The following is a 57,671-nucleotide window of genomic DNA, read 5'->3' as shown; positions in this document are numbered from 1 at the left end:
AATTTGCCAAGAGGAAACTGGAGATTGCTTACTGAACAAGAAATTATCAATTTGAAGAACGTTTAATATTTCTTTGAAATTATAAAATTAGTATGATGCCAGAAAAATTACAATCTATAGCTTTTAAATGGTTTGAAACTTTCAACAATAAAGAATTAGAAAAACTATTGTCTTTGTATGATGACGATGCTGTGCATTTTAGTCCAAAACTAAAAATATTCAAACCCGAAAGCAACGGTTTTGTCACCGGCAAAGAAGCCTTGCGAGAATGGTGGAAAGATACTTTTGAACGTTTGCCGAGTTTGAATTACAATGTAAAATCGCTTACCGCAAATGGTGACCGCGTTTTTATGGAATACATACGAACGGTAGCTGGTGAAGAAGATTTACTGGTAGCAGAAGTATTAGATATCAGAGAAGGTAAAATAATTGCTTCCAGAGTGTATCACGGATAAGCCTTTTTTGAAGGACAATAAAAAACCCTACAACACATTATTTGTATTGTAGGGTTTTTGCTTTAGAACAAAATTATTTTATCCTTTTATCTTTTTAAATACTTCTTCTTTTTTGTCCAAACCACGTTTTCTCAACAGCGGTTCAATACTTGGCTCCGCACCGCGGAAACGTTTGTACAAAACCATCGGATCTTCTGTCCCTCCTTTTTCCAAAACATTCTCACGGAATAATTTGGCTTTTTCAGGATTGAACAAAGTAGTTGTTTTGAACGCTTCAAAAGCATCCGTATCTAAAACTCCTGACCATATATAACTGTAATATCCAGAAGAATATCCTCCAGAGAATATATGACTGAAATACGTACTTCGGTATCTTGGAATAATAGATGCAATCAAACCAATTTTTGTCATTGCTGCTTTTTCGAAAGCGTTTGCATCAACGGTAATGTTTTTGGTTTGAGAATGGTATTCTAAATCCAATAAAGAAGCTGCTAGATATTCTGTTGTAGTAAAACCTTGGTCAAAAGTCCCTGCTTTTTTTAATTTATTCACCAATGTTTCTGGAATCACTTCCCCAGTTTTATAATGCTTTGCATACATTTTTAAGACCTCTGGTTCAGCTGCCCAATTCTCCATAATTTGAGAAGGAAGTTCTACAAAATCTCTTGGAACACTTGTTCCTGCTAAACTTTTATAGGTCACATTAGACAGCATTCCGTGTAAAGAATGTCCAAACTCGTGAAAGAAAGTCGTAACCTCATCAAATGTCAAAAGTGCTGGGGCATTCGCTGATGGTTTAGTAAAATTACAAACAATAGAAACTACTGGAGCCACGCGTTTTCCGTCAACCGTTTTTTGAGTTCTGTACGAGGTCATCCATGCACCGCCTCGTTTGGATTCACGCGGATGAAAGTCCATGTATAAAACACCCAAATGGGTTCCGTCTTTCTCAGTCACTTCCCAAACTGTAACATCTTCATGGTATTTTGGAACATCCGTCAATACTTTAAACTGAAGCCCGTATAGCTTTTCGGTTACTTGAAAAACGCCTTTTCTAACATTTTCTAAACTGAAATACGGCTTTAATTCTTCTTCGTCTAAATCAAAACGTTCTTTTCTGATTTTCTCCGTGTAATACCTCCAGTCATACGGCTGTACGGCACCTTTAATTCCTTCTTTAGCCATCATTTTCTGAATATCGGCAGCTTCCGTTTTAGCAATTTTCAAAGCTGGTTTCCACAAATCATTCAATAGCTTATTCACATTTTCGGGAGTTTTAGCCATTGATTCTTCCAAGACATAATTAGAATGTGATTTATACCCTAATAATCGTGCTTTTTGCCCACGAAGATTTGCTAATGCTATTGCATTCTTTTTATTGTCAAATTCATTATCTTGATTACCTCTAGTCTGGTAGGCATTCCAAATTTGCTTGCGCAATTCTCGATTAGAACTGTATTGCAGAAATGGCATCACACTGGAATTAGAAAGGGTAAAAACCCATTTTCCTTCTTTGCCTTTTGCTTTGGCATCAACAGCTGCAGCATCAATTAATCCTTGTGGCAATCCGGACAAATCTTTTTTGGCATCAACAACCAACTCGTATGAATTAGTCTCCGCCAAAATATTCTGTCCATACTTTAAACTGGTCAGCGAAAGATCTCCGTTTATTTTACGCAATATTTCCTTGTCAGCATTTGATAAATTGGCTCCACTACGAACGAAATCTTTGTACGCATTATCCAAAATTTTAGCCTGTTCTAAATTCAGTCCCAAAGTTTCTTTTTTGTCCCAAAGCGTTTTTACTTTTGCGAATAATTTCTCGTTCAGGTAAATATTATCTCTGTGCGCGGAAAGATTTGGTGCCATTTCTTTGGCAATATTCTGAATCTCTTTATTGGTATTCGCCGAATTCAGATTAGAAAAAACCGTATTCACATTCGATAATAATTCCCCTGCATTTTCCATGGCAAGAATAGTATTCTCAAAAGTAGCGGGTTGCGTATTATTTGCAACAGCATCAACCTCCGCTTGATGGGTACTAATTCCCTCTAAAATCGCGGGCTTAAAATGTTCGTTTTTAATTTTATCGAAAGGCGGCACATTAAACGGCGTGTCGTAAGCCTGAAAAAATGGATTCATACTAGTGTTCTCTTGTTTTTCTTGTGCTTCAATTGTTAGCATATTTCCGATAACTAACAAAATAAAAAAGGATTTTTTTCTCATTTAGGTGTGATTAATTAAAAAAGTAAATTTAGCAGAAATCTACTAAAAACAAACTGTACGATGGCGCGTTAACTAAATTTTATGACAAATAAAGATGTTTTTACAAACGAAAAACTATTCTTACATTTGAATTTGAAAAAAAAACAATAAATTAGCTCAATCTATTACCAAATATAATTATGAAAAAAATAACCACTCTTTTACTTTCCGTAACCACTTCATTATTGCTACTTAATTGTAAATCGGAAGAAAAAAAACAAGACTTTAGCAGTCTGACAGAAAATTATTTTGACGACAAAAATGCTATGAATCCTCTGGATGCGACCCAAAGTGGTCAAAACCAATACAACGACCAACTGCAGTTTGAAATGACGGACAGTTTTAGAAAATCACAAGAAGCTTTCTTTGACAAATACCAAACTGCCTTAAAAGGATTTGCTATTGAAGACTTATCCGAAGAGGAAAAAAACAGTTACGAAATCATCAAATGGGAAGTTGAAATCGGGAAAGATTTATTAAAACAACCGACAAATTTGCTGCCGGTACATCAATTTTGGGGAACACATCTAACCATGGGACAATTTGCGGGAGGAACCGGTGCACAACCATTTAAGACAGAACAAGATTACACCAATTTCCTAAAAAGAATGGACAAATATGCTGTCTGGATCGATTCAGCAATGGTGTATATGAAAAAAGGAATGGCAAAAGGGGTTGTTTTACCAAAATCATTAACGGTAAAACTGATTCCACAATTTGCAGAAATGGCTACACCTAAAATCGAAGACAATTTGTTTTATTCTTCTATAATACTCCTGCCTACTACTTTTCCTGACAGAATCAAAAACGAGTTAACCGCAAAATATACCGCAACCATCAACAACAAATTGATTCCGCAATACAAGAAAATGGCCGATTTCCTGAATAAAGAATATCTTCCTGCTTCCAGAGCTACCAGCGGAATAGGAAGTTTGCCTTTTGGAAAAGAGTTATATGCCACGTATGTAAAACAATGGACCACTACTGATATGACTCCCGAACAAATTCACGAACTGGGATTAAAAGAAGTCGCACGATTGAACGCCGAAATGGAAAAGGTAAAAACGCAAGTAGGTTTCAAAGGCACTTTATTAGAATTCTTTGAAGTGGTTAGAAACAAAAAAGAATTAAAACCATTTACAAAACCAGAAGAGGTTATAGCCAATTTTCAAAGCATTTATACCCGAATCAAACCGAATGTAGATAAATTATTCGCACTCCAACCCAAGACGAAGTTTGAAATCAGAAGAACAGAAGCCTTTAGAGAAAAAACGGCTAGCGCCGAGTACAATCAAGGAACTGCTGATGGTTCGCGCCCAGGCATTTTCTATGTTCCGATACCTGATGTAGCGAATTATAATATGTACGGCGATGAAGATTTGTTTTTGCATGAAGCCGTTCCTGGACACCATTTCCAAATATCCTTGCAGCAGGAAAACGAAAATCTTCCTGACTTCAGAAAATTCAATTGGTTTGGCGCTTATGGTGAGGGTTGGGCTTTGTACACGGAAAGCTTAGGAAAAGAACTGGGATTGTATCAAGATCCATATCAATACTTTGGAATGCTGGGCAATGAAATGCACCGCGCAGTGCGACTAGTAGTTGACACTGGACTGCACTCCAAAGGCTGGACTAGAGCGCAAGCCATCCAATATTCATTAGCAAATGAGGCCGAAAGTGAAGCTAGTATTATTCCAGAAATAGAGCGGTATATGGCCATCCCTGGACAGGCTTTATCCTATAAAATTGGTCAGTTGAAGATTCTAGAATTACGTAAAAAAGCCGAAACAAAAATGGGTGCTAAATTCGATATTAAAAAATTCCATGAAAAAGTATTGGAATCCGGTGTAATGCCTTTAGCGATATTAGAAAATAAAATTAATGCTTGGATACCTAAATCTAACTAAAATGAAAAAAATAACCGTTAACGTCTTATTCCTGTTCTGCATTGTTTTAAATAGCTATTCTCAAGGATATCTTGATAAAATTGACCCATACTCAACTGGTGTATTATATCGAAGCACTGATTTAAACAATCCTGTTTTAGCAAAAACAGAAGGCACGCAGTACCTCAATAAAGACTTTCAATTAGCGGAAGTTTCTGATGTTCCAAAAAAATTAATGGTGCGATACAATGCCGTCACAGACACTCTAGAGATTCAAAGTGAGGGTGACCAATTCTTTTCGCTCACAAAAAAAGCTCCATATAATACCATCACTATGGTTTCTAACCAAAATAAATTAAAACTTTTAAATTACACAAATAAAGAAGGCGACGTTTATGGGTACCTATCTGAATTACATGGTACAAGCTATCTCGCCTTGTACCGAAGAGATAAAATTATACTCCAAAAAGCAACAGAGGCCAGAACAAGCTATCAGCAAGCTAAACCCGCAAAATTTGTTAAAACAAATGCAGAGTATTATCTAAGTTTAGAAAATAAAACAGCAAGACCAATGCCAAAGAACAAGAAAGAGCTTCAAGACTTGTTCCCAATGAAAAAAGAGAAAATTGCAGTTTACTTAAAAAAGAATACCTTTTCTTTGAAAGAGGAAAAGAGTATTATTGAAATTGCAAAATTTCTTTCTGCTTTATAGAAACTTCACTAAAAAACATAGAAATCCGGAGATATACCTGATGACTCGGATATGTGAGCGCAACGATAGTGGACTTGCTAACTTTCCTCTCTAACCCCGGGGTAAAGCCTCGAGGAATTCAACTGATTGAAGAATTTGATTATGGGCACGAGCGGGCAATGTCATTAAGTTAAGGGGTTATTGTTTTTAATGGCAAAAGCAATCAAGTTTTCTATCGCTTCGCCATTTCTGAAAGGCGTCAGTAAATCTGTTTCGGAGTTAGAGAACAGACAGTTTTTTAGTTGCCCATTGGCCGTAAGGCGAATTCTGTTGCAACTGTAACAAAAAGGATTGGCTATCGAACTGATAATTCCAAAACTTCCCAAATAGTTTCGTGTTTTTAATTCTCTGGCAGTGAAGTTTTTATCGTCTTCTAATTTCTCTACATCGGATTGCCGGAAATGATGTAACACCTGATCCAGAATCTCCTTTTGAGCAACCATTTTGCTCTTGTTCCACTCATTTCCTCCAAAAGGCATGAATTCTATAAACCGAATCGAAATCGGTCAATCTTATTTTGTCAACACCATTATTGACGAATATTTGGGCGATTGCTTGAATTTCGTCAGTCGTCATCAGGCTCGCTTTTGGAGGTACTACAATTCCATCGACCGGCATGCAATAGGTGCAACGCAAATTGTATTTCTCAATTAGAGAAATACGTAAATAGTGGTGTTTACATCCAAAATCATTCGATAAAACAGCCTTATTTGATATCATGATTATTGCCTTTCAAAATATGAAAAACATGCAGCACATGAGGAAATATCGCATCCATAGATTCCTTTGCGCCATTGGTTGAACCTGGCAAAGCCAATACCAACGAATTCCCTAAAGTTCCCGCGACTGTTCTGGAAAGCATGGAATACGGCATGCGTTGTTGCCCATAACTGCGTATGGCTTCCTCGATTCCCGGAATTCGGGTTTCTAATAAAGGTTCCAGTGCTTGCGGGGTAACATCTCTTGGCGAAAGCCCGGTTCCTCCTGTAAAAATGATTAATTGATTTTCTTTGGCAAAAGCTTTAGTCCGCTCCTGAATCACATCAATTTCATCCGGTATGATTTCGTAATGCGTCGTTTCTACACCGCTAATTTCCAATTTTTCAACGATTATTTTTCCGGAACGATCTTGTTTATCTCCCGCAAAAATAGAATCGGAACAAACGAAAACCGCCGCTTTAATTGCGGATGGAAATCTATTTTTAAAAGACGATTTTCCGCCCTCCTTACTAATTAATTTAATGGTTGAAATCTCGATATTTTTATCAATTGGTTTCAGCATGTCATACATCGTAAGCGCCACAATCGAAGCACCGTGCATCGCCTCTACCTCAACTCCGGTTTTGTAAACCGTTTTCACGTTGAAAATAATATCAATGCGTAATTCGTTAATTTCATATTCCACCGATGTAAATTCAATTGGAATAGGATGGCAATCCGGAATGGATAAATGCGTGTTTTTCACGGCAAATAAACCAGCCGTTTTAGCCATTTCCAGTACGTTTCCTTTGGGAACCAGATTATTTATAACGGCGTCAATTGTGGCTTGAAGACTCACAATTACTGTGGCCTTTGCGGTTGCTGTACGAAGCGTACTTATTTTATGTGTGATATCAACCATTTTTTTTTAAATGTTTAAAGTTTCAGGTTAAATCTGATAACGACTAATTATAGAAACTACGAACTACTTTTTAATTATTTTTGTACTTTAAAATGTTTAAGACAATCATTAAAGACAATCGCTATCGACAACGGACTTTATGACTTTCAACTTTAAGACCTTCAACTCGGTTACTTTATGATATTTATACTACAACCTATTTTTATTCCCCGTAAAAGTACTGTTTTCAACTATTTCTTTATCAGAAACAGGTACATCTTCAACATTCTTCTTTTGAAAATAAGCCGTTAGTTTTGAAGCATTACGTACCACTTCTCCAATGACAATAATTGCAGGTGACGAAAGTTGGTGTTCTTGAACCAATTTCACAATAGAATTGATGGTTCCCACCACTTTTTTCTCCGTGTCTTTTGTTCCGTTCTGAATGATGGCAACCGGTAAATCATCGGTTCTGTTGTTTTGATAAATCGAAATAATTTCGTCTAATTTATTCATTCCCATCAAAATAACCACCGTTGCCGCAGATTGCGATGCCAAAGCCACATCTTTAGATAATTTATGATTCGAAGTAGTTCCGGTGATTACCCAGAAACTTTCAGCAATTTTTCGCTGTGTCAAACTGATTCCGTTAGACGCCGGGACACCTAAAGCCGATGAAATTCCGGGAACAATTGCGGTTTCCAAATCAAATTTTTCAGCATATTCAATCTCTTCGCTTCCTCTTCCAAAAACAAATGGATCGCCGCCTTTCAACCGGACGACATGACCAAAACGTTTTGCCATCGATACAATCAATTCATTAATTTGATCTTGACTGTAGGCGTGACAACCTAAACGTTTCCCCACAAAAATAATTTCTGCCTGCGTCGCATATTGCAACAATTCTTCATTTACAAGGGCATCATACAAAACAACAGCGGCACTTTCTAATACTTTGATCGCTTTCAAAGTAATCAGCTCTATATCTCCAGGACCAGCCCCTACGATTGTCAATTTTGGTGTATTGGAATTTTTCATTTTAACTGGGATAAATTGGTATTCAATTCGTTCAACTCGGCAACAGAATTTATATTTTTAAACACCTGTCGTTTTTCATTCGGAATTGGAATCAATTGGTATTGTACAGATGCAATGGAGCGTGTCATTTTCAAATCATTTTCATCAATTGCCTTTTTTAAAACTGGCACTATTCGTTTCGGATAGATTCCTATCAAAGGATGCATCCGATTTGCCTCTTCAAAAGCAGTTTTTTATTTATGATAAATAAATTAGATTTATACAAAAAGACAAAAATTATATTAAAATCCTAGTCGTTTTATCGTTTTAGTTAAAAAATAAAAATAATTCAAGATACAGTCAATATGTGATTATTAAGCAAAAAACCTATTGTATCGTCGTTTATTAAGATAATTAACTGAATATAAAACAGAATAATATAAAAATATATGTTATTTTTTACATAATTCGTTTTTTGGATAATTGCAAATTTACTATAGTTATGCAAAATTTATATACACACGAACCTTTTCTTCTTTAAAAAAAATAGTTACACAGAGCTTAAGCTCTGTAAGCAATACAAAAAAAAGAAAGATACTAATAAATTTTATTTGAGAAATATTTATAAAACAACCACTGCATTTCCCTTATTACTCTTTTTTAATACAACAAAAGCATTCCTAATTTAAGAAATCGTATTGATTTTAAAACAAGGCAAGAATCGTGTTGTTCCCGCTGAACCAATAGCGGTTAAATTCCTTAAAAAAAATATAATTACAAATAAAAATAATTTAAAACATTGATTTTTAGAATTTTAATTGAATACGCTTCGTCAAAAACCAATCCATTTTTGTTCTTGTCAGGCATGTATCAACCACAAACATACTTATCTATTCCGGTGCATTCAGGCTTTAATTTAAATAAAAACTATAGTATTTAACTTATATATATACCATATATTTTTATACTAAATATAAAATTGGACTTTAGCATTGTTGCAAGAATATTTTTTAACGCCTTAAATTCTAATTTATTATGAAAAAAACGTATTTGATAGTTTTCGTATTGCTCTTCTCTTTAAAAGGTTTTTCACAAGGTTCTCCAGATTATGGGGCTGGGATGAAATTCGATTTAAATGACGAAGGAACAAAATATCTAAGGGTGATTTCCTGGGCTCAAATTTGGTCCCAATACAATTCGGATCGCCCTTTAGATGCCAATGGAAACCAACAAGGCGATCTCGATTTTAGCGTTAGGAGATCCAGAGTATTATTGTTAGCACAAATTAATAAAGACTTTCTGATAGTCACTCATGTTGGATTGAATAGTTTAAATGCTAATTCAATGACGCCAACCGGACTTGGTGATGGCCCACAATTTTTTCTTCATGATGCATGGGCACAGTACAGTGTGGGCGCAAATAATGCCGTGGGAGCAGGGCTGCATTATTGGAACGGAATCTCCAGAATGAACAACCAAGGAACTTTGAACTTAATGACCTTAGACAATACGCGTCAAGGCTGGGCTACGCTGGGTTTATCGGATCAATTTGCCAGACATATTGGGGTTTATGCAAAAGGAACCGTTGGAAAGTTACAGTATCGCGTTTCTGTGAATGAAGCCTCAAATAATAATTTAGAACAATTAGTTGTGCCTACTAATGATGGAGCCGCCACCTATACCGGCAGAAGGTTATTGGGTTCAAAAGCTGCCGGAAAAACCTTTGCCGGTTATTTTGAATACAGCCTTTTTGATACCGAAAGTAATGTTTTGCCCTATAAAGTAGGATCCTATTTAGGAACACAAAAAGTATTTAATATTGGAGCCGGTTTTTTTTCCCATCCTAATGGTGCAGTCGTAGCGGATGCTTCGGGAAATATAAGTGGTGAAAATGTAAACATTTTTGCTCTGGATGCTTTTTACGATGTCCCAGTTGGCACTAAAGGAGGTGCCATAACCGCTTATGGTATGTTTCAAAAAACAGATTATGGCGAAAATTTTAGATTAGGAACTACATACGAAACCGGCTCTCTAGTTCACGGTCATGTAGGGTATGTTATTCCGGGAGAATCTAAAACCCGTATCCAGCCGTATGTATCTTATGACAATCGTCAAATTGATGTTTTAGATGATTCTGCAAATCAATTTGGAATTGGCGCCAATGCTTATTTCAGCGGCCATAATTCAAAATTAACGTTAGAATTTCAATCTCTGAAATATGCTACGTTCAACACCATCAATACCATTACATTGCAAGCCATGATCTATTTATAAATTAATCTATTAAAAAAAACAGTATGACAACACCAGAAAACGCAAGCGCCTATTGTAAGGAAAATATACGATACCTCTTTATTTTACTAGCGATCTAGCTTATCGCTTCTTTTGGAGCAGGAATACTATTTGCAGAACAATTAAACACCATAAAACTGGGCGGATTTCCACTGGGATTTTGGTTTGCACAGCAAGGATCCGGCTTTTATAGCCACTGCTGAAGCAAAAGGATTCGGCTTTTATAGCCACTGCTGAAGCAAAAGGATTAAAGGGAAGTGAACTAAAAAATGACAATGACATTATGGTATTGGCAAATCCGGAAATTGCCAATTTACCGGATTGGGTTATTGCTTTGGTAGCTGCGGGCGCTTTGGCATTTCTCCAGAAGGTTTTGGTACAATCGCTATGCTAGCCAATTTCATTGTTGCTTTTATTATCAATAGTTTTACACCGGAACCACCGCAGGAAGTTCAGGAAATTGTAGAAAACATCCGAATTCCTTCTGGTGTTGGTGAAGACTCCTCCTTTAGAACCAATTTCAATACCAATAAAAAGCGCTATTCTTCAGATTGAATAGCGCTTTTTATTTACTACCGAAGATATTTTTGTCTAAAAAAAGTCACTACAAAGAGGCAAACCCTATTTAATTTTCAACACCTATTTAATTTCTATTTTCTAAAAACCATTTTATATAAAACTGCATTTATCTACTTATAATTAAAGCATTCCCCAATAAAAACAGATAGTGTGCAAAATAAATCCATTTTTTTTACACAATTCATTTTTAAATTGTTGCTAAATTACTATATTTATGCAAAATTTATATATATGGAGATTTTAAGCTGTCCTAAATGCCAAAACAATCAGATTATAAAAAGCGGCATAATTAACAGTAAACAAAGGTATTTATGCAAAAAATGCAAGTATTTTTTCACGGTTAACAAAATAGGAAAAAAGATTGATGATTACTATGTTACCAAGGCTTTACAGCTGTATCTGGAAGGACTCAGTTTTCGAGAAATAGAGCGTATTCTTGGCGTTTCACATGTTACGATCAGCAATTGGGTAAAGTCCTTTAACATCAAAAAACCTTCGCACGCAAACTACCACCCTACTTATAAGATTTTTAGTCACTTAGAACTGGTAGAATACCTCAAAAACAAACAATTGTTATCCGGGGCAGGCATGATCATTACAGAACTAGGAGACAAATTTATGCTCATAAAATGGGAACGATTCAAGGACTAACTATATATCTTTACATAAAAATATATCAAAATTTTTTTCTAGAATTAAATAACTCAATTTGGCACTTTATTAACCAACCATTTAATAACCAAAATTTTATTTATGAAAAAAATATTTTTTATAGCGGTACTATTATTATTGTCGCTAAAAAGTTTTTCACAAGGCTCTACTGACTATGGCGCTGGATTGAAATTTAACCTGAACGAAGACGGTTCCAAATTCATGCGTGTAATTGCATGGAACCAGATCTGGATGCGTTCCTCTCAGATGAATCCAGGAACAATGATTGGTGGCGAAGCAACTTCAACTGCAACCGACATTGGTAATCGACGTTTGCGTTTTCTAGCTTATGCACAAGTATCCAAAAGATACATGATCTTAACCCATTTTGGAATCAACAACCAAACTTTTATTAACGGTGGTGCAGCAGGATCCTCAGGTACTGGTGGCTACGGTGCCGGAAAAAAACCAGGTTTATTCTTTCATGACGCATGGAATGAATATGCAGTTGTATTGCCAGAAAAAGATAAGAAATTTAGTTTCACCCTCGGTGCTGGATTGCACTACTACATGGGATTGTCTAGACTTACGATGGCTTCAACGCTAAACTTCTTAACCATAGACGCCCCTGTTTTTAACTGGCCTTTAATAGAGAACTCCGATCAGTTTGCCAGACAAGTAGGTTTATTCGCTAAAGGAAAATACGGTAAGTTAGAATACAGAATGAGTTATAATAAACCATATGCTACGAATTTAACACCTACAAATACCTCGAATGCATCGAATGCCGTAGCTGTAGATAACAGTGGAAATACAAAATGGTCTAAAGCGGGTTATTTTGAGTATCAATTTTTAGATCAAGAAGCTAATGTATTGCCTTTTAAAGTAGGTAGCTATTTAGGAACTAAAAAAGTATTCAACATTGGCGCTGGTTTTTACACTGCGCCTGATGCCACAAAAACTTCTGTAAACAGCACTATCAACAAACATGACATCAAACTTTTCTCTGCCGATGTTTTTCTTGATATGCCTATTGGAAAAAAAGAAAACAAAATGGCAGTTACAGCTTACAGTGTACTATATGATTATGATTTTGGTCCTAATTATTTGCGTAATGTTGGGATTATGAATATTGGCTCAGTAGATCCAAATTTCACAGGGAGTAGAGCTATAGCGGGAGCTGGAAATGCACAGCCAACGATGGGATCTGGAAATATTTGGTACACACAAGCTGGTGTTTTATTGCCATGTAAAGAAGCGAAACCTAAAATTCGTATCCAGCCTTTTAGTGCTGTTACCTATAAAAACTTTGATGCTTTGGAACAATCAAGCACACAGTTTGATGTAGGATCTAACTTTTTCCTAGATGGACACCATGCCAAAATAACGGCACAATATTCAACTAGACCCGTATACACCTCTCTTACAAACCGCTCAGGATCATTAGGAGACTTCATAGTACAACTTCAAATTTATCTATAATCAATTTTAAAAATAACAATACATGAAAGAAAAATCAACAAAAGGAATTTGGAAAGTTATTTCCGCATCCTCAATGGGTACCATGATCGAATGGTATGACTTTTACATCTTTGGAAGTTTAGCAGTTGTAATTTCAACTAAATTTTTCCCTTCGGATAATCCAACAGCTGCTTTCTTATCTACTTTGGCAACATTTGCAGCAGGGTTTGTAGTTAGACCATTTGGAGCCCTTTTCTTTGGAAGATTAGGCGATTTAATTGGCCGAAAATACACCTTCATGGTCACCTTACTTTTGATGGGTGGAGCCACGTTCCTGATTGGTTGTATTCCGAGTTATGAAACCATTGGTTTTATGGCTCCTTTATTAGTGTTAATTCTACGTTTGCTTCAAGGTCTTGCTTTGGGTGGTGAATATGGCGGAGCCGCAACATACGTAGCAGAGCATGCCCCTGTAGGACAAAGAGGCTACTGGACTTCGTGGATTCAAACTACTGCAACGGTGGGTTTATTCATCTCTTTGATGGTGATTTTAGCCACTAGAAATATCCTTACGCCAGAGCAATTTGACGAATGGGGATGGAGAGTTCCGTTCTGGGTATCTATCATCATGGTTGGCGTTTCCTATTTAATTAGAAAAAATATGGATGAATCTCCTGTTTTTGCTAAAGCAAAAGCGGAAGGAAAAACCAGTACCAATCCATTGAAAGAGAGTTTTGGAAATCGTTACAATTTGAAATTTGTCTTATTAGCTTTATTTGGAGCTACTATGGGTCAAGGGGTCGTTTGGTACACCGGTCAATTCTATGCCATGAATTTCATGAAAACAGTAATGGCTATTGATTCGTCACAAGTTGACACTTTACTGGGAATTGCATTAATGCTTGGTACTCCGTTTTTCATCCTTTTTGGTTGGTTAAGTGATAAAGTAGGCCGAAAATACATCATGATGGGCGGGATGTTGCTAGCCATCATATTATACCGACCTATTTATAAAAGTATGTACGAAACTACCTCGATAGCCAATAAAACGGAAATGGTAGAAAAAACAACGCTAATCGCGGAGCTGAAAGAGAACAAGAAGCAAACCATGGACTCTATTTACACCACCAATAAAGAGTATGCGGATGGAACTACTTTTCAAGAAATAAAAACCGTACATTTAGAAAACGGAACGGCAGTAATTGTAGATGGCAAAGCAAAAGTAGACACCAAAACAACTATTAAGATCTCCACTGCTGACGAATGGTCGTTAATATTTCTAGTCTTCGTTCAGGTCATATTTGTTACAATGGTATATGGTCCAATTGCGGCTTTCCTTGTAGAGATGTTCCCTGTAAAAATTAGATATACGTCTATGTCGTTACCATACCACGTAGGAAATGGAATTTTTGGAGGACTGCTTCCTGCCATTTCAACCTATTTTGTTATAAATGCAAAAGAGGGCGGGAATCCGGAATTTTACCTCGAAGGACTTTGGTATCCAATTGTTATTGCTGCTATCAGCTTTGTAATTGGAATGGTTTACATTAAAAATAAAGACAAAAACGCTCACATTTAAAAAACACAGCTATGAATCAAATAAAAAGAATTTTAGGATTAGTTTGGATTGCATTAGCAGCTGCTGCAGCCTATTTTTGCATCTTCACTTTCGGATTGCCCAAATTTATGTCCGGTAAACAAGAGGATTTAGTATTCGGGATTATCATCCTATTCATACTCACCCCACTAATTGTTTTAGGATTGGGAGCCTTTGGGTACTTCTCCTTAATGGGAGATTACGATGAAAAAAACGATTAATTAAATGCATTCCTTAAAAACAATCTCTGCATTTTTTTGCAGAGATTGTTTATTTTTTTACAATGAAAAAAAGACATGAACAAAAGCTGGTTATACTCTCAGTGTTAATCTTATTAGCATTGAATATTCCGCTTTTGCTATTATTTGACAGTTCTAAACCTATTTTTGGTTTACCCCTAATTTACCTCTACATTTTTTCGGCATGGCTATTTTCAATCGCTATAACCTACTTAATCATAAAAAGATATTATGAATAGCGTAGGGGTTTTACTGATTTTAGCGCTTTATGTCTCCATTTTATTTTACATAGCGCATTGGTCTGAAAAAAGAAGACATTCTAAATGGACTAACAATCCGTATATCTATTCTTTTTCATTGGCAGTATATTGTACTGCTTGGACCTATTATGGCAGTATAGGAGTCGCAGCAGAAACAGGACTAGCCTATTTACCTATTTATTTAGGCCCTATTATTATTATACCAACGTGGATGATCATCCTAAAGAGAATTATCCGAATTTCGAGAGTAAATAAAATCTCCAGTATAGCAGATTTTATTTCTTTACGATACGGAAACAGTAGATTTCTTGGAGCATTAGTCACCATGGTTTGTGTTATTGGGATACTTCCTTATATTTCACTACAACTAAAATCAATTTCAGATACCTTTCATATTGTCAGCAAAACACAATCAAGCGACAACATCTTTACGGATACAACTACATATGTGTGTCTTGCTTTGGCATTATTTGCCTCTTATTATGGAACACGCTACGTGGATGCTTCCGAAAAAAGACGTGGTATTGTAACTGCCGTAGCCATGGAATCAATCCTAAAATTAGTTTTCTTTTTAATGATTGGCATTTACGTAACCTTCTTTGTTTTTGATGGGTTTGATGATATTTATCAAAAAGCGAGTGTCCTTGAAAATTTTGACAAAAAAAATACCATTGGAGGGATTACAAACGGAATCAACTGGTTTTTCCTTTGTGTGTTGTCTATGTTTGCAATTTTTCTATTGCCAAGACAGTTTCATACTGCCATCGTAGAAAACAATAAAGAAAGCCACATTCGAACAGCCATTTGGCTTTTTCCACTCTATCTGTTGCTTTTTAATCTTTTTGTTTTCCCAATTGCTTGGGGAGGAAACATCTTATTTGAGGGGCAAGGACTCAATTCCGATACCTATTCATTGTTAATCCCACAATATTTCAACAACAACACCGTAATGGTTTTAGTCTTTCTGGGCGGATTTTCGGCAGCGATCTCAATGATAATCGTTTCCTCAATTGCGCTCGCCACTATGCTTAGTAACAACCTATTAATCCCTTATGGCTTTATAGGTTCACTCGAGAATGATTCCCAGAAAAAAAACAACAAACGCATCTTGATCAGTCGGAAAATAGGCATTTTTTCTCTCATTATCCTGGCGTATGCTATCTATCGAATTTTTATTCTGGACTACTCTTTGGTTTCCATAGGACTTGTCGCCTTTGTAGTAATCGCGCAATTGGCTCCTTCTTTTTTTGGTGCCATATTCTGGAAAAGAGGATCAAAAAATGGTGCTATAACAGGGATTTTATTTGGATTTATAACCTGTTTTTATACCCTTCTAGTTCCTTACGCCATTGGGATAACCGAATCAACAAGCTTATTCATTCAAGAAGGCCCTTGGGGAATTGAACTTCTAAAACCATTTCAGCTTTTCGGACTGGATTATTTAGAACCTATACCACATGCCGTTTTTTGGAGTTTATTAATCAATTTGATGAGTTATCTGGCCATTTCCGTTAGTTTTAAAGGGAATTACAGGGAACGCAATTATGCCGAAATGTTTGTAGACATCGACAAATACATTACCAATCATGAAAATGCTTTTATTTGGAAAGGAACGGCCTATATCTCCGACATTCAAAAAGTATTGCAGCGATTTCTAGGGGAAGAAAGAACAAAACGTGCACTGACCATTTTCAATTTGAAATACAACATAGACAAAGACATCACCACCGCCGATGCCCGATTTATAAAATTTGCTGAGAATTTATTGACAGGACACATTGGTACGGCTTCCGCCAAAATATTAATATCAAGCGTGGTCAAAGAAGACAAAATCAGTCTGCCAGAAGTGTTGCGAATTTTAGAAGAATCCAAAGAAAACATCATCATCAACAAAAAGCTGACAGACACCTCAAATGAATTAAAAAAAATATCCGAACAACTCAAAAATGCCAATTTGGAATTAATAAACAAAGACATTCAAAAAGATGAATTTCTTGACACTGTTACCCACGAATTGAGAACGCCAATAACCGCAATTCGTGCGGCAAGCGAAATCCTTCATGATGATGACGACATTCCGGAGGAGTTGAGAAAACAGTTTTTGCAAAATATCATTTCTGAGTCCGATCGTTTGAATCGTTTAATTGATAAAATTCTGGATTTAGAAAAATTTGAAACCGGAAAACAAAAAATTTACCTCTCTAAAAACAACATTTCAAAAACAATCAAAAAAACATTGAATTCCCTCCAGCAACTCCTAAAAAACAAAAACATAAATGTTGAATTTCAGGAGGAATCAAGAGAGATCAAAGCCTTTTATGACGAGGAACGAATCATTCAGGTGATTCACAATTTAGTATCCAATGCGATAAAATTCTGCGCTGAGACAAACGGGAAAATAGTGATTTCCATTCATGAAAACAAAGACAATATTGAAGTCAAAATACACAACAACGGCAAGGCAATTAAGAAAGAAGATTTTCAAGCTATTTTTGATAAATTTTATCAATCTCGAAACCAAAACGTAAAAAAACCAATAGGAAGCGGCTTGGGTTTAGCCATATGCAAACAAATAATAGAACATCACAAAGGTAAAATTTGGGCCGAAGACGATACCGCTGAAGGCGCCACATTCGTATTTACATTACCCAATTATAATACAACAGAAAATAATTAAAAATGAAAAAAATTTTAATTGTAGATGACGAACCAAATATTGTAATGTCATTAGAGTACACTTTCAAAAAGAACAATTTTGAAGTTTTCATTGCGCGCGACGGTCAGGAAGCATTGGATATTTTAAAAAATAAACTTCCGGATGTCATTATTCTTGATGTCATGATGCCTATGGTGGACGGGTATGCCACATTAGAGCAAATAAAAAAAGACGAACGGTTGCGGCATTGCAAAGTCATTTTCCTTTCGGCAAAAAACAAGGAAAAGGACATTGAAAAAGGCCTTTCATTAGGCGCTAATTTATATGTAGTCAAGCCTTTTTCAATCAAAAAGTTAGTCGACCAAGTTCATGAATTAATTCAATAAGAAACAAATTCAACACAATGACATACAAGGAAATTTATGAGGAAAGCATTGAGCAGCCAGAAAAATTCTGGGCTGAACAAGCTGATGCAATTGAGTGGTACAACAAACCGGAGACAATTTTGTCAAAAGACGAAAATGGCTATCCGCTTTGGTACAAAGATGGCGAATTGAACATTTGTTACCTGGCGTTAGACAAACACATTCAGGATGGCTGTGGGGACCAGGTCGCTTTTATTTATGACTCTCCGGTAACACAAACCGTAAAAAAATACACTTTTTCGGAAGTAAAAACCGAAGTTGCAAAACTCGCAGGAGGCATGCAATCACTGGGATTAAAAAAAGGCGACACCGCAATAATTTACATGCCCATGATTCCACAAACAGCTTTTGCCATGTTGGCTTGCGCAAGAATTGGCGTAATCCATTCCGTTGTTTTTGGAGGTTTTGCACCACATGAATTGGCCATCAGAATCGATGATTGCAAACCCCGGGCCATTATTACCGCTTCTTCGGGAATTGAAGTGGATCGTTTGATTGCGTACAAACCTTTGGTCGATCAAGCTATTGAACTCGCTTCACACCGACCAAAAAAAGTAATCGTTTTCAACAGAAAATTAGGCGCCCGAATTCCGTTTAAGAAATATGATGTAGATTATGATGCCTTGGTTTATGGCTCAGAAGAAACTCCTTGTGTTCCTGTAAATTCAAATCATCCGCTTTATATTTTGTATACTTCGGGAACGACGGGAAAGCCAAAAGGAATTGTAAGAGATACTGGTGGATATGCTGTGGCATTGAAATTTTCTATGAAATACATCTATAATGTCAAAGAAGGCGAGACTTTTTGGGCCGCATCAGATATGGGTTGGGCAGTAGGTCATAGCTACATCCTTTACGCTCCGTTATTAAATCGAAATACTACCATAATTTTTGAAGGCAAACCGATTAAAACTCCCGATGCGAGTACGTTTTGGAGAATAATTTCAGAGCATAAAGTGGGCACTATGTTTACGGCTCCTACCGCCATCAGAGCTATCAAAAAAGAAGATCCTGATGGAACATTCATCAAACAATATGATTTAAGTTGTCTCAAAAATCAATTTTTGGCGGGCGAACGTTGTGATAATGCCACTTTAGAATGGTATCAACAACACATTCCTATTCCTGTAATTGACCATTGGTGGCAAACAGAATCAGGCTGGCCAATGATTGCCAATTCTCTCGGCATTGAAAAAATGCCGGTGAAATTCGGTTCTGCCACAAAAGCAGTTTGCGGATATGATATTCGGATTTTCAATGAAAACGGTGACGAATTAAGCGCCAATGAAGAAGGCTTGGTTGTCATAAAATTACCTTTGCCTCCGGGAAATATGTTGGGTATCTGGGAAAACGAAGCCCGTTTTAAAGCCAGTTATTTCAGCAAATTTGATGGCTATTATCTATCTGGTGATGGTGGTTATAAAGATGAGGACGGTTATATTTTCATCACCGGAAGAACGGATGATGTTATCAATGTAGCAGGACACCGCTTATCTACAGCTGAAATGGAAGAAGTTGTTGCTTCCCACCGATTCGTTGCAGAGTGTGCGGTCATTGGAATTCAAGATGATTTGAAAGGACAAATTCCGTTGGCATTGGTCGTAACGAAATTAGATATTGCAATAGAGCATTATCAATTGGAGCAAGAAATTATTAAATTGATTCGCCAGCAAATTGGAGCGGTCACTTCTTTACGAAATGTAGTTATTGTAACGCGCTTACCAAAAACGCGCTCGGGAAAAACCCTTCGAAAACTACTGCGCAGCATTGCAGATGGTGCCGAATTCCAAATTCCGTCGACCATTGACGACGAATCGATTGTGGAAGAAATTATCACCGCATTAAAAAAGTATAAAATAGGAATTAACAACATATAAAATATATCAATAATCATGAGTTACTATAAAATTAATAATCTAGAAGAGTACTTTAAACATTACAAAAAATCAATTCGTGAACCGGGAAAATTCTGGGACAAAGTGGCCTCAGAGAATTTTACTTGGTACCAGCAATGGGATAAAGTAGTTGATTTCAATATGGCTGACGCCGAAATAAAATGGTTTACCAATGCCAAAGTAAACATTGTAAAAAACTGTATCGACAGGCATCTTGCTAAAAAAGGAGATAAAACAGCTATCATTTTTGAACCGAATGACCCAAATGAAGAGGCATTGCATATTTCATATAATGAGTTATACGAGCGTGTTTGCAAAATGGCGAATGTCTTAAAGGAGCAAGGCATACAAAAAGGAGATCGGGTTTGTATTTATTTACCAATGATTCCTGAATTAGCGATTACCACTCTGGCCTGCGCCAGAATTGGAGCAATCCATTCGGTTGTTTTTGCAGGATTTTCCGCCTCGGCAGTTGCCGCAAGAATCAATGACAGCGAATGTAAAATGGTCATCACTTCAGATGGTGGGTATCGCGGGAATAAAACCATCGATTTAAAAAGTATCGTTGACGAAGCCTTATTGAATTGCCCTTGTGTAGAGAACGTTTTAGTAGCTAAAAGAATCAACTCCACTATCCACATGAAAGAAGGTCGTGACCAATGGCTGCAACCACTTTTAGACCAAGCTTCGAATAACAATGTGGCTGAAATCATGGATGCCGAAGATCCTTTGTTCATCCTTTATACTTCCGGTTCAACAGGTAAACCAAAAGGAATGGTTCACACTACAGCCGGTTATATGGTGTATTCCGCATATACGTTCAAGAACGTTTTTAATTATGAAGACAATGATATTTTCTGGTGTACCGCTGATATTGGTTGGATTACCGGACATTCCTATATTCTTTACGGCCCGTTATTGAACGGAGCTACGACCGTAATTTTCGAAGGCGTTCCGTCTTATCCTGATTTCAGTCGCTTTTGGCAAACCATCGAAAAACACAAAGTTACCCAGTTTTACACGGCGCCAACAGCGATTAGAGCTTTAGCAAAAGAAAGCATCGAATACGTGCAACGCTACCAGTTGACCTCTTTGAAAGTAATTGGATCTGTAGGAGAACCCATCAATGAGGAAGCATGGCACTGGTACAACAACCACGTAGGCGATAAAAAATGTCCTGTGGTAGATACGTGGTGGCAAACGGAAACCGGAGGAATTATGATCTCACCAATTGCCTTTGTAACCCCGACAAAACCTACTTATGCTTCATTACCTTTACCGGGAATCCAACCCGTTTTGATGGATGAAAAACGAAATGAAATAGAAGGGAATCAGGTTACCGGAAGTTTGTGTATTAAATTTCCTTGGCCAGGAATTGCAAGAACAATTTGGGGCGATCATCAACGGTATAAAGAAACCTATTTTTCTACCTTTCCAGGTAAATATTTCACTGGCGACGGCGCTTTGCGTGACGAGGTTGGGTATTACAGAATCACTGGACGTGTAGATGATGTAGTAATTGTTTCCGGACACAATCTGGGGACTGCCCCTATTGAAGATGCCATCAATGAACATCCTGCTGTTGCGGAATCAGCCATTGTAGGTTTCCCGCATGATATCAAAGGAAATGCGTTGTATGGTTTTGTAATTCTAAAAGAAACCGGAGAATATCGCGACAGAGAAAACCTGAGTAAAGAGATCAACCAACACATATCCGATCACATAGGACCCATTGCCAAATTAGACAAAATCCAGTTTGTTTCCGGTTTGCCAAAAACCCGTTCCGGAAAAATCATGCGCAGAATTTTGCGTAAGATTGCTGAAGGGGATTATTCTAATTTTGGCGATACCTCAACCTTGTTAAATCCTGAAATTGTGGAGGAAATCAAAGACGGTAAAATTTAATATTTAGTTGTAATTGTAGTTAAAAACTGCTTCATTTATGGAGCAGTTTTTTTATACAAAAAAGGCTGCCTTTTTATGGACAGCCTTTTCAATCTTCAAGGTATTCTTAATTTTTCAACAGTTTCAATACTTTCATTTCATTATTTTCATCAAATGTTTTTACGATGTAAAGTCCTTGATTCAAATCACTAACCGAAAATTGAGATCCTGCCGTTTTATTGGTATCAAAACTTTTTAGCAATTGTCCCGTGATAGAAAACACCTGCACCTTAGCCGTTGTTTCATTCAATGTAAAATAATCAGATGCCGGATTTGGATACAACACAATCGTTGGTGATTTTTCGTAATCCGCTATTGCCAATGATGCTGTTTTATTCCCATAGATTTTAAATTCTCCCGGTTTCAAAGTAATTGCAACTGAGGTACTGATTACATTAATAGATGTATTGTCCATCAAATTGTACCATGTTCCGGTGTATGGAAACCCGGAAGGAGCATTTTTTGGCGTCACATCAAAATTAGCTACAATCAATACATCTTTCAGTTGTGTTGATGCTAGTGCACTGTTGGTAATTTTGATATTCGGTAATAACGAACTGCTATTATTGATTGTTACAGTTCCTAAAAACACAGGTTCTTCGGTCTTCATCGTAATCATTTTTGCCCAGTCGTCGTAAATTATGCTTCTGTTGGTATCTCCAAGCCAACTACCCGTCCATTGTGGCTGTGGCTTAGTGTCTAATTTACAATCCCCGGATGTACCATCAGAAGGAGAGTTCACAGTTCCATTATTGCAGGTAAAAATAGAAGAATTCCATCCTAATTCTCCAAATTGCCAAATCATTTTTGGCCCTGGAACCAATAAAGAAACAGCTCCTAATGCAGACATTCTGGATAAAGCTACAGTAAGGGTTCGTACATTATGGTCCGCAGTAGTATTGTTTCCTGCTTGCACATTATTGTACATTAAGCGCTCCTCATCATGACTCTCTGCATAGCCCATCAATCGGTGTGCAGTAAATCCTCGGCTTGATGAACTCATTCTTGAAATATTACCTGCATACCCTTTTGTAAGATTGTTATAGTCAAAAGTCATGATTCCCCACATCATCACGCCTTTACTTAGCGTTTCATTCAACCTATAATTGGCCCATTGTTGCTCTTCCTCATTACCACCCAAATGTTCAAAAATAACGTAGTGATTTGGATCTAAATTCCAAGAATAATCAGCATATTTTTTCAATACATCTATTCTATCTTGTTGTAAACTGCCGGTACAATTTTCTTGCCCGCCAGCTACGTTCGCTGGACAATTTTGTGTAAAACCTTTGGTTAAATCCCAACGGAAACCGTCAATTTTATATTCTTCAACCCATTGTTTAATGACCCGTTGTACATAATTTTGTGTTCTGGGCAGTTGATGATTAAAATCTTCCCCCACACTATAACTGTGCATCGCTGTTGTATTAAAATAAGGATTTTCAGTGGAAGGCGAGCCCCAACCATTGCCGTCAGGATCATTCATCCACATGCGAAGCATTGGGTTTCTACCAAAAGCGTGATTTAGCGCCACATCAAGAATAACAGCAATTCCGTTTTGATGGCATAAATCAATAAACTCTTTCAATTTATCCGAAGTGCCATAGAATTTATCCAAAGCCATGTGAAAAGAGGTATTGTAACCCCAACTTTCATTACCTTCAAACTCCATTACTGGCATTAATTCAATCGCATTTATCTTCAAATTTTTGAAATAATCGATTTTATTAATCAAGTCCTGATAGCTTTTATTGGCATCAAAATCACGCACTAACAATTCATAAACTACTAATTTTTCTTTAGCTGGTTTAACAAAGTTTGTAGTGGCGCTACTCCAAGCGTAAGCAGCTTTCCCGGTTTGCAAAACGGTTACTTCACGTTCCTGACCAACGGGATATACCGGAAGATTTGGATAATTTACAGATGAAATCCCTGGATCATCAAAAGGAGATAAAACCAAAGTGGAATAAGGATCCGCAGTTTTTACTAAACCAGGCGAACCGGCCAAGGGAGTTGCGTCCCCCACCCAATATTGATACATGTAATTTGTCCCCGAGACCAATCCGGTTAATTCTAACCAAAATTTACCGCTGGTTGGGTCTTTTTTCATAGAGTGCGCTGATGTTGGCTGCCAGTTATTAAAACTCCCTGCTACATAAATAAAATCTTTTAAAGGTGCATCCAACACTAAAGTTGCTTTTGTCGCATCACCAGTATTGTAATTAATTCCGTCTAACAAACCATTAGCCATCGCAGCACTTATCGTACCCGTATTTACAATCACGCTGAATTTTTTAGTAATAACAGTAGTTCCTTGAGTAACTTCCAACTCATAGATTTGATTTCCGGTGATATTTGTGTGATTAAAAGTATAACTGGAAGCCGCTGTATTTATATTTAAATTTGTTCCGTTTGCCTTCAAAACATAACTGGCATTTCCTCCTGTATTAGAAGCTGAAATATTCAAACTGCCACCAGATGCAATAATTGTCGAACTGTTTTCTGCTGGAGAAGTTAAAGTTGCCTGAAAAGCTCCAACATTAAAAAAAGTATCAGCAGTCTGCATATTTCCGGCATCATTTCTTAAGACTACACAAATTTCTGTAATAGAGCTCGTATTTGGAATCCCAAAATAAGCATACAAATCCGGAGTAAGATCCAATTTATAAGTAGTTCCTGAAACCAATGTTAATGCGGGTTGTGTGGAATTATTACCCCAACTCCCTTTCACGTTTTGCCATCTTGTGCCATTAACAGTTAAACCAATATGCGCATATATTGTACCTGTATAACTGGCGAGTGGCGTTCCTGTTTTGTTAAAATTAAGAGTAACTGCACTACTTGCAATTGCAGGTGATGGCGTAGTTGTAAATTGGGAATAACTTATAGAGGTTATAAGTAAAATTAATAAAAGTAGATTTTTTTTCATGGCTAAGTATTAATTAAATTAAAAACTAAAAAAAAGGGCTACCCATAGATAGCCCTTAAAAATTTTTGAAATAAATTATCCTTGATTAGGAATCATTAAATAACTACCATCTAAATCATTAAAATAGATTTTGTATTTAGATTTTGCAACCGGTAGGTCACCTCCACTTGTTCCGTTATTTGGGAATCCTGAAAAAGCAGTGTTTCCACCCCAACTTACGTCCCATGCATTATTTGCTCTAAATTTAGCTTTACCATCATTTAATGGCAACAAATTTAATGACCAAACATGAGAATTGAACGTAGATTGGGTTAATGCTGTTGAAGCATCCCATTTTAATGGTGTGCTATCTCCAATGATACCTACGGTAGTGAAAGTTTTAGCAGCAGCTGCATTATACGTCACTAAAGTGTATTTTAATGTTTCAGTATTCATTGTAAAAGTATAATAGCCTTCCGTTGCAATAGTAAAAGATGCTGGATCTGGATCAGCTTCTGTAGGTCTAGCCACAATAGCACCATTATCTCCTTTACCATACATTGGAGCCCATTGTCCAAGTGTAGAAATTAATTTGAATGCACCCGCTTTGAAAAATCCAGTAAATTGATACAAACTTGGGTTTGTTCCGCTTCTGAATAAAGGTTGGTTTTTATTATTATTGTTCCATCCTGAAGCAGTTGCGTCGCCTACAAAATACCAGTCTTTAAATGCGTAAGGAATTAATCCAGTGTACGCATTAACTAAAATAGTCAGTGGAGTTTTAGACATCATTTTTTCAATTCCTGCTAAACTAGAAACTACTTTGACATCATAAGAACCCAGTTGATCAGGTGTTCCTCCCAATTGAATTACTGCTTGATTCAATGTTTTTACAGTTACTTCAATTTGAGTTGCTCCAGAAGTTCCTCCTAATTCAATTGCTTTTGTAAAATTTCCTCCTTTAACATCCATCAAAAGTTTGTACCCAATCTCTACATTACCAGCATAAGTTGCTTTGGTCCACACAAAACGTTCTATAACATCTTCCGCATTTTCTTCTAGTAAAACGTATGATTTATCATTTTCAGGCGCCACTAATTCAGGAGTATCCACTCCTTGAATTACTGGTCTGTCTTCTACATCCTCTACGCTACAAGACAAGGTAAGAACTGCGAATAAGGCAATTACTGATTTAGTTATATTTTTCATTTTTTATTTATTATTTAAATTTTATTAATACCCAGGGTTTTGTTTCAATTTATTGTTTGATGCTAATGCTGTAGCAGGAATAGGAAATAAATTTTTAAATGCTTGCGTTGGCGCACCACCCGCTACATTTCCTTTCCAAGGCCACACATAACTACCGCCTGTAAATTTACCAAAACGAATTAAATCCGTTCTTCGGTGTCCTTCCCAGTGCAGTTCTTTTGCTCGCTCGTCTAGAATCAGGTTAGCACCTGCAGCATCCGCAGTAAGAGCACTTATCGTTGAAGCATTCGCTCTGGTTCTTAAAGCATTTACATATCCTCTGGCAGTTCCTAGATCTCCTACTTTACCAACTACCGCACATTCAGCATACATTAAATACGCATCGGCTAAACGGAACATTGGAAAATCAGAGTCAGAAAAGTCTCCTGATTTATCTGAGCCCTGAACTCCGTTTACCGTCACATTTCTAAATTTCTGAATTGCGTATCCATCAGTAAATGTACCAATGTCAGCAATTTCTTTAGTTTGTCCATCAGTATAAAATTGACCTCTTGCGTCTGTAGTATTTTCACTAAACTTATTTACAAATGCTGATGTTGTTCTGATACCAGCCCAACCACCATTGATTCCAAATTCAGAAGCCTTCATAGTACCACCAACTGGTGCATGCGTCAAGAAAGTAGTCCCACCATACGTTTGCGTTCTTAGTCCATCAAAAGCAATTGCAAAAATGAATTCGTTTTGAGCTCCGTTTCTATCATTATCCGCAAAAAATAATTGGTTATAATTGTTGTGTAAAGTATACCCTGATCCTATTACTTTAGTAATCAAAGGCAATGCTCCTGCATAATTATCAGTACCAATATATACTTTAGCATTCATGTATAACTTAGCTTGTAACATCCAGGCAGCAGCTTGATCCACACGATACGCCTCATTTGATTTTGGCGCTTTCAATTCTGGAATAATTGCTGTTAATTCGGCATCCACAAATTTGTACAATTCTGCTCTTGACGCATATTCCGGGTAGTAAAAACTCGTTGGGGAATCTTCAGTAACCAAAGAACCTCCGCCAAACATATCAATCAAGTGCCAATAGGTGAATGCTCTAATAAAACGCGCTTCTGCTCTGTAGGTTTTAATCTCTGCTATCAAAGCGGCATCAAGACCTCTGGAGGCTAATTTAGCATCCGTAGTTTGTCTTAAAAACTCATTACAGTTTACAATTTGAAAAGAAAATCGGGCAAATGTAGCCGTGATAAAACGGTCTAAAGAAGTCCATGTTTGTGAATGAAGGTCTTTTATTGTCCCATCATTCCAGGCGATTACGGCCTCATCTGTTGTTAATTCCTGCATCAACCAGATCCCTCTGATGTATTGACTTTCCCCTTCATCAATTCCGGAGATATCTGGAGAACCAGCTGCAGTTTGCCCTGAAGTAGCAAATCCTGCGTATAACTTGGCCAGATTTTGTTTGTACGATTCCGGTGTGCTAAAAAACTGTTCTCCCGGAACTGCAACACTACTTGCCGGGGCTTGGCTCAAATCATCTGTACACGATGAGAATACCATCACGCACAGTAACAAAGAAATACCCAATAATTTTATTTGTATCTTTTTCATTTTTCTTACTATTTGTATTAAAAATTAACGTTTAAACCTAACGTGAAAGTAATTGGTCGTGGGTATAAATTTCCATCTATACCTCCAGAAATTTCTGGATCTAATCCTTCATAATTAGTAATGATCAAAACATTTTGTGCTGACAATGTCAATTTAACTAATGAAGACGTATTCTCTTTTTGATTGAAAGTATATCCAACACTTACGTTGTCTAATCTTACAAAAGACGCGTCTTGAATGTAATAATCAGATTCGAAACGTTTGGTATCATTAGATCTGAAACCTGTTTCCAAAACATTTTCAACTCCGTTTGACAAATCTGTGTTTCTGATCAAAATATTATTGAAAGATCCTTTACTGGAATCCACATTGTTGTAATTGTAATTACCCCATGATCCTCTCCAGTTCATGCCCATATCAAAATTTTTGTAGGTTACACTGGTGTTAAACCCGTAAAAAACATCTGCTGCCGGTTTATGAAAACGGTATTTATCCAACTCTGATATTATTCCATCTTGATTTCTGTCAACATACACCCCATCTAAAGGTTTTCCGTTTACACCATACGCTTGCTCATACACGTAAAAAGAACTTGGTGCATAACCCACTTGGTGATTTTGAATAAAATTTCCGGTAGCACCTTCATAGCCTCCAACATTAATTCCTGGCGTATTAGGAAGTGTAGTAGTCAGCTTAGTGATTTTAGACTCTTGAAAGGTTACGTTTCCGCCAATTCTCCATTCAAAATCATCAGAACGAAATGGGATTACTTCTGCAGCAATCTCAATCCCCCTATTTTCAATTGTTCCTACGTTATAATTGTCAAAATTTGAAAACCCGAAGAAAGATGGATTTTGTGTGTACAATAATAAATCTTCTGTTGTTCTTTTGTACAAATCAACACTACCATTGATTCTATTGTTCAAAAATCCAAAATCCAACCCTGCGTTCACAGTAGTGGTTTGTTCCCATTTCAAATTACTATTGTACGGCTGTGGTCTGTAAGTAGTGTAAAACTGACTTCCAAACGGGTATTGAGCAGCAGTATTAGAGGCTAAATACAACGGAATAGATGGATAACTTATTCCAATATCCTGTTGTCCGGTAATACCCCAACCCCCACGGATTTTTAAGGTAGAAATACTACTTACGTCTTTCAAAAAGTTTTCTTCGTTCAGTTTCCAAGCCAAAGCAACAGCAGGGAAATTAGCCCAACGATTTGATTCTGTAAATCTTGAAGTACCATCACGTCTATAGGACAAAGTCACTAAATACTTATCGGCGATATTAATATTAGTTCTTGCAAAGAAAGACTGCAAGTTGATACGAGACGGAAAATTAGGATCTACCGTAGTGTTATTACTCTGAAAATTAAAATTGGAAGAGTAAAAAGTCTCTCTGAAATCTTGGTAGGAATACCCTCCAGTAACATCAAAAACGGTATTGATCGATTCTACTTTTTTGTTGTAATTCAAGTACAAATCCATCAATTTATTGAAACGTGACTGAGTTCTTTCATACGTATTGTTGAAACCGGAACCGGAAAGACCATTCAAAAAATTAGCTTCTGTATTACCAAATGAACGTCCTGTTAATTGATCGTAACCAAAATTAGCTACTGCTTTTAATTCTGGTAAAAAATGCATTTTATATTCGGTTTGAATATTTCCAATGCTTCTGTATGCTGTTCCAAAACTGTTTTGTTGTTCGATTTGAGACAATGGGTTTCTACCTGCCAATTGGTTTATTTCCGTTGGAGACGTATACCATTGAAAAAAGGTTCCGTCAGGATTTCTTACTGCTTGTGTTGGATCAAATCGAATGGCTGAACCAATGGCACCACGATTACTATAATTACTATTAATCAGAGACGTATTATTATTCAATTCTATCTTTAAATGATCGTCAAAGAAGTTTCCGGTTATACCGGCAGACATTGTAGTACGCTCCATGTTATCTCTTTTTAAGATACCATTCAAATTAGCATATCCCACAGAGGCTCTGTACACTATATTATCAGAACCACCGCTTAGGGCAATATTATGATCTGTACCAATAGCTGTTCTGAATATTTCATCCTGCCAATCTGTATCAGCAGCACCCATCAACGCGATTTGAGCAGCATTTCCGTTAGCCGTTACAAAATCTCTGAATTGTGTACTTGATAAAGCATCTACTTTATTCGTGATTTCAGAAACCTGGAAGTTTGCATTATAATTAATTTGCATTTCCCCTGCTTTACCTTTTTTAGTCGTAATGATAATTACCCCATTCGAAGCACGAGATCCGTAGATAGCAGTTGCCGAAGCATCTTTCAAAACCGTAATCGATTCAATATTATTTTGATTAATAGTACTCAAAGGATTTCTACTTCCTTCTACGCCACCAGCAGCAACCGGTACACCATCAATAACATACAACGGATCGTTATTAGCAGATAGTGAAGAGCCACTTCTAATTCTAATAGTTGCACCTTCACCTGGAGAACCTCCTCCATTAATAACCTGCAAACCAGCTACTTTCCCTGTTATCATTTGATCTGCAGAAGTAACAGGTCCTTTATTAAAATCTTTGGAAGTCAGCACGGTTACCGCTCCTGTAGCATCTTTTTTCTTAACAGTCCCGTAACCCACTTGGATCACCACTTCTTTTAATTGATTGGCGTCTTCTTCTAAAGATACGTTTAATGATTTTTGAGCAACATAATCAACAACCGTATCGGCGTAACCAATATAAGAGAACACAATTTTATCCCCTCTTTTTACGTTAGACAACTGATATTTACCATCAAAATCAGTAGAAACACCATTATTTGTACCCTGTACATTTATGTTTACCCCCGGAATTGGCTGTCCTGACACTTTATCAAGAACGGTTCCGCCAACGATATTCTGAGCCAAAACACTAAAAGGGAGCAGCAGTACTAAAATCAACAACTTTTTATAAATTGTTTTCATACATTTTGTTTAATTTAATTTAATTTTTCTTGGAATTTCAAGCGTGACTATTACTTCGAATGTTAAATTTATGTAAATTTTTGCACGCCCGACAAGAGCCCTTTTTAATTGGGTTACGAAAACGTAATAGTGTTGAAAACTTTCTGATTTATTTAAATTTTAACCCGTTTAATTACCATTTGTAAAATTAAATTTTATCTTTATTACGAAATAAAATTTTACTCCCTCTCCACATGAAAAGGAAAATAACGCTTAAACAAATTGCCAAAGAATTAGACGTTTCTATTTCTACCGTTTCTAAGTCATTACGGAACAGTCCAGAAATAGGCGAGGAAACCAGACTTAAAGTACAAGCTTTCGCCAAATTTTACAACTACAAACCCAATAACATTGCGCTGAGCCTAAAAAACAGAAAAACAAAAACCATTGGAATTATCATCCCGGAAATTGTGCATCATTTCTTCTCCACGGTCATCAATGGAATTGAACAAGTGGCCAATGAAAACGGGTATAGCGTACTCATTTGCCTCTCAGACGATTCCTTTGATAAAGAAGTCCTGAATATGGAAATGCTCGCTAACGGCAGTATTGACGGATTCATTATGTCACTGTCTAAAGAAACCCAATTCAAAGGCGATTTTCACCACATTACAGAAGTCATCAATCAGGGAATGCCTGTAGTCATGTTTGACAGAGTTACGAACGATATCCTTTGCGACAAAGTCATTATAGACGATCAATCTGCAGCCTATGAAGCCGTTCAGAGCTTGATTGATAAAGGACGGAAAAAAATCGCCTTAGTTACCACTGTTGATTATGTGAGTGTGGGTAAACTTCGCACAGATGGTTATATCAAAGCATTACTGGACAATGACATCCCCTTCAATGAAAATCTTATTATCAAAATTGAAGATGTTGATACCTGCGAAATCACCATTGGAAAACTATTAGAAGACAAAGCCATTGATGCCGTCTTTGCAGTAAACGAACTTTTTGCAGTAACGATAATTAAAACTGCCAATAAAATAGGATTAAATGTTCCTAAAGACTTAGCCGTTATTGCCTTTACTGATGGTATCATTTCTAAATATTCTACACCTACTATTACTACTGTAAGTCAGAATGGTATCAAAATGGGAAATAAAGCGGCAAAAATGCTGATTGAAAGACTTGAATCTGAGGAAGATGAAGAAGATGAAAATTACAAAACTGAAGTAATTGAAACGCATCTGATAGAAAGAGAATCTACACATTAGATATTATACGTTTTCAGTTGCCTTCATAAAACTGCGACTGAAAACTGTGACTAATTTTTAAAACAGCTGTATTATATTCAGTACTACAACCTTGTAGTGAAAAATGTTTCTTTTTATTTGTATCTGAAAAACAAAAGTTTAAAATATATTTTTATATTTACCCCATCAAAGCCTCACTTTTACTTCGAAAATAAGACAAGTTTTGATAAGCATATCGCTTATCGTATTAATTTATAAATTACGATAATGGAAAAGCGTAGATTAAGTTTCTGGCAAATTTGGAACATGAGTTTCGGATTTCTGGGAATACAGATGGGTTTTGCACTGCAAAATGCTAATGCCAGCAGAATTCTTCAGATTTTTGGTGCTGATGTGCACGAACTATCCTGGTTTTGGATCATTGCCCCGTTGATGGGACTTATTGTACAGCCCATCATAGGCCATTACAGTGATAAAACGTGGGGGAAATTTGGAAGACGAAAACCATTCTTTTTAGTGGGTGCTTTGTTGGCCTCCATTGGCTTAATATTAATGCCGCAAGCCGAAATTTTCATTGCTCTTTTGCCTGCCTTATGGGTAGGTGCCGGAATGTTGATGATTATGGATGCCTCTTTCAATATTGCTATGGAACCTTTCAGGGCTTTAGTAGGCGACAATTTAAGAACGGATCAAAGAACACTTGGATTTAGCGTACAAACCGCCTTAATTGGTTTCGGTGCCGTGATTGGTTCTTGGCTGCCTTATGTTTTGACGAATTGGTTTGGCGTTTCCAATAGAGATGAAGATGGCGGTGTTCCCATGCATTTGATTTTATCTTTTGTAATAGGAGCTGTTATACTTATAGGTTCTATCCTGGTTTCCATTTTTTCTACCAAAGAATATTCTCCGGAAGAGCTAGCCCAATTTGAAGACGAAATGGCGCATCAGAAAACCAAAGTGGCTAATGCCAATGCTAAAGAATCCAGCGTACTGGACATTTTTGATGATTTCAGAAAAATGCCTACCACGATGCGGCAATTGAGCTGGGTACAATTTTTCTCTTGGTTTGGTTTGTTTGGAATGTGGGTTTTTACCACTCCGGCCATAGCCCATCATATTTATGGTTTACCTATTTCGGACAGCAAAAGTGAGGCGTATCAAAATGCAGGAGACTGGGTTGGCGTGTTGTTTGGTATTTACAATTTGGTTTCTGCTTTCTATGCTTTTGCGTTGCCTTATATCGCAAAAAAAATCGGAAGAAAATTAACCCATTCCCTATCCCTTATTATTGGTGGCCTTGGATTAATTTCGATCTATTTTGTCCCTAACGAAAACTGGCTTATTCTTTCTATGGTTGCAGTGGGTATTGCTTGGGCTAGTATTCTATCTATGCCGTATGCCATATTAGCCGGATCAATCTCCCCAATGAAAATGGGAGTTTACATGGGTATTTTCAACTTCTTTGTCGTTATTCCCCAAATTATCAATGCCTTAATTGGCGGACCATTAGTTAAATATGTATACCATGACAATGCCATATTTGCATTAGTCACTAGTGGTGTCAGCTTTTTGATTGCTGCTATTTTAGTAGTTAAAGTACAAGATGTTGATGACCTAATAAAACAATAATCAATGAATACAAAAGCATTTATATTCGACCTAGACGGAGTGATTGTAGACACGGCTAAATACCATTATTTAGCGTGGCAAAAAATTGCAAATGAATTAAATATCGAATTTACACTGGAACACAACGAATTACTAAAAGGAGTCAGCCGGGTGCGCTCTTTGGATATTATATTAGAACTAGGAAAAGTAACCGCCTCACAAGAAGACAAAGACCAATGGTTAGTCCAAAAAAACGAGGAATACTTATCTTATTTAGTGGATATGAATGAAAGTGAGATTCTTCCGGGAGTTTTTGAAATTTTAAAATTTTTAAAACAAAACAACCAACCCATCGCATTGGGTTCAGCCAGTAAAAACGCCAGACCAATTCTGGAGAAAACAGGACTACTCTCTTATTTTGACGCTGTTGTAGACGGAAATGATGTGACCAATGCGAAACCCGATCCGGAAGTATTCTTAATGGCCGCTAAATTATTAAAAATAAAACCAGAAGATTCAATTGTTTTTGAAGATTCAGTCGCAGGAGTTCAAGCGGCGAATATTGGTAATATGACCAGCATAGGAATTGGGGAAGCAACTACTTTGCACGAAGCAAAATATATCTTCAACGATTTTACAGCTATCGATACCCAATTCATAGAAGAATTAATTAACAAATAACGAAACAAATTCAAAAAAGTAAAAAGGATAATGTTATTTGTGTATCACAATAATTTTTGAATTTTTAATTTTTGAATTTTTAAATTATAAAAAATGAATCAAGATTATATAAAACCAGACAATTGGTCTATCATAGAAGAAGGATTTGATGCCGAGTGTGTAAAATCATCTGAAAGTCTGTTCAGCATTGGCAACGGTGCTATGGGACAACGGGCTAATTTTGAAGAAAATTATACTGGTGAAACATTTCAGGGAAGTTATATTGCGGGAATTTATTATCCGGATAAAACCAAAGTGGGCTGGTGGAAAAACGGGTATCCGGAATACTTTGCTAAAGTTTTGAATGCACCAAACTGGATTGGAATTGATATTGAAATCAATGGAGAAAAATTAGATTTGAATACCTGTGCTGAAGTCAAAAACTTTCGTCGGGAGCTGAACATGAAAGAAGGTTGGTACCACCGCTCTTTTGAAGCCACTTTAAAAAACGGAACCGAAATCGCAGTTAGTATTCGTCGTTTTCTTTCAATCGTGTTGGATGAAGTTGGGGTTATCAATTATGAAATTACCCCTTTGAACAAAGATTCAAAAATCGTTTACAAACCTTATATTGATACTGGTGTAACCAATGAAGATGCAAACTGGGAAGAAAAATTCTGGGAACCGCTTGATGTAAAAAAATCAGGAAATGAAGCTTTTGTAACGGCACAAACCTTCAAAACACATTTCAAAGTAACCACTTTCATGCAAAATAGCATTTTTACAAGTGGTGAAAAAACGGGAATTTCTCCTTCTAATATTGATGCAACTGCTGATAAAATTCAGTTTAGTTATGATGTAATTGTGGGACAGGGTCAAAAATCATCGATCCAAAAAATTGGCGGGTATACGGTTTCTTTAAACCATGAAAATACCATTACTGCTGCCGAAAAAGTGATTCAATCCGCTTTAGCAGTAGGCTATGACCAAATGTTGCAGGACCAGATTGATGCTTGGGCAAAAATTTGGGAAATGTCAGACATTACAATTGATGGCGATGTTAAGGCACAACAAGGAATTCGTTTCAATATTTTCCAATTAAACCAAACCTATTTAGGCAAAGATTCCCGATTGAATATTGGTCCAAAAGGTTTCACCGGAGAGAAATACGGAGGTTCTACCTATTGGGATACGGAAGCGTACTGCATTCCGTTTTACATGGCGACCAAAGATCAGGAAGTGGCTCGGAATTTATTGACGTACCGTTACAATCAATTGGATAAAGCCATTGAAAACGCTACTAAATTAGGATTTACTAACGGAGCAGCTTTGTATCCAATGGTGACGATGAACGGCGAGGAATGTCATAACGAATGGGAAATTACTTTTGAAGAAATTCATAGAAACGGAGCTATCGCTTTTGCCATTTATAACTTTTACAGATACACTGGCGATTACAGTTATATTCCTGAAAAAGGACTGGAAGTATTAATAGGAATTGCTCGTTTCTGGCATCAAAGAGCGAATTTTTCGACTAATTTAAACCAATATGTAATTCTTGGCGTTACGGGTCCAAACGAATATGAGAACAATGTAAACAATAATTTTTACACCAATTATATTGCAAAATGGTGTCTGGAATATACCTACGAACAAATTCAGAAAGTGTCGCTGGAATATCCTTCGGATCACAAAAGAATTACCGAAAAGGTAAAAATCTCCGATTCCGAATTACAGTCTTGGAAAAAAATTTCGGACAATATGTACTTCCCTTTTTCGGAAGAACATAATGTGTACTTGCAACAAGACGGTTTCTTGGACAAAGAATTGGTTCGTGTAGTTGATTTGGATAAAAGCCAAAGACCCATCAATCAGAAATGGTCTTGGGATAGAATTTTGCGTTCGCCATACATCAAACAAGCCGATGTTTTACAGTGTTTTTATTTCTTTGAAGATCATTTTTCGAAAGAAGAACTGAAAAACAATTTTGAATTTTATGAATCCTTTACGGTTCATGAGAGCTCCCTTTCGCCTTGCGTACACTCGATTCAAGCCGCTTTATTAGACAAAATAGACATGGCGTACTCGTTCTATTTGAGAACGTCACGTCTGGATCTTGATGATTACAATAAAGAGGTCGAAGAAGGGTGTCATATAACATCAATGGCCGGAACCTGGATGAGTATCGTAGAAGGTTTTGGCGGAATGAGAGTTAAAGATGATACGCTTCATTTTTCTCCAAAAATTCCAAAACAATGGAAAGGCTATTCGTTTAAAATCAACTTTAGAAATCAAATTCTGAAAGTAGCGATCGATCATAAAGAGACTTCATTTACAATTCTTGGAGATAAAGAATTGGAAATTGTGGTAAATGGCAAGACTCTTGTGGTCACTACTGAAAATTTAGTCTCCGTAAACTAACATTTGCTAGAACTTGTAGTTAATTCTATCATTTGAACCCAAGCCTTGCTAGGCTTACTGACAATCCCAATATCTATTGGGATTGTTCGATTGAAAACTACTCTTAAATAAAAAAAGAATGGCCTCTAAAATGCTGAAATAGTTCTTTTCAAACATGAATCCGTTTTATTTGAAGCCAACACAACATTAAATAGCACTAAAAAATACATACAATGAAGAAAACAGATCAATTTCCGTTCTTAAACAGAAGCTTTCTAAAAAAAATAACTTTATTCCTTTTTTTTATGTCAATAACTGTACATGCGCAAATCGACAAAGTGGAACCGCCTTTTTGGTATGCAGGAATGCAGAATCCAGAGCTGCAAATTCTTTTTTATGGCAAAGGCATTGCTCAAAACCAAGTAACGGTTTCTAATAGCATAAAAATAACCGACGTAAAAAGAACGGAAAATCCCAACTACCTATTTGTTACCATTGACACTAAAAAAGTGGTGGCATCAGATCTGATTTTTACCTTTAAAAACAAAAGTAAAGAAACCTTTACACAAAAATACAGCCTTAAGAAAAGAAGAGAAAACTCAGCACAACGCAAAAGCTTTGACGCTTCGGATATGATGTATTTGTTGATGCCAGATCGCTTTGCCAACGGAAACAGAAACAACGATAGTGAAAATTCAACCCAAGAAAAATACAATAGAGAATTACCCGGAGGAAGACACGGTGGCGATATTCAAGGAATTATAAAAAATCTGGACTACATAGCAGAACTAGGTGCAACAACAATTTGGAGTACACCACTGTGCGAGGATAATGACGCTGCTTTTTCGTATCACACCTACGGACAATCTGATGTGTATAAAATAGATCCCCGTTACGGAACCAATGAAGATTATGTTCGATTGGCTGCTGAAATGCACAAAAAAGACCTGAAACTGGTGATGGATTACGTGACGAATCACTGGGGAATTGAACATTGGATGATCAAGGATTTACCCACAAAAGAATGGATCAATCAATTTGACACCTACACCCAAACAAATCATAAAAGAACAGTTATTCACGACACCAATGCCTCTGAAATTGATAAAAAAATCACGCTGGACGGTTGGTTTGTCCCATCGATGCCCGATTTAAATTTGAAGAATCCGTTGACTTTAAAATACTTGATTCAAAATGCCATTTGGTGGATAGAATATGCTGATTTAGATGGCTTCAGAGTCGACACCTACAATTATTCTGATCCAAAAGGAATTGCAAAATGGACCAAATCCATAACCGATGAATACCCCAATTTTAATATTGTAGGCGAAGTCTGGATGCAAAGTCAAGCGCAAATGGCGTATTGGCAAAAAGACAGTAAAATTGCAGCAATACAAAATTACAATTCATATCTGCCAAGTGTAATGGATTTTACATTATATGAAGCCGTCACTAAAGTTTTCAATGAAGATGACGGCTCTTGGGACAAAGGAATGGTAAAACTCTATGACAATTTTACCAATGATTTTCTGTATCCTAATGTCAATAATATGTTACTATTTGCAGAAAATCATGATACCAATCGCATCAATCAAACCTACGGGAACGATATCAGAAAATACAAAATGGCAATGACTTTGATGGCTACCGTTCGCGGGATTCCACAATTGTATTACGGAAGCGAAATAGGCATGGCCGGTGATAAAAACAAAGGTGATGCGGCAATTCGTCTTGATTTTCCAGGCGGTTGGGAAGGCGATAAAAACAATGCTTTTACGAAGGAAGGACGAACTCCGGAGCAAAACCACTATTTTGATTTTACCGCCAAATTGTTCCAATGGAGAAAAACAAAAGCAGTGGTTCATTTTGGAAAAACAACCCATTATATTCCGGAAAATAATATCTATGCTTATTTTAGATACAATGCAAATGAAACGGTAATGGTTTTAATGAACAACAGCAACGAAACCAAGACGGTAAACACACATCGTTTCAAAGAAAATATCAAAGACTTTAAAACTGGAAAAGATGTCATTTCTGAACTCACCTTTGACGTGACGAACGAAATTATAATCGAACCTAAATCTGTTTTGATTTTAGAACTGAAGTAATTCACACTCTAAAATACAAGAATCCGGAGAACTACTGAAAAAAATACCAGATACTGACTGCTGCTCCTTGAAAAAGAAGCTCCAGCAAAAAAATAATTATTCAATTTAAAAAAAAATGAAAAAAAAATCTTTACTATTAATTCTATCCGTGCTCGCTTTTTGCGTGAGTTGTTCCGGTACCAAACCTGTTACAGAAAACAACACTCCAATAAAAAAGACAAAAAAAACTCCTTTTGTCTGGGAAGGTGCTAATGTCTATTTCCTTATGACAGATCGCTTTAATAATGGTGATCGTTCCAATGACATTACTTTAAACAGAACTAAAACTACAGGAAAACTTCGTGGTTTTGAAGGAGGAGATATCAAAGGAATTACTAAAAAAATTGAAGAAGGTTATTTTGACAAACTAGGGATAAATGCCATTTGGTTTACTCCTGTAGTGGAACAAATTCATGACGCTGTAGATGAGGGCACTGGATTGAGTTATGGCTATCATGGCTATTGGGCCAAAGATTGGACGGCATTAGATCCCAATTTTGGAACTAAAAAAGAATTAGCTGAATTAGTAAAAAAAGCGCATGCACGAGGAATCAGAATCATTCTTGACGGCGTCATTAATCACACCGGTCCTGTGACTGAAATAGATACTGTTTGGCCAAATTACTGGGTTCGTACCAATCCGGTTTGTGATTATAAAAATTATCAAAATACAACAACCTGCACTTTGGTGGCCAATCTTCCAGACATCAGAACTGAAAGCACCCAGAATGTAGACTTACCTCCTTTTCTTGTCGAAAAATGGAAAAAAGAAGGTCGATACGAACAGGAAATGAATGAGTTAGATGCTTTTTTTTCTCGGACAGGCTATCCTAAAACTCCAAAATATTACATCATAAAATGGCTGACAGACTACGTTGCTGATTATGGGATAGACGGCTACAGAGGAGATACCGTAAAACATACAGACGAAACCGTCTGGGCAGATTTCAAAACGCAATGTGACTATTCATTTGAGACTTGGAAGAAAAAAAACCCTACAAAAGTACTGGATAACAACTCCTTTTACACCATTGCCGAAGTCTATAATTATGGTATCAGCGGTGGACAAGATTTTGATTTTGGAGATAAAAAAATAAACTATTTTAAAAATGGTTTCAACAATATGATCAATTTTGAGTTCAAATGGGACGCCCAAAAAGACTATGAATTCATATTCTCAAAATACTCGGACAAGCTCAACACCGATTTAAAAGGATACAGTGTTTTAAACTATTTATCCTCACATGATGACGGCGCTCCATTTGATGCAAAACGCACCAAAAGCATCGAAGCCGGTACAAAATTATTGTTGAGTCCGGGACTTTCTCAAGTATATTATGGTGATGAGAGTGCACGTCCCTTAGTAATTGAAGGTACAAACGGCGATGCTACCTTACGCTCCTTTATGAACTGGAAAGACATAAAATCCAATCCTGAAACTAAAAAAATACTGACACACTGGAGAAAATTAGGAAAGTTCAGAAAGAACCATCCTGCTGTGGGAGCTGGAATTCACACCATGATTTCGGACACGCCCTACACATTTTCAAGAACATACACTAAAGGAACTTTCACAGACAAAATAGTGGTTGGTCTAGATCTCTCTACTGGCAAAAAAGAAATTATTGTAGCCCCTATTTTTGAAGATGGATCTAGAGTAAGAGATGCCTATTCCGGAAAAGAAGCCAAAGTTTCAAAAGGAAAAGTGACTATTCGAACCGACTTTGATATTGTTTTATTAGAAATGCGAATCAAGGGTTAAGAAGATAGATGTTCTTTTGGAGATAAAATTTATCAAAACAAAGAATTTTTATCTGATTTTGAAAAAGAAAAAAACGCTGTAATGTTCACACCCGTTAAAGCAGTAAAAGGAGAATCTCAAGAAATTAGAAATAGAGATAAAGTTTCAAACGACTTGTATTCAACAGCAGTATCAAGGATTAGACAACCTATTGAATCCCTTTTTAATTGGTTGATTGAAAAAACCAATATTCAAAGAGCATGCAAAGTTAGATCCACAAAAAAATTATTAGGGCAGCTGTTTGGCAAGATAGCAGCTGCCTTTATAAACTTAATATTTTAACCCTTGATTCGCATTTGTAATTAATTATAAACCCGAAGCACATTTCCATTGACTTGAACGCGATACTGCTTCATAGGATATTGTAAAGTTCCTTGTCCGGTAAATAAACTGTATTCTTTACCGTCGCATCCGCAAACGGCATTTATCCCATTTATGGTCATGGTAGAACAAGAACTCATCGCTTGATTGGGACAAGCGGCATCAAAAGCATTGTAACCACTGCCTGTATTGAAAACAATAACACCTCGAGCGCCTATTCCGGATACATAAACCGCATTACTAACGAATTTAAGATTAGAGTATTCCGGCAAATTCAGGTTCAGGTCTACGGCGAAAGTATAATTAGGCACAAATGGATTGGTGTTGTCAAAACCAGAATCACTACACGAAAAAAATAAAGGAATAACAACGAAGAGCAGCAGAATTTTTTTCATTTTAAAATAGTGTCGAAGTATTAGTGAAACAAATTTAATTTATTTAACTTTGAATTATATATGATTAACATATATTTATCGACGAAAAAATAATAATAATATCTTTGTGGAAAGAAATCCCGTCCTGATGGGATTTTTTCTATTTATATAAATGAAGAATTTATGAGTACAGTATCGTATTACACAGCAGAAGGCTTAAAAAAATTAAGAGAAGAATTAGATTATTTAAAAAGCGTAATGCGCCCAAAAGCATCGGCTGATATAGCTGAAGCACGAGATAAAGGTGATCTTTCTGAGAATGCAGAATACGATGCCGCAAAAGAAGCACAAGGGATGCTGGAAATGCGTATTGCCAAAATGGAAGAAATACATTCTAACGCCAGATTGATTGATGAAACCCATCTGGATGTTTCTAAAGTATTGGTATTATCCAATGTAAAAATCAAAAACCAAACGAACGGAATGGAAATGACTTATACATTAGTTGCCGAAAGTGAAGCCGATTTAAAAACAGGTAAAATCTCGGTAACCTCACCTATTGGAAAAGGTTTGTTAGGAAAATCAGTTGGAGAATTTGCTGAGATCACGGTTCCAAACGGTGTGTTGAAATTCGAAATTTTAGAAATATCTCGCGACTAATTAAAGGTTTATTCGGTTAACCGATTAATCGATTCAACAATTAACCAATTTCACAATGTCAAGTATATTTACCAAAATTATAAACGGAGAAATTCCGTGCTACAAGATTGCTGAAGATGTAAATTTCTTGGCTTTTTTGGATGTAAATCCAAATGCAAAAGGACACACACTTTGTATTCCGAAACAAGAAATTGATAAGATTTTTGAGATGGAAGATGATTTATATATTGGACTGATGCAGTTTTCTAAAAAAATCGCAGTTGCGCTTGAAAAAACGGTTCCGTGTAAACGAATCGGAATGGCAGTTGTAGGACTTGAAGTTCCTCATGCGCACGTTCACTTGATTCCATTGAATGAAATGGATGAAATGCGTTTTCAAAATAAAGTATCGCTGTCCAAAAATGAATTTGAAGCGTTGGCAGAAAGTATTAAAACCAATTTGTAAATTTGCACAAATAAAACAAATTGGTATGATTTTAGTTTAAAAGGGAATAGGTGAAAACCGATTCCCTTTTCTATTTTAGAGAACTTAAGTAAGTCGAAAGTTTAAAAGTCGTAAAGTCAAAAGAATTAACTTTAAGTAAAATAGCTTTAAATCAGATTGTTAAATAATTTTATCCTGATTTTAAAATACGACATTATACCATGGTTATTACTTACATTCGAGGCTATGAAAAATATATTTTTGTTGCTTACCTTCTTTTTCTCCTTTATGAGTGTTGGACAGGTCAATCCCGGATATCTATTGGTTGATGCTAAAACGGCAGCTATTCCAGCTAATTCAACTATATCTACTGAAGCTATTGCCAATTATATCAATGCTAATTTTAAAACAGAAACCGATAAAATAAGAGCTGATTTCTATTGGACCGCATCTAACATCAGCTATGATGTTGCGAATAGGTATGCCGTAAATTCCCATGAAACGGGAGCTGAGAAAATCACGAAGACATTAAAAACTAAAAAAGGGGTTTGCATTCATTATGCAACGGTTTTTAATGCGCTTGTGCAAAAGATAGGAATCCAATCCTATATCATTGAAAGATATACCAAACAAAACGGAAAAGTAAGTGACTTGGCTCATGCTTGGACTGCAGCTGAAATTGACAAAAAGCGGTTGTATTGTTGAATGATTTTATACACTATCGAAACAATAAGTTTAAGCCTTCTTTTTCAGATACTGAAATTAGCCGTATGATTGAAATTCCGAGAATGAAACTGGTAAAGTGTCAAAACGATATGTATATCGTGGGTTCCGTTGGTAATCAAAACGTTTCTAATGTCACATCGATTAAAAAATCAATTGGAGCCTCTTTGGCGCAAGCCGAAGAGCACGCATTGTTTGTTAAAAATTATTTGAGTAAGTCCAAAATAGTCAGAAAAACAATGTTTTCTAAAGTTACATAGTTTGGAGTTCCGTTACGCTAGGTTGTTTTTTTTAAAACTCACCTGCATAGTGGTTCCTTTTCCAATTTCGGAGTTCAGTACTTTGATGGTTCCTTTGTGGTATTCTTCCACGATTCTTTTGGTTAGTGAAAGTCCCAATCCCCATCCGCGTTTTTTAGTGGTAAATCCAGGTTCGAAAATGGTTTTAAATTGTTGTTTGTGAATTCCGCCGCCAGTATCAGAAACATTTATTTTTACATAATCCCCTTCTTGTTCAATTTCTAAAGCTAATTTTCCTTTTCCTTTCATTGCATCGATGGCGTTTTTTACTAAATTCTCGATGGCCCAACTGTGCAGCGTAGGATTAAGAGATACCATAATAGGAGTTTTTGGCGCTTGGAACGAAAACTCAATTTGTTTGGAGAATCGGGATTGCAAATAGTCGTAAGATTGTTGTGTTTCGGCTACAATATCTTTGTTTTCTAATTTGGGTTCCGATCCTATTTTCGAGAAACGATCGGTTATGGTTTTCAAACGCTCAATATCTTTTTCAATTTCGAAAGTAGTACTTTCATCCATGTTTTCAGATTTCAGGAGTTCAACCCAACCAATTAATGAAGAAAGTGGTGTGCCTATTTGATGAGCCGTTTCCTTCGCCATTCCTGCCCAAAGTTTGTTTTGTGTTGCCATTTTGGTGCTTCTATAAAAATTATAAACTAAACCGCCAAAAAGCACTATGATCAGCACTAAAGCAACGGGATAATATTTCAATTTATTCAGTAAAGCCGAGTTGCCGTAATATAATTTTTGAAATTTCCCAGGGACATACTCAATGACTATGGGCACGTTTTCGTTTTTTAAGTTCTGCAAGAATGCGACTGCCTTTGAATTATTTTTTACAATAGCGTCGTCAATATTTACGGTGTTTATGATGCTGTCATTCTCTGTCAGTATAATAGGAATTGAAGTGTTGTCACTGAAAATTTGCAACGGAAGATCAACATCTGTATTTTCATCGGCATTAATGAGTGTTTTTTGGGCTTGTGCCCAAAGATTCATTTTTAATCGTTCTTCGTTTTTGAAGATTTGAAAAAAAGTGTATGTGTTCCAAAGAATCAGTGAAATGATTAAAAAAGAGGCAGAAATTATAATCCAACGGGTTGTATTTCTTCTTTCAGAAAACTGCATAAATGAAAATTTGAATTATAAATATAACGAAATAAACGCTGTGGTATTTTAGTTTTAAAGAAAGAATTTTTTTCAGAGTAAATTCAGATGTAATTTTATTCTAATTGGATATACTCTTTCATAAACTGATCCGATTTGTTTACTTTTGTAGAGTACAGCTATAAAGTAAAAAATATGATTACGATTGATCCTAAAAGTATCGAAACGGCAAAATTACAAGGCTATTTGCAAAGTTCAGTTGGACCTAGACCTATTGCTTTTGCCAGTACTATGGATGCGGAAGGTAATGCTAATGTATCGCCTTTTAGTTTTTTTAATGTGTTCAGCGCCAATCCTCCAATCCTTATTTTTTCACCAGCAAGGCGCGTTCGTGATAATTCGATAAAACACACGTTGATCAATGCTGAAGCAACTCGGGAAGTAGTCATTAATGTGGTGAATTATGACATGGTACAACAGATTTCGCTGGCCAGTACAGAGTATGCTCATGGAGTAGATGAGTTTGTAAAATCAGGCTTAACACCAGTAGCTTCAGAGGTGGTAAAACCATTTAGAGTAAAAGAATCACCGGTTCAATTTGAATGCAAAGTCACTCAGATTATTCCGCTGGGAACAGAAGGAGGTGCGGGGAATTTAGTACTGTGTGAAGTTGTTCGCATTCATATTGACGAGTCTGTTTTAGACGAAAATGGTGCGATTGATCAATATAAAATTGACTTGGTTTCCAGGTTAGGCAGCAATTGGTATTCCAGATCAAACCAAGGGCTTTTTGAAGTGCCAAAACCCTTGTCTACTTTAGGAATTGGAGTGGATGCCATTCCAAATTTTGTTAAAGAAAGTTCGGTTTTTAACGGAAATGATTTAGGGATGTTAGGGAATATAGAAGCCTTGCCCACAATGGAAGAAGTTAGTATATTTGTAAAACAGAATTTTGCTGTAAAAGGAGTTTTAAGTGCTGATGACCAGCAAAAAGTACACTTGGAGGCAAAAAAATACCTGAATGAGAATGATGTCTTATCGGCTTGGAAAGTACTTTTGGCAAAAAAATAATATAAATAACATTAAAAACAACGAAGATGGAAGTTACAGGAAAAATTAAAATGCTTGGGGATGCAAAAAATGTGGGAAGCGGAAGTTTCTTAAAAAGAGAATTGGTCGTAACCACCGAGGAGCAATATCCACAACATATTTTAGTAGAATTTGTACAAGATAAATGCGATTTATTGAACAGTTTTAAAGTAGGTGAAGCGGTTAAAGTTTCGATCAATTTAAGAGGACGCGAATGGGTTGACCCACAAGGAGTGACTAAATATTTTAATGCAATTCAAGGATGGAGAGTAGAAAGAGTAGCCACAGAAGCCACTGCTGCTCAAATGCCTCCGATGCCGGCTGCTGAAGCATTTGCACCAGCAACAAACCTAAACGAAGAAGAAGCAGACGATTTGCCTTTCTAAGGGATGAAAAAGTTAGAATTTAGAAGTCAGAAGTTTGAGTTTTACTTGAATTTCTGACTTTTTTATTTTTTGAAATTGGTATTGATTTTTGAAATTGAAAAATGTATTATTTATCCCCAACCTTATTTTTCCCTCCTGTTGACCAAGCCAATTGCGATGGAATTTTGGCCATTGGAGGTGATTTGTCCCCGGAACGCTTGCGACTTGCGTATCAAAGCGGCATTTTTCCTTGGTTTGAAGCGGGAGAACCTATTATGTGGTGGTCTCCAAATCCCAGAATGGTGCTATTTCTCGATGAATTGATTGTATCTAAAAGCATGCGAAATATCCTGAACCGGAATATTTTCAGTGTTACTTTCAATCAAAATTTCAGAGATGTAATTTCAAATTGTCAAAATATAGAACGTGACGGTCAAAACGGGACTTGGATTACCAATGACATGATTGAAGCCTATTGTAAGCTGCATGAAGTAGGAATAGCAAAATCGGTTGAGGTTTGGCAAGATGAGGTTTTAGTTGGTGGTTTATATGGAATTGATTTGGGAGGTATTTTTTGTGGTGAAAGTATGTTCTCGAAAGTATCTAATGCGTCGAAAATGGCTTTTATAGCTTTGGTCAACCAATTAAAAAAAGAAGATTACAAACTTTTGGATTGTCAGGTTTATAATCCGCATCTTGAAAGTTTAGGTTGCAGGGAAATCGACAGAACAGATTTTATGGAAATTTTAAAGAGTAAATAACTCTTAAAATTCCAGCTTCTTAAAACTCCAATCCAGCGTATTAAAAAGAACCAATTCATTTTCCAATGTCGGTAAATCCATAACAAGTTTCAACGTTTCGTGCGCCATCATGGTGCCAATAATCCCAGGGAGCGTACCCAATACTCCGTTCAAATCACAATTAGGAACATCTTTAGGATTTGGAGGTTCTGGGAATAAGTCCCGAAGATTTTTATTTCCATTATGGTTAAAAACGGCCACTTGCCCCTCGAATTTTAAGATGCTGCCGTAAATCAATGATTTTCCTAATGTCACGCAAGTATCATTTATCAGATAGCGGGTTTCGAAATTATCACAGCCGTCAACAATTACATCAAAATCCTGGATGATTTGTACTGCATTTTTAATGGTTAATTTTTCTTCAAAAGCAACAACATGAATCAATGGATTCAGGATTTCTAAAACTGATTTTGCCGTGATTGCTTTTAATTGACCAACGTGCCTCTCCGTATATAAAATTTGACGGTGTAAGTTGTGCAACTCGATTTTGTCAAAATCAACTATACCAATAGTTCCTACTCCGGCCGTTGCAATATATTGTAAGATTGGACAACCCAATCCGCCTGCGCCGATCACTAAAACTTTCGCTTTTTTGAGTTTTTCCTGTCCGGAATCGCCTATTTCCGGCATCATCATCTGGCGGTTATAGCGTAAAAAATCTTGAATAATACTCATTTTTTTAGTCTTAAAGTTGAGAAGTTATAAAGTTGGACAGTTATAAAGTCAAAAGTCATAAAGTTGGAAAGTTTTAAAGTCAAAAGTTAAAAACAAGTCAATTCGAGCGCAGTCGAGAACTTTTTTAAAGTTAGTTGCTATTAGTAATAAATATTAAGGTGTGGCCCCATGTTGCTTTCTAAATTTTTAGACTCTTGTCTCTTGTCTAATTTTTTTGTTGATTTCTAAACTTTTAGACTTTCGACTTTTGACTAAAATTTCTGTCCCAATCTTTCCAAACGGGTTCATATCCTTTACTGTAAATGACTTTTGCAATCTCTGCCGCAGAACGTTCGTCACTGATTTCAAATTGCTCCAAGGATTGTGGGTCAACTGAATAACCCCCAGGATTAGTTTTAGAACCTGCACTCATACTAGTGATTCCAATGGGAATAATATTATCCCGGAATTTTTCGTTCTCCCGGGTAGACAGGGAGATTTCTAAGTCTTCATTCCACAAACGGTAGGCACAAATGAGCTGGGTCAAATCAGCATCATCCATGATAAAGTTGGGTTTAATTACACCTTCTGCCGGTCGTAATCTGGGAAATGAAACTGCATATTTCGTTTGCCAATACGTTTTTTGTAAATAATCTAAATGCAAGGCATTAAAAAAACTGTCAGTGCGCCAATCTTCTAATCCCAATAAGACACCCAAGCCTATTTTATGAATGCCCGCAGTTCCTATGCGATCGGGTGTTTCTAAACGAAAATCAAAATTGGATTTCTTTCCTTTGGTATGGTACTGTTTGTAAACATCACGGTGGTAGGTTTCCTGATAGACTAAAATCGAATAGACACCGGCTTCGTGTAATTGTTCGTATTCTTCTGTTGACAAGGGTTGTACTTCGGCTGAAATGGTGGAGAAATCGTTTTTTATCTGAGCAATTGCCTTTAGAAAATAATGAATGTTTACGGTCTGATTGGCTTCGCCTGTAACTAATAAAACATGATCAAATCCTGCTTTTTTTAAGACTTTAATTTCTTGCGTAATTTCATTTTCGGTAAGTGTTTTTCGTTTGATTTTGTTGTCTAAACTAAACCCACAATACGTACAAATGTTCTGACACTCGTTGCTTAAATACAAAGGAGCATACATTTGAATCGTTTTGCCAAATCTTTTTTTGGTTAGTTCATGTGTCAGTTGTGCCATTTGCTCTAAGTAAGGTTTCGCAGCTGGTGAAATCAATCTCAGAAAATCATCGAGACTGCGTTTTTTTTTGTCTAACGCAGATTCGACTTCTATCGAAGTGGTATGGTATATTTTTGTTTTGATTGTTTCCCAATCGTAGTTGTCAAAAACCGATCTAAATGTGTTCATTGTTTTATTTTTTTTCGCAAAAAGGATATGCGGTTTTTGGCACGCAGATTCTGCAAATTTTCGCAGATTTTTTTAACCGTTTTTTTTAATTTTAGCTGTATAAATATGTGAAATCTGCGTGCTAATTTGTAATCCTTAATTATAATTTATTTGCAATTCGTTTAATGTCATCTAAAATAGTGACTGTATTAAAATTGACAAGTAGGCCTAATTTTTTATTAGTAAGTTTTAAATAGTTTGTAATTTGTTTGTAATGAATAGGTGCTAAATCTTCGACAGATTTCAATTCAATAATTACTTTGTCTTCTACTAATAAATCAATTTTAAAAGCAACATCTAATATGATGCCATCGTAAGGAATAGTGATTTCTAATTGTCTTTCAACTTTTAAATTTATTTTAGTTAATTCATAATACAAAGCGCTTTCATAAACAGATTCAAATAAACCTGGACCGAGTGTATTGTACACTTTGAAAATGGCTCCTCTTATTTTGAATGATATGTCGTTTTCGGTCATTTTTAAGAATTTAAAAATTAGTACTAATTAAAAACTAAATGTAGTTATTTTGATACAACTATAAATTTCTGTAGTCTGTAAATTGTGCGAATTTTTGCAGATTCTTTTTTATTTCCCATCTGTGTAAATCTGTAAAATCTGCGTGCCATTTTTTCAACAGTTTTCTTGTAAATAGACCAAAAACATATTACTCATACAAAAACGCAGTCAAAGGACTTGAGGCCATTGCATGATTTACTTTTTGTGCTAATTGTGCTTCGTAGGCTTTTCGACCTGCAATAACGGCTTCTCTGAAAGCCTCTGCCATCAATATAGGATTTCTTGCCACGGCAATTGCTGTGTTTACTAAAACCGCATCAGCTCCAAGTTCCATGGCTTTTGCTGCGTCGGATGGTGCGCCAATTCCGGCATCTATAATCACGGGAACTCTGCTCTGTTCAATTATTATTTCTAAAAAATCGATCGTTTTTAATCCTTTGTTGCTACCAATTGGAGAACCTAAAGGCATCACCGCCGAAGTTCCTGCGTCTTCCAGTCGTTTACATAAAACGGGATCCGCATGGATGTAAGGCAAAACGATAAACCCTAATTTGGCTAAAGCTTCCGTAGCTTTTAAGGTTTCGATTGCATCGGGCATCAAATATTTTGGATCGGGATGAATTTCCAGTTTAAGCCAATTAGTCTCCAACGCTTCTCGTGCTAGTTGTGCCGCAAAAACCGCTTCTTTGGCATTTCGTGCGCCAGAAGTATTGGGTAGCAAATTAATCAGCGGATGTTTGAGATGGGATAAAATGGCATCGGTTTCCGTTTCTAAATCGATACGTTTTAGCGCTACGGTTACTAACTCGGTTCCAGAGGCTAAAATGGCTTCTTCCATCTGTTGATTAGAACCGAATTTTCCTGTGCCTAAAAACAAGCGGGAATGAAAGGTCTTGTCTCCTATTTTAAATGGTACCATATAATTTGTCGTTAAGTTGATTGATGAGTTGAGATGGATTTTTGCTTTGGGTGATCAAACCAGAAACTGCAATACCTTGAATTCCAGTTTCCATCAGGTCTTCTACGTTTTCTAGTTTGATTCCTCCAATGGCATAAATGGGAATTTGGATGTTTTTTATTTTCATTTGTTGGATAATCAATCGATACCCTTCCAATCCTAAAATGGGACTTAGATTTTGTTTGGTTGTCGTAAATTGAAATGGACCCAGACCTATATAATCACAGTTTTCGGCTGTTCTTTGGAATACATCTTCAAAAGTATTTGCCGTTCCTCCAATAATTTTTGTTTTTCCTAAAATTAGTCTTGCTTCTTCCACTTTCATGTCACTTAAACCCAAATGAACGCCATCGGCATCCAATTGCTTTACCAAATGCACGTTGTCATTGATGATAAAAGTGGCTAAATATTCTTTACATAACATTTTTACGGCTTCCGCCAAAGTGAAAACTTCAAGCGCGTTTTGATTTTTGAATCGCAATTGTATCCAATGGCAGCCATTGTCCAGTGCTTTGTGAATGTTGTGCAATTGTTCTTCGACAGTATTTCCTTGCGAAATGTAGTGTAGCTTATTATACATGATGGTATCCTAATTTGGTTTGATTAGATTGTAAATAGGTTTCTATATATTTTTTGGCATTGATGCAAGCTGTTTTCAGGTCTAATCCCAAAGCTAAATTGGCTGTAATCGCTGATGATAATACACAGCCAGAGCCGTGTTTCTCGAAAACCGAAGTGTTATTTGGCGTAAGCATGAAGATTTCCTTTCCGGTATACAAACAGTCAACACCAATTGCCAGAGGATTGTGACCACCTTTTAGTAATACAGCACAATGTTTTGACAGCTCGTGAGCAATTAAATCAGGATTTTTTTCTGCTGCGGAAAGCTGTAAAATTTCATTGTAATTGGGTGTTATCAAATCTATTTTTTTTAATATTTCAATCAAAACAGAATGATTTTCTATAGTTATAAAACGAAATTTGGTTGTAGATTTTAAAACGGTATCCCAAACAATCTTTGTTTTTGGCGAAAGCCTTTTTACTAATAAAACAATTTTTTTTAAATAATCGACTGAAGGAACAATTCCAATTTTTACGGCTTTGATGCTATAATTTTCAAACAATTTATCCAGTGATCTCATAACAAAATCTTGGTCAGTCCAGTGCATTTCGAAGAACTGATTTTCGGTTTGAATGGTGTTACCGGTATTGATGGCAAAACCATAAACGTTATGTTGCTCGAATGTCTTGATGTCTGCTAAAACTCCCGCGCCTCCAGAAGGATCAAAGCCTGCAATTGTTACTACGAAAGGTCTGTTTTCTTGCATTGTTTAAAATTTTCTATTGGATGGTTACTGTTCCAAATGGCACCTAAAAGTGCCACATCATCAAAGCCATATTTTAATGCCGTTTTAATTTTATCAGCTGTAATTCCACCAAGTGCTACTAATGAAGTTTCGTTATTCTTCCTTTGTTGCAATGCTTTTTTAAAGTCAATATCCGAAGCATACTTTGGTTTTGAAATACTTTCGAAAACAGGACCAAAAAAAGCATAAGCAAAAACAGTAGGTAGTTCTTCAAAATTAATCATTTGATGAATCGAAGTAGAGAGTTTAAATCCACTTTCTTTCCAGTTTTTTAAACTTTTCTCCGATGTTTCAATTCTTGCTTTTTCTGTAAAATGAATCCGATGTATTCCAGATGCTAAAGCCAGTTGGTGATGACTGTGCAAAACCACTTGCTGACGGAAATCTGATTTTATTTCGGATAAAAAAGCGTTCATTTCTGTTTCTGAAAAATCAGGTTTCCGAATATGAAGCAACTCCAGTCCATTCTCAAAAAGAGAATGAATGGTGTCGATTTCATTAATTACAGGAATTGGATTTGTGATTACGATCATAATCTTTTTTCTTTCCTCTTTCTTCTACAGTCTTATAAGTAAATTTCTTTGCCGCTTTCTACAAATTCTTTTGATTTTTCTTTCATGCCTTTTTCGGCTTCAGCTACATCGCGAATTTCTTGTGAAATTTTCATAGAACAAAATTTTGGTCCACACATGGAACAAAAATGAGCTACTTTGGCACCATCTGCTGGTAATGTTTCATCATGAAATTCACGAGCAGTATCGGGATCTAAGGACAAGTTGAATTGGTCTTCCCAACGGAATTCAAAACGGGCTTTGCTCAAGGCATTGTCACGGTATTGCGATCCAGGATGCCCTTTGGCCAAATCAGCAGCATGAGCCGAAATCTTATACGTGATTACGCCGTCTTTAACGTCTTTTTTGTTGGGTAAACCAAGGTGTTCTTTTGGTGTCACGTAGCATAACATCGCACAACCATACCAGCCAATCATAGCCGCGCCAATGGCAGAGGTGATGTGATCATAACCTGGAGCAATATCAGTAGTTAATGGTCCTAAAGTATAAAAAGGAGCTTCATCACAGTGCTCTAATTGTTTGTCCATGTTTTCCTTAATCATGTGCATGGGTACGTGGCCAGGGCCTTCAATAAATACCTGAACATCGTGTTTCCAGGCGATTTTTGTCAGTTCGCCAAGTGTTTCCAGCTCTGCAAACTGAGCGGCATCATTCGCATCGGCAATAGAACCGGGACGTAACCCATCTCCTAATGAAAACGCTACATCATATTGTTTCATGATTTCGCAAATGTCTTCAAAATGGGTGTAAAGAAAGTTTTCTTTATGGTGAAACAAACACCATTTTGCCATGATAGAGCCTCCACGGGAAACAATACCGGTAACACGTTCAGCAGTCAAATGGATGTAGCGCAATAAAACACCGGCATGGATGGTAAAATAGGAAACCCCTTGTTCCGCTTGTTCGATTAGCGTATCACGATAAACTTCCCAAGTGAGATCTTCGGCCACGCCATTTACTTTTTCCAAAGCTTGGTAAATAGGCACGGTTCCAATTGGCACAGGAGAATTTCGGATAATCCATTCTCTGGTTTCGTGAATGTTTTTACCGGTTGATAAATCCATAATCGTGTCAGCTCCCCAGCGGCATGCCCAAACTGCTTTTTCTACTTCTTCTTCGATTGTTGAGGTTACGGCGCTGTTGCCAATGTTAGCATTAATTTTCACTAAGAAGTTACGACCTACAATCATAGGCTCACTTTCTGGGTGGTTGATGTTATTTGGAATAATGGCACGTCCTCTGGCTACTTCGCTTCGGACAAATTCAGGGGTGATTTCCCCCACCCCAGCCCGGCCCGAAGGAGAGGGAGTGTTTGCGCCCCAACTATTTCCTTCGTGTTGGTGTTGCATGGCTTTGGTTTGTTCGTTTATCAACTCCAAGCGTTGGTTTTCACGAATGGCTATGTATTCCATTTCTGGAGTAATGATTCCTTGTTTTGCATAATACAATTGGGAAACGTTGGCTCCTTTTTTGGCACGCTTAGGTTTGTGCAAATATTCGAAACGCAATTCGTTTAGTTTTTCGTCATTCAAACGCTTTTTCCCGTATTCGGAAGAGGTTTCACTTAATTCTTCGACATCATTACGATCCAGAATCCATTGTTCACGAATGCGGGGCAGTCCTTTTCGAATGTCAATTTCGATATTTGGGTCGGTAAATGGGCCCGAAGTGTCATAAACGGTTACAGGCGGGTTTTTTTCTATTCTGCCATTTGACATTTTAGTGTCAGTCAATGCAATTTCTCGCATCGCTACTTTTATGGGATGAATGGTTCCATCTACATAAATTTTTGTAGAATTAGGAAAAGGAGTGGTTGATATTTTTTCTTCGTATTTCATGTTTTTTTTATTGAAAGATTTAAGTATTAAAAAATTGAAAGATTGAAGAGTGGATTTGATAAATATTTTAATCTATAAATCTTTCAATCTTTAAATTAAAATGGTTATCCTCCTTGAGTTGCAGAGATGATGAGAATGTTATCGGTTTCTTGTATGATGTGGGAATTCCAGTTGGATTTTGGAATTATACTATTGTTAATGGCTACGGCAATTCCGTTTTGTTTTATTGGAATTTCCAAGTCAAGAAGTGCCTGAACAGTAAGACTGTCAGCTGCAAATTGTTTCGTTTGATTGTTGATTTTGAGTTCCATTCCTTTTGAATTTAGTATACAGTTATACTTTAGGAATGGCTATAGGAGTACATAAATGTACCAGGAAGTCATCTTACTTTTCCCTACGCTAGTATGAACTAGATCAGGTTCAGAGGGTAATTCTCAGCCTACAATGTTGTAGACACCCCTAAAGTGTGAAACAAATATAATGGTTTTTTTGATTAAAATTTCGGATTTAAAGTTTTATTTGATAATTTAAATGTCGAAAACGGATTACTCACTACTGTTTTTTCCAGCAATCTGCAACGTGATCATCAACCATTCCGGTGGCTTGCAGGAGTGCATAAACTACCGTTGAACCGACGAATTTGAATCCGCGTTTTTTTAAATCCTTACTTATTGTATCTGAAAGCGGAGTAGTAGCCGGAACTTCTTGTAAAGATTGTCGGTTGTTTTGAATGGGTTTTCCATCAGTGAATTTCCAAACATAATTTGAAAAACTGCCAAATTCTTCTTGTACTTTCATAAAGGCTGCCGCATTTGATACTGCCGACCTAATTTTTAATTGATTGCGAATTATTCCAGCATCTTGAAGTAATTCATGGATTTTATTTTCAGTATAAAGCGCTATTTTTTTATAGTCAAATTGGTTAAAAGCAGCTCTAAAATTTTCTCTCTTGTTCAAAATAGTAATCCAACTGAGTCCAGCCTGAAACGTTTCAAGTAGTAAAAATTCAAATAAAGTGGCGTCCTCATACACGGGAACACCCCATTCTTCGTCGTGGTATTTTTTATACAAAACGCTAGAAGTACACCATCCACAGCGGGGTTTATCGTCTGTAATCATTTGTTATCAGTGGCTAAATAGTTTTTTATTAAATAGTGACCCAAGTAAATTAAAGGAGTCAAGAGAATGGCAATACCAAGTTTAAATGTATAGCCTGTTAAGGCGGAGGTTAAAAATGTATCAAAGTTTATTTTTCCGGGCAACCAAAAAGCAATTCCCAACACAATAAAAGAATCGAATAATTGCGAAATGATAGTAGAACCCGTGGCTCTGAGCCATATTTTTTTGTTTCCTGTACGGTTTTTGAAAAACCAAAAAACGGTTACATCTATCAATTGAGAAACTAGGAACGCAATGATACTTCCCACTATGATCCACATGCTTTGTCCAAAAACGGCAAAAAACTGCTCATCATTGACTGGGCTTATTCCTTTTGCGGCGGGAATATTGATTGCAAAAAGTAAAACAAGGAAAGAGTAGGCGATTAAACCGGCAGTGATTAAGGACAATTTCTTTACTCCTTTTTCTCCAAAGTATTCATTGATTAAATCAGTAGTTAGGAAAACAATAGGCCAAGGCAAAATGCCGATGCTCATTACAAAAGGACCTATTTGTATCAGTTTCCCACCGATGAGTTCTGCTATAACGGCATTAGTGATAAAGATTCCGGCAAGAATAACAAAGACAAGTTCTTTTTTGGTTTTGAACATAAAAAACAATTAATATCCAAATTTAGTGTTTTAATTGAAAAGTATTAATTTGTATTGTTGTTTTCGATGTAAATTTATTCTAAACATGATTCTATTTTTTTTCATTTTTATTAAATAAAATCGTTTAATTAATTTATAATCAAATTAGTGAAAAAGAAGAATCATGTAACTTTAATATTTTGGCTAGAGATATTTTTTCGATTATTAAGTTCAAATTTTTACATTAAATAAGTCAATTTGTGCTTAGCAGTCTTATCTAACATAGCTTTTGCTATTCATCCTCTACTTAGGATATTTTAAAAATATGGATTTTTTGAACGGTATTGAAAAAAAATATGACCATAAAAAAAAGAGCCCAACTTGTGGACTCCTTTGTTTAATTAGTTTTAATTGGATTAAAATCCGCTTACATTCAATCTACCTCCTGTTAAACATTTTCCAGATAAAGAGGAAGTAGGAGTAGCACTGTTCAATAGTGCTGCTTTAATTTGTGCAGCTGTTGCACCAGGATTCAAAGATGCGTATAATGCAGCCGCTCCTGACACATGTGGAGTTGCCATTGAAGTTCCGTTATAACTAGCATAGCTAGATACAAACTTACCTTTAGATCTTGCAGGTACTGTTGACCATATTCCTGAACCAGGAGCGCCTAAATCAACAGAGGTAGCGCCAAATTGAGAGAAACTTGATAGAGCTCCTGTATTGGTAATTGATGCAACGGCGATTACATTTGCGTTAGGATAACTTGCAGGATAACTTGGTGTGGTGTCATTGTCAGTTCCACTATTCCCTGCAGCAGCAATGAACAGTATTCCAGCAGTATTGGCTCTCTCAATTGCATCCTGAAGACCTTGTGAGAATCCTCCTCCTCCCCAAGAGTTATTAGTAGCTACAATGTTTAAGCCATGTCTTGTTTTTAGATCAGTGAAATAGTCAATTGCTTTAATTGCATTTGCTAATGTTCCGCCTGTTCCACCTAAAAATTTAGCGTTTATCATTTTTACATTCCATACAACACCAGCAACACCTTTTCCATTACCTCCTACAGCACCAATAGTACCGGCAACATGTGTTCCGTGGTCATCGTCAACTCCGTCAAAAACAGTATTATCGTTTGCGGCAAAATCATAGCCATACACATCGTCAACAAGGCCATTGCTATCATCATCTATACCATTACCATCTATTTCACCTGGGTTTTTACCTGCATTGGCTGCTAGATCTTCATGAGTGTACATATAACCTTCGTCAATAATACCGATATACACAGTAGCTGATCCTAACTTATTGTTTGCCCAAGCAGCTGCGGCTTGCGAACCAAACTGATTCGATGGAGAAGTTGTAGATCCATACATGCCCCAAAGTGAACCATTAGTATAATAAGTGTCATTTGAAACTGCAAAATGATTGTATATCCAGTTTGGCTCTGCATACTCTACTCCTTGTAAATCTTTAATAAGCTCAATAGCTTCCATTGTGCCTAACTTTGAATTTACCAATAAAATTTTTCCACCTGTAGTGTTTGTTTTAGCAGTGGAAGTTTTCATAGAATTAGTGTTAATAACTTCTACTGTAGTTCCTCCAATTAGAGATAAAATGTTTGTTGATGTTTTAGCTCCAGTTTCTGTAGGTTTAAATTTAATAAGTAGTTGGTTCGCAACATAACTTGGTTGTACCTTATTTTGTACTACTTCTGTTGAATTTAAATTTTCATCAGTACAAGAGAAAAATGCGAACAAGACTAGGGATGCAATAAATAAATTCTTCATAAATTTGAGTTTTTGGTTTAAAAAGTTAAAAGTATTAAAAAAATAAGGTAACGATAACGTTTTCGGTAAAAATATAAATAATTTTAGGTGATGGTCGTTTTATGTTAAATTTTTACGATGC

At 36.4% G+C, this 57,671-nt stretch carries 51 protein-coding genes, 2 pseudogenes and 1 riboswitch (1 of these 54 only partly in view); of the genes and pseudogenes, 29 read left to right on the top strand and 24 right to left on the bottom strand.

The window, feature by feature from the left end; all coding sequences use genetic code 11:
- Together EKL97_RS02505 and EKL97_RS02500 are read left to right on the top strand one after the other, a co-directional pair.
- On the top strand, positions 1-66 hold the 3' portion of the coding sequence (locus EKL97_RS02505; RefSeq protein WP_126458390.1) for a pseudouridine synthase. The gene continues 843 nt to the left of window position 1, outside the view; 66 of the gene's 909 nt are visible here — the last part of the coding sequence; its start codon lies off the left edge, out of view; it ends in the stop codon at positions 64-66.
- A 26-nt stretch (positions 67-92) separates the two neighbouring features.
- Positions 93-455 carry a nuclear transport factor 2 family protein gene (locus tag EKL97_RS02500; protein WP_126453986.1) on the top strand — a complete coding sequence of 121 codons (363 nt, stop codon included), beginning with the start codon at positions 93-95 and terminating at the stop codon, positions 453-455.
- A 78-nt stretch (positions 456-533) separates the two neighbouring features.
- On the opposite strand, the gene EKL97_RS02495 is transcribed toward EKL97_RS02500, so the two are convergent.
- Positions 534-2,681, bottom strand: a complete 2,148-nt coding sequence (locus tag EKL97_RS02495; protein WP_126568001.1) for a M3 family metallopeptidase — start codon at positions 2,679-2,681, stop codon at positions 534-536.
- A 179-nt stretch (positions 2,682-2,860) separates the two neighbouring features.
- Between EKL97_RS02495 and EKL97_RS02490 the strand changes: the two genes are divergently transcribed.
- Both EKL97_RS02490 and EKL97_RS02485 read left to right on the top strand, forming a co-directional pair.
- A complete protein-coding gene (locus EKL97_RS02490; RefSeq protein WP_126553138.1) occupies positions 2,861-4,627 on the top strand; it encodes a DUF885 domain-containing protein in 1,767 nt (588 codons plus the stop codon).
- 1 nt (position 4,628) lies between these two features.
- Positions 4,629-5,318, top strand: coding sequence for a hypothetical protein (locus tag EKL97_RS02485; RefSeq protein WP_126568000.1), 690 nt, complete (start codon positions 4,629-4,631; stop codon positions 5,316-5,318).
- Between the two features lie 164 nt (positions 5,319-5,482).
- Here EKL97_RS02485 and EKL97_RS15760 read toward each other — a convergent pair whose 3' ends face one another.
- The 5 genes from EKL97_RS15760 to EKL97_RS02465 form a co-directional block, all read right to left on the bottom strand.
- Positions 5,483-5,836: a hypothetical protein gene (locus EKL97_RS15760; RefSeq protein ID WP_233588539.1), complete on the bottom strand. Its 354-nt coding sequence runs from the start codon at positions 5,834-5,836 to the stop codon at positions 5,483-5,485.
- Positions 5,817-6,077 (bottom strand): hypothetical protein, encoded by a 261-nt coding sequence (locus EKL97_RS15755; RefSeq protein WP_233579254.1) that lies wholly within the window; start codon positions 6,075-6,077, stop codon positions 5,817-5,819. The genes EKL97_RS15760 and EKL97_RS15755 overlap by 20 nt, the downstream gene beginning before the upstream one ends.
- The gene (gene moaCB / locus EKL97_RS02475) at positions 6,064-6,978 is read right to left on the bottom strand and encodes a bifunctional molybdenum cofactor biosynthesis protein MoaC/MoaB (RefSeq protein WP_126458380.1); all 915 of its coding nucleotides are present in this window, start codon (positions 6,976-6,978) and stop codon (positions 6,064-6,066) included. The genes EKL97_RS15755 and moaCB overlap by 14 nt, the downstream gene beginning before the upstream one ends.
- Positions 6,979-7,167: 189 nt before the next feature.
- Positions 7,168-7,995: a uroporphyrinogen-III C-methyltransferase gene (gene cobA / locus EKL97_RS02470; protein ID WP_126567998.1), complete on the bottom strand. Its 828-nt coding sequence runs from the start codon at positions 7,993-7,995 to the stop codon at positions 7,168-7,170.
- Positions 7,992-8,201 carry a hypothetical protein gene (locus EKL97_RS02465; protein WP_126567996.1) on the bottom strand — a complete coding sequence of 70 codons (210 nt, stop codon included), beginning with the start codon at positions 8,199-8,201 and terminating at the stop codon, positions 7,992-7,994. Before EKL97_RS02465 ends, cobA begins: the two co-directional genes overlap by 4 nt.
- Before the next feature lie 808 nt (positions 8,202-9,009).
- Between EKL97_RS02465 and EKL97_RS02460 the strand changes: the two genes are divergently transcribed.
- The 11 genes and pseudogenes from EKL97_RS02460 to acs all read left to right on the top strand — a co-directional run bounded on the left by EKL97_RS02460 (position 9,010) and on the right by acs (position 21,934).
- A complete protein-coding gene (locus tag EKL97_RS02460) occupies positions 9,010-10,248 on the top strand; it encodes a hypothetical protein (RefSeq protein WP_126567995.1) in 1,239 nt (412 codons plus the stop codon).
- Between the two features lie 23 nt (positions 10,249-10,271).
- Positions 10,272-10,448, top strand: a pseudogene (locus EKL97_RS15655) (sodium/substrate symporter small subunit); the annotation flags it as partial.
- Between the two features lie 169 nt (positions 10,449-10,617).
- Positions 10,618-10,821, top strand: a pseudogene (locus tag EKL97_RS15650) (hypothetical protein); the annotation flags it as partial.
- Between the two features lie 255 nt (positions 10,822-11,076).
- Positions 11,077-11,496, top strand: a complete 420-nt coding sequence (locus EKL97_RS02445; protein WP_126453860.1) for a helix-turn-helix domain-containing protein — start codon at positions 11,077-11,079, stop codon at positions 11,494-11,496.
- Between the two features lie 102 nt (positions 11,497-11,598).
- Positions 11,599-12,978 carry a porin gene (locus EKL97_RS02440; RefSeq protein WP_126567993.1) on the top strand — a complete coding sequence of 460 codons (1,380 nt, stop codon included), beginning with the start codon at positions 11,599-11,601 and terminating at the stop codon, positions 12,976-12,978.
- Positions 12,979-13,000: 22 nt separating this feature from the next.
- Positions 13,001-14,536: an MFS transporter gene (locus tag EKL97_RS02435; RefSeq protein WP_126458370.1), complete on the top strand. Its 1,536-nt coding sequence runs from the start codon at positions 13,001-13,003 to the stop codon at positions 14,534-14,536.
- Positions 14,537-14,547: 11 nt separating this feature from the next.
- Positions 14,548-14,775 (top strand): DUF6814 family protein, encoded by a 228-nt coding sequence (locus EKL97_RS02430; protein WP_126453866.1) that lies wholly within the window; start codon positions 14,548-14,550, stop codon positions 14,773-14,775.
- 249 nt (positions 14,776-15,024) lie between these two features.
- A complete protein-coding gene (locus EKL97_RS02420; protein WP_126553130.1) occupies positions 15,025-17,730 on the top strand; it encodes an ATP-binding protein in 2,706 nt (901 codons plus the stop codon).
- Positions 17,731-17,732: 2 nt separating this feature from the next.
- The gene (locus EKL97_RS02415; protein ID WP_126567992.1) at positions 17,733-18,095 is read left to right on the top strand and encodes a response regulator transcription factor; all 363 of its coding nucleotides are present in this window, start codon (positions 17,733-17,735) and stop codon (positions 18,093-18,095) included.
- A gap of 17 nt (positions 18,096-18,112) precedes the next feature.
- Positions 18,113-20,011: an AMP-binding protein gene (locus EKL97_RS02410; protein WP_126458365.1), complete on the top strand. Its 1,899-nt coding sequence runs from the start codon at positions 18,113-18,115 to the stop codon at positions 20,009-20,011.
- Between the two features lie 15 nt (positions 20,012-20,026).
- Complete coding sequence (gene acs, locus EKL97_RS02405; protein ID WP_126458363.1) at positions 20,027-21,934, top strand: acetate--CoA ligase; 1,908 nt, start codon at positions 20,027-20,029, stop codon at positions 21,932-21,934.
- Between the two features lie 106 nt (positions 21,935-22,040).
- Here acs and EKL97_RS02400 read toward each other — a convergent pair whose 3' ends face one another.
- The 4 genes from EKL97_RS02400 to EKL97_RS02385 form a co-directional block, all read right to left on the bottom strand.
- The gene (locus EKL97_RS02400) at positions 22,041-24,902 is read right to left on the bottom strand and encodes an alpha-amylase family glycosyl hydrolase (protein WP_126567990.1); all 2,862 of its coding nucleotides are present in this window, start codon (positions 24,900-24,902) and stop codon (positions 22,041-22,043) included.
- Positions 24,903-24,977: 75 nt separating this feature from the next.
- Complete coding sequence (locus tag EKL97_RS02395) at positions 24,978-26,090, bottom strand: SusE domain-containing protein (RefSeq protein WP_126458358.1); 1,113 nt, start codon at positions 26,088-26,090, stop codon at positions 24,978-24,980.
- A 24-nt stretch (positions 26,091-26,114) separates the two neighbouring features.
- Entirely contained in the window at positions 26,115-27,713 is a 1,599-nt protein-coding gene (locus EKL97_RS02390) for a RagB/SusD family nutrient uptake outer membrane protein (protein WP_126567989.1), read from the bottom strand.
- A 17-nt stretch (positions 27,714-27,730) separates the two neighbouring features.
- Entirely contained in the window at positions 27,731-30,670 is a 2,940-nt protein-coding gene (locus EKL97_RS02385) for a SusC/RagA family TonB-linked outer membrane protein (protein WP_126567987.1), read from the bottom strand.
- 233 nt (positions 30,671-30,903) lie between these two features.
- On the opposite strand from EKL97_RS02385, the gene EKL97_RS02380 reads away from it, so the two are divergent.
- The 7 genes from EKL97_RS02380 to EKL97_RS02350 all read left to right on the top strand — a co-directional run bounded on the left by EKL97_RS02380 (position 30,904) and on the right by EKL97_RS02350 (position 40,806).
- Positions 30,904-31,926 (top strand): LacI family DNA-binding transcriptional regulator, encoded by a 1,023-nt coding sequence (locus tag EKL97_RS02380; protein ID WP_126515124.1) that lies wholly within the window; start codon positions 30,904-30,906, stop codon positions 31,924-31,926.
- 246 nt (positions 31,927-32,172) lie between these two features.
- Positions 32,173-33,534: an MFS transporter gene (locus EKL97_RS02375; protein ID WP_126567985.1), complete on the top strand. Its 1,362-nt coding sequence runs from the start codon at positions 32,173-32,175 to the stop codon at positions 33,532-33,534.
- A 3-nt stretch (positions 33,535-33,537) separates the two neighbouring features.
- Positions 33,538-34,194 carry a beta-phosphoglucomutase gene (gene pgmB / locus EKL97_RS02370; protein ID WP_126515126.1) on the top strand — a complete coding sequence of 219 codons (657 nt, stop codon included), beginning with the start codon at positions 33,538-33,540 and terminating at the stop codon, positions 34,192-34,194.
- 93 nt (positions 34,195-34,287) lie between these two features.
- A complete protein-coding gene (locus EKL97_RS02365; protein ID WP_126567984.1) occupies positions 34,288-36,594 on the top strand; it encodes a glycoside hydrolase family 65 protein in 2,307 nt (768 codons plus the stop codon).
- A 212-nt stretch (positions 36,595-36,806) separates the two neighbouring features.
- Positions 36,807-38,684 (top strand): glycoside hydrolase family 13 protein, encoded by a 1,878-nt coding sequence (locus EKL97_RS02360; protein WP_126567982.1) that lies wholly within the window; start codon positions 36,807-36,809, stop codon positions 38,682-38,684.
- A 115-nt stretch (positions 38,685-38,799) separates the two neighbouring features.
- Positions 38,800-40,485 (top strand): alpha-amylase family glycosyl hydrolase, encoded by a 1,686-nt coding sequence (locus EKL97_RS02355; RefSeq protein WP_126458338.1) that lies wholly within the window; start codon positions 38,800-38,802, stop codon positions 40,483-40,485.
- Between the two features lie 81 nt (positions 40,486-40,566).
- On the top strand, positions 40,567-40,806 hold the full coding sequence (locus tag EKL97_RS02350; RefSeq protein ID WP_126458335.1) for a transposase: 240 nt from the start codon (positions 40,567-40,569) through the stop codon (positions 40,804-40,806).
- A gap of 20 nt (positions 40,807-40,826) precedes the next feature.
- Here the strand turns inward: EKL97_RS02350 and EKL97_RS02345 are convergent, their stop codons facing one another.
- On the bottom strand, positions 40,827-41,240 hold the full coding sequence (locus tag EKL97_RS02345) for a Rieske (2Fe-2S) protein (protein WP_126458331.1): 414 nt from the start codon (positions 41,238-41,240) through the stop codon (positions 40,827-40,829).
- A gap of 162 nt (positions 41,241-41,402) precedes the next feature.
- On the opposite strand from EKL97_RS02345, the gene greA reads away from it, so the two are divergent.
- The 4 genes from greA (at position 41,403) to EKL97_RS02325 (ending at position 43,286) form a co-directional block, all read left to right on the top strand.
- Positions 41,403-41,879: a transcription elongation factor GreA gene (greA, locus tag EKL97_RS02340; protein WP_126458328.1), complete on the top strand. Its 477-nt coding sequence runs from the start codon at positions 41,403-41,405 to the stop codon at positions 41,877-41,879.
- A gap of 55 nt (positions 41,880-41,934) precedes the next feature.
- Entirely contained in the window at positions 41,935-42,324 is a 390-nt protein-coding gene (locus tag EKL97_RS02335) for an HIT family protein (protein ID WP_126553115.1), read from the top strand.
- Positions 42,325-42,549: 225 nt separating this feature from the next.
- Complete coding sequence (locus tag EKL97_RS02330) at positions 42,550-43,008, top strand: transglutaminase-like domain-containing protein (protein WP_126553113.1); 459 nt, start codon at positions 42,550-42,552, stop codon at positions 43,006-43,008.
- Positions 43,009-43,073: 65 nt separating this feature from the next.
- Positions 43,074-43,286 carry a hypothetical protein gene (locus EKL97_RS02325; RefSeq protein WP_126458319.1) on the top strand — a complete coding sequence of 71 codons (213 nt, stop codon included), beginning with the start codon at positions 43,074-43,076 and terminating at the stop codon, positions 43,284-43,286.
- A gap of 12 nt (positions 43,287-43,298) precedes the next feature.
- Here EKL97_RS02325 and EKL97_RS02320 read toward each other — a convergent pair whose 3' ends face one another.
- Positions 43,299-44,453, bottom strand: coding sequence for a sensor histidine kinase (locus tag EKL97_RS02320; protein WP_126561248.1), 1,155 nt, complete (start codon positions 44,451-44,453; stop codon positions 43,299-43,301).
- 174 nt (positions 44,454-44,627) lie between these two features.
- Here EKL97_RS02320 and EKL97_RS02315 point away from each other — a divergent pair, with 174 nt between their 5' ends.
- The 3 genes from EKL97_RS02315 (at position 44,628) to aat (ending at position 46,647) form a co-directional block, all read left to right on the top strand.
- Complete coding sequence (locus EKL97_RS02315) at positions 44,628-45,503, top strand: flavin reductase family protein (protein ID WP_126553111.1); 876 nt, start codon at positions 44,628-44,630, stop codon at positions 45,501-45,503.
- A 26-nt stretch (positions 45,504-45,529) separates the two neighbouring features.
- Positions 45,530-45,907 carry a DUF3127 domain-containing protein gene (locus EKL97_RS02310; protein ID WP_091203008.1) on the top strand — a complete coding sequence of 126 codons (378 nt, stop codon included), beginning with the start codon at positions 45,530-45,532 and terminating at the stop codon, positions 45,905-45,907.
- Positions 45,908-46,008: 101 nt separating this feature from the next.
- Positions 46,009-46,647: a leucyl/phenylalanyl-tRNA--protein transferase gene (aat, locus tag EKL97_RS02305; protein ID WP_126563433.1), complete on the top strand. Its 639-nt coding sequence runs from the start codon at positions 46,009-46,011 to the stop codon at positions 46,645-46,647.
- Positions 46,648-46,650: 3 nt separating this feature from the next.
- On the opposite strand, the gene EKL97_RS02300 is transcribed toward aat, so the two are convergent.
- The 12 genes from EKL97_RS02300 to EKL97_RS02245 form a co-directional block, all read right to left on the bottom strand.
- The gene (locus tag EKL97_RS02300; protein WP_126553107.1) at positions 46,651-47,361 is read right to left on the bottom strand and encodes a HesA/MoeB/ThiF family protein; all 711 of its coding nucleotides are present in this window, start codon (positions 47,359-47,361) and stop codon (positions 46,651-46,653) included.
- 232 nt (positions 47,362-47,593) lie between these two features.
- Complete coding sequence (thiH, locus tag EKL97_RS02295; protein ID WP_126567980.1) at positions 47,594-48,721, bottom strand: 2-iminoacetate synthase ThiH; 1,128 nt, start codon at positions 48,719-48,721, stop codon at positions 47,594-47,596.
- 139 nt (positions 48,722-48,860) lie between these two features.
- Positions 48,861-49,238, bottom strand: a complete 378-nt coding sequence (locus EKL97_RS02290; RefSeq protein WP_126561252.1) for a GxxExxY protein — start codon at positions 49,236-49,238, stop codon at positions 48,861-48,863.
- A 187-nt stretch (positions 49,239-49,425) separates the two neighbouring features.
- Positions 49,426-50,196 (bottom strand): thiazole synthase, encoded by a 771-nt coding sequence (locus tag EKL97_RS02285; protein WP_126563435.1) that lies wholly within the window; start codon positions 50,194-50,196, stop codon positions 49,426-49,428.
- Positions 50,183-50,815, bottom strand: coding sequence for a thiamine phosphate synthase (locus tag EKL97_RS02280; RefSeq protein ID WP_126563436.1), 633 nt, complete (start codon positions 50,813-50,815; stop codon positions 50,183-50,185). The genes EKL97_RS02285 and EKL97_RS02280 overlap by 14 nt, the downstream gene beginning before the upstream one ends.
- Positions 50,808-51,563: a hydroxymethylpyrimidine/phosphomethylpyrimidine kinase gene (locus EKL97_RS02275; RefSeq protein ID WP_126567978.1), complete on the bottom strand. Its 756-nt coding sequence runs from the start codon at positions 51,561-51,563 to the stop codon at positions 50,808-50,810. Before EKL97_RS02275 ends, EKL97_RS02280 begins: the two co-directional genes overlap by 8 nt.
- Positions 51,539-52,135 carry a thiamine phosphate synthase gene (locus tag EKL97_RS02270; protein ID WP_126567977.1) on the bottom strand — a complete coding sequence of 199 codons (597 nt, stop codon included), beginning with the start codon at positions 52,133-52,135 and terminating at the stop codon, positions 51,539-51,541. The genes EKL97_RS02275 and EKL97_RS02270 overlap by 25 nt, the downstream gene beginning before the upstream one ends.
- Before the next feature lie 32 nt (positions 52,136-52,167).
- On the bottom strand, positions 52,168-54,012 hold the full coding sequence (gene thiC / locus EKL97_RS02265; RefSeq protein WP_126567975.1) for a phosphomethylpyrimidine synthase ThiC: 1,845 nt from the start codon (positions 54,010-54,012) through the stop codon (positions 52,168-52,170).
- Between the two features lie 104 nt (positions 54,013-54,116).
- Positions 54,117-54,323, bottom strand: coding sequence for a sulfur carrier protein ThiS (thiS, locus tag EKL97_RS02260; RefSeq protein WP_126567973.1), 207 nt, complete (start codon positions 54,321-54,323; stop codon positions 54,117-54,119).
- A 63-nt stretch (positions 54,324-54,386) separates the two neighbouring features.
- Positions 54,387-54,483, bottom strand: a riboswitch (TPP riboswitch).
- 81 nt (positions 54,484-54,564) lie between these two features.
- Positions 54,565-55,131 (bottom strand): DNA-3-methyladenine glycosylase I, encoded by a 567-nt coding sequence (locus EKL97_RS02255; protein WP_126515140.1) that lies wholly within the window; start codon positions 55,129-55,131, stop codon positions 54,565-54,567.
- Positions 55,128-55,781, bottom strand: a complete 654-nt coding sequence (locus tag EKL97_RS02250) for a queuosine precursor transporter (protein WP_126567972.1) — start codon at positions 55,779-55,781, stop codon at positions 55,128-55,130. Before EKL97_RS02250 ends, EKL97_RS02255 begins: the two co-directional genes overlap by 4 nt.
- 395 nt (positions 55,782-56,176) lie before the next feature.
- Complete coding sequence (locus tag EKL97_RS02245) at positions 56,177-57,550, bottom strand: S8 family peptidase (protein ID WP_126563440.1); 1,374 nt, start codon at positions 57,548-57,550, stop codon at positions 56,177-56,179.
- Positions 57,551-57,671 lie beyond the last annotated feature (121 nt).

It is taken from the genome of Flavobacterium sp. LS1P28, from assembly GCF_003970335.1.
Lineage (GTDB): Bacteria > Bacteroidota > Bacteroidia > Flavobacteriales > Flavobacteriaceae > Flavobacterium.
This window is presented reverse-complemented; position numbering and strand designations above follow the sequence as displayed.

Coding starts and splice junctions, on each gene's coding strand:
- EKL97_RS02355 (WP_126458338.1), top strand. CDS start 38,800: ATGAAAAAAAAATCTTTACTATTAATTCTATCCGTGCTCGCTTTTTGC.
- thiS (WP_126567973.1), bottom strand. CDS start 54,323: ATGGAACTCAAAATCAACAATCAAACGAAACAATTTGCAGCTGACAGT.
- EKL97_RS02330 (WP_126553113.1), top strand. CDS start 42,550: ATGAAAAATATATTTTTGTTGCTTACCTTCTTTTTCTCCTTTATGAGT.
- EKL97_RS02430 (WP_126453866.1), top strand. CDS start 14,548: ATGAATCAAATAAAAAGAATTTTAGGATTAGTTTGGATTGCATTAGCA.
- EKL97_RS02400 (WP_126567990.1), bottom strand. CDS start 24,902: ATGAAAAAAAATCTACTTTTATTAATTTTACTTATAACCTCTATAAGT.
- EKL97_RS02500 (WP_126453986.1), top strand. CDS start 93: ATGATGCCAGAAAAATTACAATCTATAGCTTTTAAATGGTTTGAAACT.
- EKL97_RS02300 (WP_126553107.1), bottom strand. CDS start 47,361: ATGAGTATTATTCAAGATTTTTTACGCTATAACCGCCAGATGATGATG.
- EKL97_RS02365 (WP_126567984.1), top strand. CDS start 34,288: ATGAATCAAGATTATATAAAACCAGACAATTGGTCTATCATAGAAGAA.
- EKL97_RS02435 (WP_126458370.1), top strand. CDS start 13,001: ATGAAAGAAAAATCAACAAAAGGAATTTGGAAAGTTATTTCCGCATCC.
- EKL97_RS02320 (WP_126561248.1), bottom strand. CDS start 44,453: ATGCAGTTTTCTGAAAGAAGAAATACAACCCGTTGGATTATAATTTCT.
- EKL97_RS02410 (WP_126458365.1), top strand. CDS start 18,113: ATGACATACAAGGAAATTTATGAGGAAAGCATTGAGCAGCCAGAAAAA.
- EKL97_RS02270 (WP_126567977.1), bottom strand. CDS start 52,135: ATGATCGTAATCACAAATCCAATTCCTGTAATTAATGAAATCGACACC.
- EKL97_RS02395 (WP_126458358.1), bottom strand. CDS start 26,090: ATGAAAAATATAACTAAATCAGTAATTGCCTTATTCGCAGTTCTTACC.
- moaCB (WP_126458380.1), bottom strand. CDS start 6,978: ATGGTTGATATCACACATAAAATAAGTACGCTTCGTACAGCAACCGCA.
- EKL97_RS02440 (WP_126567993.1), top strand. CDS start 11,599: ATGAAAAAAATATTTTTTATAGCGGTACTATTATTATTGTCGCTAAAA.
- pgmB (WP_126515126.1), top strand. CDS start 33,538: ATGAATACAAAAGCATTTATATTCGACCTAGACGGAGTGATTGTAGAC.
- EKL97_RS02310 (WP_091203008.1), top strand. CDS start 45,530: ATGGAAGTTACAGGAAAAATTAAAATGCTTGGGGATGCAAAAAATGTG.
- EKL97_RS15755 (WP_233579254.1), bottom strand. CDS start 6,077: ATGATATCAAATAAGGCTGTTTTATCGAATGATTTTGGATGTAAACAC.
- greA (WP_126458328.1), top strand. CDS start 41,403: ATGAGTACAGTATCGTATTACACAGCAGAAGGCTTAAAAAAATTAAGA.
- EKL97_RS02345 (WP_126458331.1), bottom strand. CDS start 41,240: ATGAAAAAAATTCTGCTGCTCTTCGTTGTTATTCCTTTATTTTTTTCG.
- EKL97_RS02490 (WP_126553138.1), top strand. CDS start 2,861: ATGAAAAAAATAACCACTCTTTTACTTTCCGTAACCACTTCATTATTG.
- EKL97_RS15760 (WP_233588539.1), bottom strand. CDS start 5,836: ATGCCTTTTGGAGGAAATGAGTGGAACAAGAGCAAAATGGTTGCTCAA.
- thiH (WP_126567980.1), bottom strand. CDS start 48,721: ATGAACACATTTAGATCGGTTTTTGACAACTACGATTGGGAAACAATC.
- acs (WP_126458363.1), top strand. CDS start 20,027: ATGAGTTACTATAAAATTAATAATCTAGAAGAGTACTTTAAACATTAC.
- EKL97_RS02420 (WP_126553130.1), top strand. CDS start 15,025: ATGAATAGCGTAGGGGTTTTACTGATTTTAGCGCTTTATGTCTCCATT.
- EKL97_RS02315 (WP_126553111.1), top strand. CDS start 44,628: ATGATTACGATTGATCCTAAAAGTATCGAAACGGCAAAATTACAAGGC.
- EKL97_RS02375 (WP_126567985.1), top strand. CDS start 32,173: ATGGAAAAGCGTAGATTAAGTTTCTGGCAAATTTGGAACATGAGTTTC.
- EKL97_RS02290 (WP_126561252.1), bottom strand. CDS start 49,238: ATGACCGAAAACGACATATCATTCAAAATAAGAGGAGCCATTTTCAAA.
- thiC (WP_126567975.1), bottom strand. CDS start 54,012: ATGAAATACGAAGAAAAAATATCAACCACTCCTTTTCCTAATTCTACA.
- EKL97_RS02280 (WP_126563436.1), bottom strand. CDS start 50,815: ATGTATAATAAGCTACACTACATTTCGCAAGGAAATACTGTCGAAGAA.
- EKL97_RS02385 (WP_126567987.1), bottom strand. CDS start 30,670: ATGAAAACAATTTATAAAAAGTTGTTGATTTTAGTACTGCTGCTCCCT.
- EKL97_RS02495 (WP_126568001.1), bottom strand. CDS start 2,681: ATGAGAAAAAAATCCTTTTTTATTTTGTTAGTTATCGGAAATATGCTA.
- EKL97_RS02415 (WP_126567992.1), top strand. CDS start 17,733: ATGAAAAAAATTTTAATTGTAGATGACGAACCAAATATTGTAATGTCA.
- cobA (WP_126567998.1), bottom strand. CDS start 7,995: ATGAAAAATTCCAATACACCAAAATTGACAATCGTAGGGGCTGGTCCT.
- EKL97_RS02460 (WP_126567995.1), top strand. CDS start 9,010: ATGAAAAAAACGTATTTGATAGTTTTCGTATTGCTCTTCTCTTTAAAA.
- EKL97_RS02245 (WP_126563440.1), bottom strand. CDS start 57,550: ATGAAGAATTTATTTATTGCATCCCTAGTCTTGTTCGCATTTTTCTCT.
- EKL97_RS02390 (WP_126567989.1), bottom strand. CDS start 27,713: ATGAAAAAGATACAAATAAAATTATTGGGTATTTCTTTGTTACTGTGC.
- EKL97_RS02335 (WP_126553115.1), top strand. CDS start 41,935: ATGTCAAGTATATTTACCAAAATTATAAACGGAGAAATTCCGTGCTAC.
- EKL97_RS02285 (WP_126563435.1), bottom strand. CDS start 50,196: ATGGTACCATTTAAAATAGGAGACAAGACCTTTCATTCCCGCTTGTTT.
- EKL97_RS02445 (WP_126453860.1), top strand. CDS start 11,077: ATGGAGATTTTAAGCTGTCCTAAATGCCAAAACAATCAGATTATAAAA.
- EKL97_RS02255 (WP_126515140.1), bottom strand. CDS start 55,131: ATGATTACAGACGATAAACCCCGCTGTGGATGGTGTACTTCTAGCGTT.
- EKL97_RS02325 (WP_126458319.1), top strand. CDS start 43,074: ATGATTGAAATTCCGAGAATGAAACTGGTAAAGTGTCAAAACGATATG.
- EKL97_RS02360 (WP_126567982.1), top strand. CDS start 36,807: ATGAAGAAAACAGATCAATTTCCGTTCTTAAACAGAAGCTTTCTAAAA.
- EKL97_RS02465 (WP_126567996.1), bottom strand. CDS start 8,201: ATGCATCCTTTGATAGGAATCTATCCGAAACGAATAGTGCCAGTTTTA.
- EKL97_RS02380 (WP_126515124.1), top strand. CDS start 30,904: ATGAAAAGGAAAATAACGCTTAAACAAATTGCCAAAGAATTAGACGTT.
- EKL97_RS02485 (WP_126568000.1), top strand. CDS start 4,629: ATGAAAAAAATAACCGTTAACGTCTTATTCCTGTTCTGCATTGTTTTA.
- EKL97_RS02250 (WP_126567972.1), bottom strand. CDS start 55,781: ATGTTCAAAACCAAAAAAGAACTTGTCTTTGTTATTCTTGCCGGAATC.
- EKL97_RS02275 (WP_126567978.1), bottom strand. CDS start 51,563: ATGCAAGAAAACAGACCTTTCGTAGTAACAATTGCAGGCTTTGATCCT.
- EKL97_RS02350 (WP_126458335.1), top strand. CDS start 40,567: ATGTTCACACCCGTTAAAGCAGTAAAAGGAGAATCTCAAGAAATTAGA.
- aat (WP_126563433.1), top strand. CDS start 46,009: ATGTATTATTTATCCCCAACCTTATTTTTCCCTCCTGTTGACCAAGCC.